A 57671-nucleotide genomic window follows, 5' to 3' on the forward strand; every position below is an offset into this window, starting at 1 on the left:
CGGCCAGTTGGAGGCCGCCGGTCTCCTCACCCGGGAGCGCCGAGGACAGCACGTAGTGGCCCGGCGCACGGAGACGGGTGCGGCACTGGTCAGCCTGCTGACGCGGTGAGGCCGCGGGTCGGAGCGCCCCGGTCCGCTCCCCCGCGCCACGGCCGCCTCGTGCGTCTCAGGAGGGGCACAGCCTGGTGACGGGGGTTTTGTCCGGGCGGGTCCGGCCTGCATGATGGCGGACCGGCGCTGCATGACGGCGTCCACACCCCTGCCGCCGATTCGGAGATCCCCGTGCCCAGCAAGAAGGCCCTCGTCCGCCGCCCCAGCCCGCGCCTCGCCGAAGGCCTGGTGACGCACATCGAGCGGGAGAAGGTCGATGCCGACCTCGCGCTGGAGCAGTGGGAGGCGTACGTCGAGGCGTTGCGCACGCACGGCTGGGAGACGATCGAGGTGGACCCGGCCGACGACTGCCCGGACTCGGTGTTCGTCGAGGACACGGTCGTCATGTACAAGAACGTCGCCCTGATCACGCGCCCCGGCGCCGAGGCCCGGCGCGCCGAGACGATCGGCGTGGAGGAGGCCGTCGCGGCGCTCGGCTGCTCGGTGAACTGGATCTGGGAGCCCGGCACGCTGGACGGCGGCGATGTGCTGAAGGTCGGCGACACGATCTACGTCGGCCGGGGCGGGCGTACCAACGCGGCCGGTGTCCAGCAGGTCCGCGCCGCGTTCGAGCCGCTCGGCGCGCGCGTCGTCGCCGTTCCGGTGAGCAAGGTGCTGCACCTGAAGTCCGCGGTCACGGCGCTGCCCGACGGTACGGTGATCGGCCACATCCCGAAGGTCGACCGGCCCTCGCTCTTCCCGCGCTTCCTGAGCGTGCCCGAGGAGGCCGGCGGCCATGTGGTGCTCCTCGGCGGCCACAAGCTGCTGATCGCGGCGAGCGCGCCGAAGACCGCCGAACTGCTCGCCGACCTCGGTCACGATCCGGTCGTGGTGGACATCAGCGAGTTCGAGAAGCTGGAGGGATGTGTGACATGCCTCTCGGTGCGCCTGCGGGAGCTGTACGCCTGACCGGGTGATCCCCTCACTCCAACGGCCCCGGGACCTGCGGTTCCGGGGCCGTTCGGCATGCCCCGAAACCTGACACGACGGTACCTGATCAGCAATCTTTACATGATTCTTAACCTACGGCTTCGTAACCTACGGATTCGTAGCCTACGATCCCGTAGGTTCGCCTTGCGCAAACCGGTCCCCTCCGCTCGTGTTACGTCCCCCCTGGAGTTCCCGTGACGATCACTTCTCCGCACCTCGGCAGCCCGTCCGCCGCCTGGACCGACGCCCGGCTGCTCTACGCCCTGGAGGAAGTGGTCGAGAAGGAACTCAACCGGCACCTGAAGATCGCCAAGGACTGGATGCCGCACGAGTACGTGCCGTGGAGCGACGGCCGCAACTTCCCCGGCCAGTTCGAGGACGGCGAGGCCTGGGAGAAGGAGCAGTCCAAGGTCACCGAGATCGGCCGGATCGCCCTCGTGGTGAACCTCCTCACCGAGGACAACCTGCCCAGCTACCACCACGAGATCGCCTCCCTCTTCGGCCGCGACGGTGCCTGGGGCACCTGGGTGCACCGCTGGACCGCCGAGGAGGGCCGGCACGGCATCGTGATGCGCGACTACCTGCTCACCTCGCGCGCGGTGGATCCGGACAAGCTGGAAGCCTTCCGCATGTCCCACATGAGCGAGGGCTTCGAGTCGGACAACCGCCACTCGATGCTGCACTCGGTCGCCTACGTGGCCTTCCAGGAGCTCGCGACCCGTATCTCGCACCGCAACACCGGCCACCAGAGCGGCGACCCGGTCTGCGACCGCATGCTGTCGCGGATCGCGACCGACGAGAACCTGCACATGGTCTTCTACCGGAACCTGCTGAAGGCCGCCTTCGAGCTGGCGCCCGACCTGACCATGCAGGCGGTGCGCGACGTGGTGGTGAACTTCCGCATGCCCGGCCACGGCATCCCCGGCTTCGAGCGTGCCGCCGCCCAGATGGCGATCGGCGAGGTCTACAACCTGCGGATCCACCACGACGACGTGCTCCAGCCCGTGCTGCGCTTCCTGAAGGTCATGGAGATCGACGGGCTCGGCCCCGAGGGGCGGCAGGCACAGGAGGAACTCGGGCTGTTCATGGGCGGGCTGGACGCCGAGGCGCTGAAGTTCGACGAGAAGCTGGCGGCGCGCAAGGCACGGATGGCCTCGCGGGCCGCGGGCTGACGGTTCCCTGCGGTTCCTTGGGCGGGGGCTGACCGTTCCCTGCGCTTTCCCCCCCGGCGAGGCTGACCGTCCCCGGGCGGGGGCTGACCGTCCCCGGGCGAGGGCCGAGCGTTCCCCGCCCTTCCCCGGGCGGGGCTGGCGGCTCCCGGTATTCCCTTGGGCGGGATCGCGGGCCTGCGGCATCATGCGGGCCATGCGTGACCACAGCAGATCGGAACAGGCGGTCGGATTCCTGCTCGGGCTGGTCGGCGAGGAAGCCGCCGCCCGGGTCCGGGCCCGGACCGGCCTGCCCGGCCCCGAGAGCCGTGCGGCGGCCGAGCGGCGGCTCACGCGCGCGTGGGCATGGGCACGGCGACTGCCCTCCTCGGTGGTGCTGTGGATCCTGGAAAACGACGATCCGAAGCTCAACGCCCTGGTGTGGCACCACGCCGACATCGACGCCGGTCTGCGGCGCGCGCTCGCGCGCGGAGTGCCGTTCGGCCCCGGCCGCACCGGGTCCCTCCTCACGGCCCGTTTCCGCCCGGGCGAGGAGCCCGAGGTGCCCGAGAGCTACGTCCGCCACGGCCTCGTCGGCGCCCTGCGCGCGGTCACCTCGATGAACGAGGGCCGCGCTGCCGCGTCGATGGTCGTCACCCGCGCCGACTGGCACACGGTCGCCGAGGCGGACGGCGAACGGCCGCTGCCGGGCTACGCGCGCTGGGCGCTGTCCGTCCGCCCGGACTGCCCGCCCTCCGTACGCGCCGGCTTCGGCTCGCACGCCAAGTTCACCCACCGGCTGCGCACGGCGGGCGTGCTCGAAAGCCCGGCCCGGTACGCGACGTCCTACGCCCCCGCCGTCGAGGTCCTGGAGGTGCTGGCGATGGGGCACCTCCTGTTCCCGGCCCGCCTGCCCGAGGCCGAGGACGCGCTGCGCCCCCTCGTCCACGACCACTTGGGCGACCGCGAGGAGGCCTGGACGGCACTGGCACAGCAGATGGAGACATTCCCCGGCACCGCACCCGAGTTGCTGATCACAGCGGGTGCCGCCGCCTGACCGGCCATGAAGCGGCGCGGCGGCCGGATGCGAACCGGCCTCCGGCCGAGCTCAGCCCGACGGCAGCTCACCCCGTGCAAGCAGGGCCTGAGCACGAGCCGGGCCACAGCGCAACGACCCGCACACCGATCCCCAGGAACGACGGCTCACCCCGTGCAAGCAGGGCCTGTGGCACGGGCCGGGCCGTAGCGCAGCGGCCGGTGCGGCGGGCTCCGGAGCCGGAATGCGGCGAAGTGCCGCTACTCGGGAGCCGTTCGGCCGGTGCGGGGCCGCTGGACCGGCAGGGCGCGGCCCGCGTACGACACACCGGCGTGCTCCTGCCCGTCGCTCACCACTCCGCTTCCCGGTAGTCCTTCAGGAACACTCCGGAGACGGGGTCTCCGGCCTCGCCGCGCACGATCGGGTCGTACACCCGCGCCGCCCCGTCCACGATGTCCAGCGGTGTGCGGAATCCGGCCCCGGCCATGCGGGCCTTCTTCGGGGCCGGGTTCTCGTCGGTGATCCAGCCGGTGTCGACGGCGCACATGTGGACGCCCTGGTCGGCGAGTTCGGCGGCGCTGGTGCGGGTGAGCATGTTGAGGGCGGCCTTGGCCATGTTGGTGTGCGGGTGGCCGGCCATCTTGTTGCGGACGGCGAACCGCCCTTCGACCGCGGTCACGTTGACCACGTACCGGCGCGAGTGCGGCGAGGCGAGCAGCAGCGGCAGCAGCCGGTCGCACAGCAGCGTCGGCGCGAGGGCGTTGACGAGCTGGGTTTCCAGGACCTCGGCCGGGTCGAGCCCGCCGATCCGCGCCGACCAGGAGTTGTCCGGGGACGGGTCGGGCAGCAGTCCGGCCTCGTCGGCCTCGCGCAGCGCGGCGGGCAGGGCAGCGGCCCCGCTCTCCAGCATCCGCATCGGCGTGAACCCTGGTGCCTCCCGGGCCCCGGAGGGCAGCGCGTCGTACTCGCCGGCGGCGAGCAGGGCATAGGACTCGGGCGGCCGCCGTACGGTCTGGGCGGCGTTGTTGACGAGGATGTCCAACGGGTCGCCCTCGGCCCGCAGTTCCTCGCACAGGCCGAGCACCTGGCGCGGGTCGCGCAGGTCGACGGCGAGGACGGTCAGCCGGTCGAGCCACTGGGCGCTGCCCGGCTCGGCCCGGAAGCGGCGCACGGTGTCGTGCGGGAAGCGGCTGGTGACGAGCAGTTCGGCGCCGTCGCGGAGCATCATCAGCGCCAGTTGGAAGCCGATCTTCACCCGGCCGCCGGTGAGCAGTGCCCGGCGCCCGCTCAGGTCGGTGCTCAGGGCTCGGCGGGCGGTGTTGTCGGCGGCGCAGCGCGGGCACAGCCGGTGGTAGAAGGCGTCGACCTGTCGATACGGGGACTTGCAGACATAGCAACTGCGGGGCTTGCGGAAGGCGCCGCCGCTGCCGGGGACGGCCAGCGGAGCGTCCTCGCGGCGGTCATGGGCGCCGGTCGCCGTCGCGGCCATGGTGGCGGCGTCGGCCGCCGAGGCCTCGGCGCCGCGCGCCTTGCGCCGCCGCAGCCGCCCGTCCCGGGCGAAGGAGGCGGCGACCTGTTCGGCCCGCAGCCGGACCGGGTCGTCGACGGGCAGGTCCCGCAGCCTGCCGACCGTGCGGTGGAAGGCGGCCAGCTCCTCCGCGTCGATGCCGTCGCCCATCCGTCCCCACCCGTTCGTACCGTGCCGTGGGCCGGGCCGGAATCGAACCGGCTTCTCCTCCATGCCGTAGAGGTGCACCTGCCATTGTGCTACCGGCCCCGCACGGCCCGGACGACCGGATTCGAACCGGCGTATCCGCCCTGAGAAGGCGGCGAGTCTGCCTCTGCTCCACATCCGGGACCGCCCCCGAATCCTAACCGCACCGCACCCGGCCGGTCGCACGGATTTACGACCGGCCCCGTCGGTGCAACGGTGCCCGAAGGGGGTGACACACCATGGCCCAGACCCATGAGTGGATGTTCTACGAGGTCATGTGGCGCGGCTGGGCAGGGCGGGACCGGGTCCCGTATCCCGTGCCCTGGTGGGCGCAGCAGGCCTTCCGGCGCTGGAGCGACGACTTCGACTCCGGCACCTACGAATCGAAGGAGGCGGCCCTCGCCTCCAACGCCCTGTACCGCTACTGGCACATGGTCGGGGTGAAGGACCACCGCCAGGAGTCCCTGATCGGGCAGGCGGGCGAGATCGAGCCGGTCTACGACAAGTACTGCCTCTGCTTCTTCCTGTACGACCCGGCGACGGGCGGCCTGCGGCTGCCCCAGCTCCCGGACGACGGGCAGGTGGAGCAGCGGATGGAGGCACCGCATCTGCCGGTCGTGCTGACGACGTTCCGCACGCCGGAGGAGGTCGAGTTCGTCCAGCGTACGTTCGCCGCCCCGATCGGCCCCAGGCAGCGGGACCTGGCGGTCACCCGGGTGACCGTGGGCAGCCCCACGGGCCGGCCGCGCGAGGGCCTGCTGTGCGCGGCGGTCCTGCCGGCCGGACCGAGCGGCTTCCAGCGGCACGACCGCAACGGGCGCCGGATCACCGACCGGCGGCTGACGTTCCTGCGCTATCTGCCGGACGAGCAGCGGGTGGAGACCAACTCGGGCTGGGGTCCGGTCTTCGACAGCGCCCCGGAGCAGTTCGGTGTCTACGGCAACCCGGACTTCTCCTTCGACCCGGACGCCTACCTCACCCGCAGCCCGTTCCACGACCTCGTCGTGGGCGGCAAGCTCAACAGGGCACCGGAGGCGCAGGACCAGGTGGCGGGCCTGTGCAGCGCGGTGTTCGGGTGGCCGTTCCGGGTGGCGGAGGACGAGGTCTTCGAGATCGGCGTACGCCTCCCGGTGGACCTCTTCAGCGGCAGCGACGACCTCACCGAACTGCGCGGCCCGTCGACGGCCGAACTGGAGTCGGCGAACCGGGACTTCTGGACGGCGAAGCTCCTCGAACAGGGCGTGCAGCCCGGACTGCCGCGCCCCGTCGGCCACTTGACGGACCTGTTCCGGCAGGCCCGCTCGCAGTTGCTGATCCTCTCCGACCACGGCGAGATCCATCCCGGTCCGACCGTGTACGACTCCTTCTGGATCCGTGACTCCTCCGTCGAGGCGACGGCGTGCTCACTGGTCGGCGACGCGGCCCTGGCGGAACGGCAGTTGGGCACCCACTACCCGCTGAGGTTCAACCACGGCACGGGCCGTATCGGGCCGTGCGCCGAGTACGGCTTCTACGGCGGCCCTCACGAGAAGGACGACCACGAGTGGGACAGCAACGGCCAGGCGCTGTGGGCGATCGGCCGCTACGACCGCACCGGCGGCCCGCACTCGGCGTTCGGCGCCAGGCTGTACGTCCCGTACGTGCGCGACGCCGCCCGCTGGCTGCGCGACAACCGGGACCGGTACGGCCTGCTGCACAGCGGCTGGAGCGCCGAGCACCTCGGCGAGCGCGACAAGCCGCACTACTGGGACGACCTGTGGGCGCTGGCCGGGCTGTACGAGGCGGCGCGGCTGGCCGAACGGATCGGGGCGCCCGAGGTCCCCGAACTCTGGGGAATCTTCGACGACGTGAAGCGGGCCACCGGTGACTCGGTCCGCTGGGTGCTGGCGGAGCAGCGCAGGCGCGGCGCCTGGGAGACGTACATTCCGACCGGGCCCGCGGACGTGGGGCGGCTGGACTCGACGATGATCGGCACGGCCGCCTACTTCCATCCGCTGCGTCTGCACATGGGCAGCAAGCTGGGCGACGACATCGACACCGCGGCCCGCTTCACACTCGACACGATGTACGCGCACTTCGTGACCGGCGGCTTCCGGCACGACGCGGCCTGGAGCGCCTACGGTCCGTATTTGACCCTGCAGTTGGCGCACGCGTATCTGCTCGCCGGGAACCCCGAGCGCATGGACGCGCTGCTCGGCTGGACCGTCGCCGCGGGCTTCCCGGCCGTCGCCGGGCGGAAGGCGGCGCTCGGCGCCTGGAACGAGCAGCACGCGTACCCGGTGGCCTCCGACTTCCGTGAGGCGCCGTACGGGCGCTGGTACATGGGCGACATCCCGCACGGCTGGGCGGCGGCCGAGTATCTGCTGCTGATCCGCGACATCCTCTTCTTCGAGGCCGACGAGGACCGCGACCCGCACCTGTACATCGCACCGGGCGTACGGCCGCACTGGGTGCCCGATGCCGAACCGGTGACCGTGGCGGCGGCACCGACCCTGTTCGGGGCGCCGTTCGGCTACCGGCTCGCGCACGACCGGGCGGGGCGGACGGTGGAGGTGGAGGTCACGCAGGCGCCGGAAGGGGTGCGATTCGTGTATCCGTGTGCCTTCGGCGAGGTGCGGTCGGCGTCCGCGGACGGTGGTGAACTCGCGGTCGCGGGCCGGGACGTACAGGTGCCGGCCGGGACGCGGCGGTTCAGCGTGACGTACGCCTGAGTCAGCGTGACGTACGCCTGAGCGCGAGACGCTCCTTCTCCGACAGGCCGCCCCAGACGCCGAACCGTTCGTCGTTGTCGAGCGCGTACTCCAGGCAGGCGGAGCGGATCGGGCACAGGCCGCAGATCCGCTTCGCCTCCCGTACGGAGCTGCCCGGCTCGGGGAAGAAGAAGTCCGCCCCCGTCTGCGCGCACAGCGCCTCCGCCTGCCAGTCCAGGTCGGGCCTGGTGAGTGTGTCGGTGTGCATGCCCTGAAGCGTGCTCGGCAGCGAAAAACGTTCGATCAACGCCGCATCAACGCCCGGCGGCGGGGCCTCGGGCGGCGACCGCACGATGATGACCCCGGCGTACGCCCGCATGCACGGCGGCGCGCGGCAGGCATGTGCGCGCGGTGTGTCGGGCCCCCGCGGCCGTCGTGGCCGTCAGCCCTCCCGCGGCGCGCTCCTGATCACGCGAAGCGTGCCCCGTAGAGGTCGGTCGGCTTGGCCGTCCGGCCGACGCCCGGCACGTCCGCCGCGGGCACCCGGGCGCTCCCGCCGTGCTCCTCCGAGCGGTTCCGTCTCCTGCTCTGCCGATCCTCGTACCGCCCACCGGCCGCCGCCGTCGGAGCACGCCCGGACGGCCGGGAACCGGAGGCCTGCACGCCCCTCGGCCGGTCATCTCGCCGGAACACCGGTGGATCACCACGGGACATCGCCGCCGATCACCACTGGATATCGCTGTGGATCACCACTGGACATCTGAGCAGATCACCGGTGGAATCCTCCTGTCCGGGAGGACGGCCCGCCACGATCTGCGGCGGCCATCGGGGGCGGGAGAGTGGGACACGTGGACCGGAGCGAGGATCGGATCCTGGCCGAAGAGCTTGCCGCCCTGGGCGCGCTGACCGGGGGCAGCGGTCGCCTGGTCGGCATGGTGGCCAAGCTGATGAGCAAGAACGTCCGTGAGATCGACCTGCTCGTTCCGCTGCCGTTCGAGGAGGCGGTGGAACGCGTTGCCCATGTGCTCGGGGAGGCGGGCCAGGCGGTCGACTGCGTGCCGGTCGGCCCCGCCACGGAGGAGCGGACGATCCGCGTCGTGGCGAGCGGTGGCGTCGGCGGCCTGAATCCCGTGGTGGTGACCGCGCGGGTGCTGAGGGCCGAGCAGAACAGCACGGAGGTCTGGCTGCGCGCCGCCGCCAAGGAGGGTCTGATCAGACAGCGGGCCGGAGACAAGACCGCCGTCCGCGTCGCCGAGATGCTGAGCAGGGCGACCGGAGCGGCCGAGGCGGGCGGGGTCCGGTAGGCCGGCCTCAGTGGCGGTGTTCCGTGGCTGCCTCGCCGGACTCGCGCCGGGTGTGCGGTCCGTGCGGTTCGTAGCCCGGAATCGTCCCGTCCGTCTTCTTCACCAGGAACAGCCCCACCATCCCCATGTCGGAGTGGCTCTGCACATGGCAGTGGTACATCCACGCGCCCGCTCCGACGCCCTCGCCCGCGATCACCTGGAAGCCGAAGGAGTCCGCAGGGCCGACGATCTTGTTGTCGATGACCTGGGAAGGGTCGTCGGGGCCGGTGAGCATGCCGGTGCGGTTGTCCGCCCAGCGGTGACCGTGCATGTGGAAGGTGTGGTAGAACTCGCCGTGCGTGATCACCACGAACTCGACGCGATCACCCACCGTGGCCTCGAAGTCGGGCCCGGAGTGCGCGGGTTTGTTGTTGATGAGCATGTCGTTGAAGACGATCGTGTGGGTCGCGTCCGGGAGGACGTCTCCCTTGCGCCGGACGATCACCGGACCGTACAGGCCCTTGCGGAGGCCGCCGGTGCCGTGTTCCGTGCCGACGACGTGGTCGTGGTAGTGCCAGTAGCCCGCGCTGCCCGCCCGCCAGGTGCCGTCCTTGCGGCGGCCGGGGACATGGGTGCGCCAGGTGTAGGTGCGGGTGCCGCCGGGCTCGACGTCGCTTCTGCTCAACTTCGTGCCGTCGCTGGAGATTTCGTAGTCGAGGCCGTGCACGTGCAGGCTGACCGGGACGTCCATGGTGTTCTCGAACTCGATGTGCAGCGTGTCGCCCTCGTTGAGTTCGATGAGCGGTCCGGGGATCGTCGCCTTCCCCTTCTCGAAGCCGTAGCCCATCTGCCCTCCGGCGAGCTTCTCGGCGTAGAGCTTGAGGTGTCTCACCTCGCCCCCGGCCGGGGCCGCCTTCGCCGGTGCGCCGGCGCTCGCGGCCTCCGGCACGACGGACAACGATGTCGCGACGGCCGCGCCGCCCAGCAGCACCCGACGGTTGAACCCGCGTCTGTCCATGCGGAACTCCCCACCCTGATACGGAACTTGCGGAGACGCACCTGTGACGAACCGGGGAGACGGTACCGAGCACGCCCCTGTTTTTCCACACTCAGGACAAAGTTCGTGCCATTGCGGTCATAGGTATTGGCGTGCAGCGCAAAGAGGTCTAGCTTCCTTGGCGCTGCTGCCGTGACCGAGGAGACGCCCATGCACTTACGAGGGTTGAGTACCAGAAGACGGGTCTGTGCGGCCGGTGTGACCGCCGGGGCCGTCCTGGCCGGGCTGATGTCGGGCCCCGCCGCCGGCGCCCTGCCGGAACCGTCCTCGACAACGATGTCTGTCAAGTCGCCGCCGGGCGGAGCGAATGTACGGGTGCTGATCTTCCACGGGTCCGCCGCGGCCGGCGAGGAGTCGCCGGTCGTCAACGCCGGAATCGAGGCGATCGAGCGGATCGGTCTGAGCGGTCCCGCCGACCAGCGCTTCAGGGTCGAGGCCACGGACGACGCCGCGGTGTTCACGAACGGGACGAGACTCGGCCGCTACAACGCGATCGTGTTCCTGACCGGCGGCGGTGACGTCCTCGACCCGGAGCAGGAGGCGGGCCTCGAGGCCTACATGGAGGCGGGCGGCGGCTTCGTCGGCCTGCACGACGCCGCCCGCGCGGAGCCGTACTCGGACTGGTTCACCGGCCTGATCGGCGCACGGCCCGCCGCCTCCGGGCCCACGACCGTGCAGCGCGCCACCGTCGAGGTCGGTGACCGGCGGCACCCGGCCACCAAGGACCTGCCGGTGCAGTGGAAGCGGGCCGACCGGTGGCTCAACTGGAGCAAGAACCCGTCGGGCGACGTGCACACCGTCGCCCGCGTCCGCGAGTCGACCTACCAGCCGGGGGCGAGCGCCAACGGCTGGGACCATCCGGTGAGTTGGTGCCGGGACTACGACGGCGGGCGCTCCTTCTACACCGGGATGGGCGGCACGGTGTCGGCGTACGACGAGACCGACTTCCGCACCCATCTGCGCGGTGCCCTGCTGTGGACGACCCGGCTGGTCCGGGCCGACTGCAAGGCCACGATCACCGGCAACTACCGGGCCGAGCGCCTCACCCGGCCCAACCAGCCGGGGCAGAACGACCAGATCGGCGAGCCGCACGGCCTGGTCACCGCCCCCGACGGGCGCGTGCTCTACATCGGCCGCGGCGGCGCCGACTCCACCCAGCCCGTGGTGACCGACTGGGGCGACCCGGACATCGGCAAGGGCAAGGGCGAGATCCACGTCTACGACCCGCGGACCGAACAGGTCACCCTGGCGGGCGCGTTGACGGTGTTCGGCAACAAGGGCGGCGGCGACGAGCTGGTCAAGGTCGAGGAGGGCCTGCTCGGCATCGAGCTCGACCCCCGCTTCCAGCAGAACGGCTGGGTGTACCTGCACTACACGCCGCACGCGGGGATCGACCGCGACACCCGCACGGCCGAGCGGCGCGTCTCCCGCTTCACCCTGGACCTCGCCACCAACCGGCTCGACCTGGCGAGCGAGAAGGTGCTGCTCAAGTGGCCGGTGCAGATCCACAGTTGCTGCCACGCGGGCGGCGGGATGGCCTGGGACTCCAAGGGCAACCTGTACATCGCGACCGGTGACAACAACTCCAGCCGGTTCAGCGACGGTTACTCGGGCAACAACCCCGAGCCGAACTACAAGGGCGTCTCCTTCGCCGACGCGCGCCGCACCGCCGGCAACACCAACAACCTCAACGGCAAGATCCTGCGCATCCACCCCGAGCCGGACGGCACGTACACCCTCCCCGAGGGCAACCTGTTCACCGGCCGGGAGACGGCCGAGGGCGGTGGCAAGACCCGCGGCGAGATCTATGTGATGGGGGTCAGGAATCCGGCCCGTATCTTCGTCGACCGGCAGACAGACATCCTCTACGCGGGCTGGGTCGGCCCGGACGCCGGTGCGCCCTCGCCGACCTGGGGGCCGGCCAAGTACGACACGTTCGCCGTGATCACCAAGGCGGGCAACCGGGGCTGGCCGTACTGCATGGGCAACAACCAGCCCTACCGGGACCGCAATCTGCCGGACCCGTCGAAGCCGCTGGGCTGGTACGACTGCGACCACCCGAAGAACGAGTCGCCGAACAACGACGGCCTGGTCAACCTGCCGCCGGTCACCGGCAACAACATCTGGTACTCGCCCCAGGGCGGCGCCCCGGACTTCCCGCGTGACGCGAACGGCATCCCCTCCTACCGGCAGGAGGAGTCGACCTACCTGCTGCCGTGGCTCAAGGGCGGCGGCCAGGCCGCGATGAACGGCCCGGTCTACCGCTACGACGAGACGAGCACCAGCACGGCCAAGTGGCCCGCGTACTGGGACGGCAAGTGGTTCGTCGGCGACTTCTACGACGGCACCCAGCCGCGCAACGCCGTCATCACCGACCCCAGGACGCACGGCGACGGCGGACTCCCGGTGCACTCGGAGTCGTTGAAGAAGATCGTGCCGGTCGGCAACGACGGCATCAAGAACCTCATGGACTGGAGGTTCGGCCCGGACGGGGCGCTCTACGTCCTCGACTACGGCCGGGGCTTCTTCACCTCGGACGCCAAGTCGGCGCTGTGGCGGGTCACTTACACGGGCGGCGGGCCGACCCCGGCCGCCGACCGGTTGGCGAGGGGAGAGCGGTGACACGGCAACGAAGAGTCTCGACCGGCCTGTTGGCTGCCGTGCTGCTGGTGCTCGGCGTGCTGTCGGTGCCGTCCACCGCGCGGCCCGAGGAGCCGCGGGCCGCCGCCGCGCAGGTGCTCACCTGGACGGCCGACGACGACATCACCAAGTACGCCTCGGCGCCCGCGACCGCGGTCGCCGGTCCGGCGACGATCGTCTTCGAGAACAGCGCGGCGACCGGCAACACCACGGGCATGCCGCACACGCTGACGTTCGCGACCAGTGACCCGGAGTTCAACAGCGACGTCCAGCTCAACATCCTGGCCAGCCCCAACGACGACCAGGGCGGCCGGTACACGGCCGAGGTCACGCTCACCCCGGGCCGCTACTTCTACTCCTGCACGATCCCCGGCCACGGCCAGATGCAGGGCATCCTGGTCGTCACCGAGGGCACCGGCGAGGACACCACCCCGCCCGAGGCCGCAGCCCATGTCAGCGGCACCCAGAACGCGCAGGGCCAGTACGTCGGTTCGGCGAGCGTGACGATCCACGCCACCGACGAGGGCGGCTCCGGGGTCGACGGCGTCGAGTACGCGATCGGCGACACGGGACCCTGGCAGCCGTACACCACGCCGGTCGTGGTCGACCAGGTCGGCGACCACGAGGTGCGCTACCGGGCGTTCGACAAGGCGGGCAACGTCTCCGCCGAGAAGAGCGCCGCGTTCACGGTCGTGGCGCCGCCCACGGACGACACGACTCCGCCGGAGACCTCGGCAACGGTGAGCGGCGAGCGGGATGCCGACGGCGCGTACCTCGACATGGCGACGGTCACGGTCTCCGCCTCCGACACCGGCTCCGGGGTGAACACGATCGAGTACGCCCTCGACGGCGGCGCCTGGCAGCCGTACACCGGGCCGGTGATGGTGCATCAGGTCGGCACGCACACCGTGCGGTACCGGGCCACCGACAAGGCGGGGAACGTGGCGCCGGAGAAGAGCGTGGAGTTCACGGTCGTCGCCGCGCCGCCGGAGGACACCACGCCGCCCGTGACGGGCGTGACCGTCGAGGGCACCCGCAACTCCGACGGGGCGTACGTGGCGAGCGCGAAGGTCACCGTCACCGCGACCGACGCGGGCGGGGTCGCGGGCATCGAGTACTCGCTCGACGGCGGGCCCTATCTCGCGTACACCGCGCCCGTGGTCGTGGACCGCGCGGGCGCGCACACCGTGGCGTACCGGGCGACCGACAGGGCGGGCAACACCTCCGAGGCCCGGACCGTGAGCTTCACGGTGGTGGCGGGCCAGGTGCCGGCGCCGCCCTGTCCCGAGTACGACGAACGGCTGACGGTGATCGTCGGCACCGTCGACTCGGGCGTACCGAACCGGGTGACCAACAACCGGTGCCGGATCAACGAGTTGATCGAGGACGAGAAGGAGTGGACGTCCCACGCGCTGTTCCTCAAGCACGTGACGTCCGTCCTGGACGCGCTGCTGAAGGCAGGCGTCGTCGACCGGCGCGAGCACCGCGCGATCCAGAAGGCCGCCCGGCAGTCGGACATCGGCAGGCCGGGCCAGACCGAGGGCTACCGCAAGATCCTCGACGGCACGGCCGAGTCCTTCGCCAAGTGGCAGCACGTGGGCGGCGGTTCGTTCGCGCTGAATCCCGACGGCTCGATCACGAGCGGAACCACGAGGGCGGGGCTCGGCATGCTGTGGTTCCCGCAGCGCAAGTACGGCGACTTCTCGCTGCGCCTGCAGTGGCGTGACGACGCGCCGGGCACCGGCAACGCCAACTCCGGTGTGTTCGTGCGCTTCCCGTGGGTCCACGACCACCCGGAGGAGCCACGGCCGGAGTGGGCCGCCATCAAGTACGGGCACGAGGTGCAGGTGTTCGACCGGCCCGACGGCGACATGTACAAGACGGGCTCGGTCTACGGCTTCGACCGGGTGGGCCTGGCCGGGGCGGGCGTGACCGAGAAGGGCACCTGGAACGACTACGAGATCCGGGTGGTGGACCAGCACTACTCGGTCTACCGCAACGGCGTGCTGATCAACGAGTTCGACAACACCGGCGGCCAGGAGTTCGTCCCGCCCCGCTCGGACGACCCGGGCACGGACGGGCGGCGGTTCGCCTCCGGCTACCTCGGGCTCCAGGTGCACGGCACGACCGACGTGATCTCCTACCGGGACATCCGGATCAGGGAGCTGTAGGCGGCTCCTTGCGGGCCCGGCTCGGCTGTACCCGCTTGGGCTCCCCCGGCATCTTGGGGTACTCGGGCGGGTACGGCAGGTCGCCGAGGGCGTGGTCGCGCTCGTCCTTGGCGGCCAGCTCCAGCAGGGCCTCCAGCGAGAAGCGGTGCTCGTCCATGTCCGCGTGCACGTCGCCGAGTTCGGCGAAGCGCGCGGGCATGGTCGCGAGGTCGAAGTCCTTCGGGTGCGCGACGCCGACCTCGTCCCAGCGCAGGGGCGCGGAGACGGGGGCGTGCGGGTGGGGCCGTACGGAGTAGGCGGAGGCGATGGTGCGGTCGCGGGCGGTCTGGTTGTAGTCGACGAAGATGCGCTCGCCGCGCTCCTCCTTCCACCACTTGACGGTCACCCGCTCCGGCATCCGGCGCTCCAGCTCCCGCCCGACCGCGATGGCCGCGCGGCGCACCTGCGTGAAGGTCCAGCGCGGTTCGATGGGCACGAAGACGTGCAGCCCGCGCCCGCCGGAGGTCTTGGGCCAGCCGCGCAGCCCGCCGAACTCCTCCAGCACCACCCGTAGTTCGTGGGCGGCGCGGACCGCGTCGTCGTAGTCGGTGCCGGGCTGCGGGTCGAGGTCGATGCGGAGTTCGTCGGGGCGGTCGACGTCGTCGCGGCGCACCGGCCAGGGGTGGAAGGTGAGCGTGCCGTACTGGGCGGCCCACAGCACGGCGGCCTCCTCGGTGGGGCACATCTCGTCGGCGCTGCGGCCGCTGGGGAAGGTGATGTGGGCGGTCGGGATCCAGTCCGGCATGTTCTTCGGGGCCCGTTTCTGGAAGAACCACTCGCCGGTGACCCCGTCCGGGTAGCGCTCCAGGGTGGTGGGCCGCTCGCGCAGGGCGCGCAGGATGCCGGGGCCGACCGCGATGTAGTACCGGGCGAGGTCGAGCTTGGTGAAACCGCGCTCCGGAAAGAAGATCTTGTCCGGGTTGGACAGCCGTACGCTCCGCCCGCCCGCCTCCAGCTCCACCGCTTCGCCCATGCGAGCCACGGTAGGCGCACTTCACATATCAGGCATCCCCTGACATATGCGAGCAGAATCGGGACCATGGATCTCCCGGTGATGCCGCCCGTGAAGCCGATGCTCGCCAAGTCGGTGGCGAGGATCCCGCCGGGCATGCAGTACGAGGCGAAGTGGGACGGGTTCCGGGCGATCGTGTTCCGCGACGGAGCCGAGGTCGAGCTGGGCAGCCGTACCGGCAAGCCGTTGACCAGGTACTTTCCCGAGCTGGTGGAGGCACTGAAGCAACGGGTGCCCGAGCGCTGCGTGCTGGACGGGGAGATCGTGATCGCGCGCGACGGGCGGCTGGACTTCGACGCGCTGACCGAGCGGATCCATCCGGCGGACTCCCGGGTGCGGACGCTCGCCGAGCGCACCCCGGCCTCCTTCGTCGCCTTCGACCTGCTGGCGCTGGCGGACGAGTCCCTGCTGGACGTGGTGCTGTCCGACCGCCGGGCGCTGCTCGCCAGGGCCCTGTCGGACGTCACGGCGCCGGTGCACCTCGCGCCGGCCACGACCGACCCGGCGGTGGCCGGGCGGTGGTTCGAGCAGTACGAGGGAGCGGGCCTGGACGGTGTGATCGCCAAGCCGCTCGCCTCGCCGTACCTCCAGGACCAGCGGGCCATGTACAAGATCAAGCACGAGCGCACGGCGGACGTCGTCGTCGCCGGGTACCGCTTCCACAAGAGCGGCCCCGTCGTCGGTTCGCTGCTGCTCGGCCTCTACGACGGTCAGGGCGTCCTCCAGCACGTGGGCGTGTCCGCCGCCTTCGCCATGAAGCGCCGCGCCGAGCTGGTCGAGGAGCTGGAGCCGCTGCGCATGGACGACGTGTCGGGGCATCCCTGGGCGGCGTGGGCCGAGGAGGCGGCGCACGAGACGGCCCGGCTGCCGGGGGCGCCGAGCCGCTGGTCGGGCAGGAAGGACCTGTCCTGGGTGCCGCTCAGACCGGAGCGGGTGTGCGAGGTGGCCTACGACCACATGGAGAACGGCGCACGGTTCCGGCACACGGCCCGGTTCCGCCGCTGGCGCCCGGACCGGACGCCGGAGACCTGTACGTACGCCCAGCTGGAGGAACCGGTGCGCTACGACCTCGACGCGATCCTCGGCGGCTGATCAGGGCCGCATCAGCACCTTCACCGCGCCGTCCTGCTTGCGCTGGAACATCTCGTACGCGTGCGGCGCGTCGGACAGCGGCACCCGGTGGGTGGCGAAGTCGTCCACGCCGAGGGTGTCCTCGTCCGTCAGGTACGGCATGATCTCGTCGGTCCAGCGGCGCACGTTGGCCTGGCCCATCCGGATCTGGATCTGCTTGTCGAACATCGTCAGCAGCGGCAGCGGGTCGGCCATGCCGCCGTAGATACCGACCAGCGACAGCGTGCCGCCGCGGCGGACCAGGTCGATGGCGGTGTACAGGGCGGCGAGCCGGTCCACGCCGAACCGTTCGGTGAGCCTGCTGCCGAGCGCCCGCGGGAGCAGGCCCGAGGCCTGCTGGGCGAGGCGGGCGGCCGCGCTGCCGTGGGCCTCGGTACCGACCGCGTCGATCACGGCGTCGGGCCCGCGGCCGTCGGTGCGGTCGCGGATCGCCGTGACCAGCTCCTTCTCGCTGTCGAAGTCCCGGAGGTCGAAGGTCTCCACGCCCCGGGCGCGCGCCCGGCGCAGCCGTTCGGTGACCAGGTCCACCCCGAACACCGTGCCGGCGCCGCGCACCCGGGCAATCCGGCACGCCATGTCGCCGATCGGTCCGAGACCGAGCACGGCGACGCTGCCGCCCTCGGGGAGGCCGGCGTAGGCGACCGCCTGCCAGGCGGTGGGCAGGACGTCGGAGAGGTAGAGGAAGCGGTCGTCGGGCGGCCCCTCGGGCACCTTGATCGGCCCGAACTGTGCCTGCGGAACCCGGAGGTACTCGGCCTGGCCGCCCGGTACGGCGCCGTACAGGCGAGTGTATCCGAACAGGGCGGCGCCCATGCCCTCACCCGTCACCTGGGTGGTCTCGCACTGGGTGGGCAGGCCGTTCAGGCACATCCAGCAGTCGCCGCAGGCGATCTGGAACGGCACCACCACCCGGTCGCCCGCCTTGAGGTCCGGCACCCCGGCGCCGACCTCCTCGACGATGCCCATCGGCTCGTGTCCGAGGATGTCGCCGGGCGTCATGAACGGCGTGAGCACCTCGTAGAGATGCAGGTCGGAGCCGCACAGGCCGGTGGAGGTGATGCGGACCACCGCGTCGGTCGGCTCCTGGATCCTCGGATCGGGCACGTTCTCCACGCGGACGTCCCGTTTGCCCTGCCACGTCACAGCCTTCACCGTCGGCTCCCTCCGTCGGGTCCCGGCCCCGGGTACCCGAGGGGTCCGGCGCGAACCGCGCGTGCGCCGATCGGTGTATTGCACGCGAGCAATCAGATTCAAGCGGGTATGGCCAGCAATGAACTTATAAGCGCACAATCATTGACAACAGAACGGGGTGGCTTCGGTGGACACGGGACACAGGGGGCGCAGGCGACGCGCCGCGACGACGGCGGCGCTGCTGGCCACGGCACTGACGGCCGCACTGGCGGCGGGCTGCACCACGTCGGACGGACGGCTCGACGACGGGCGCGCACCCGACCGGACCGCGGCGCAGAGTCCCGCCGAGAGCCGGGCGAGCGAGGACTCGGTCCTCGCCGTGAAGATCGACAACGTCCGCCGGGCCAGACCCCAGACCGGCATCAACTCCGCGGACGTCGTCTACGTCGAGCAGGTCGAGGGCGGGCTGAGCCGGCTGATGGCGGTGTACGCGACCAAGCTGCCCAAGGTCGTCGGGCCGGTGCGCAGCGCGCGCGAGTCCGACCTGGAGCTGCTGCGCCAGTTCGAGGAACCGACGCTGGCCTTCTCCGGCGCCCAGAGCAAGCTGATGCCGCTGATCAACAAGGCCCCGCTGGACGCCCGGACGCCGGAGAAGGCCGCGGGCGCCTACTACCGCGGCACCGGCAGGCCCGCACCGCACAACCTCTATCTGCGCCCCGCCCGCCTGGTGCCCGGAACACCGGGCGCCGCCACCCTCACGACCGGCTTCCGCTACGGCGCCGCTCCCTCCGGCGGCACACCGCAGACCTCGCACACGGTCAGGTACCCGGCGGCACGCTTCACCTTCACCTGGTCCGCGAGCAAGGCCCGTTGGCTGGTCTCGATGGACGGCACCCCGAGCAGGACGACCGACGGGAGGCGCATGGCGCCCGCGACGGTCGTCGTGCAGTACGTGAAGGTGCGCAAGTCCGCCTACCACGACTCCCTCGGCAACAACACGCCCTACACCGAGACGGTGGGCTCCGGGAAGGCGAAGGTGCTGCGCGGCGGACGGGTCCACGACGTCAACTGGGCGCGCCCGAAGGCCACGAGCGGCACGACGTTCACGACCTCGTCGGGCGCGCCGGTCAACTTCGCCAAGGGGCAGGTGTGGGTGGTGTTCGCCAAGGCGTCCTGAGAGGCGGCGCTCCGGGCGTCAGGGCTGGCTGACGAGGGGCTCGGCCGGGTTGCGGAGTCCCTCGGCCGCATCGGCGACCCGCCGGATGAGGTCGAAGAACACCGTCTGCTCCGCGGCGGAGAGCGGAGCGAGGAAGACCTGGTTCATCCGGGCGGTGCGCACGGTGAGCTTGCGGTGGACGCGCTGCCCGTCCTGCGTCGGCCGCAGCAGGGAGCGCCGGCCGTCCTGCGGGTCGCGGACCTTGTCCAGCAGTCCGCGGCGGCCGAGCCGGCTGATCACCTCGGCGACGGTGGAGCGGTCCAGGCCCACCCGCTCCCCCACCGTCCGCTGGTCGAGCCCCGGCTCGGCGACGAGGGTGTTGAGGACGGCGAACTGCGGCGAGGTGATCTCCTCCGAGACCATCGTGTTCCACAGCAGGTAGTGCGCCTGCTGGAGCCTGCGGGCGAGGTGCCCGGGATGGGTGGTCAGATCCACCGCAGCCATGTGCGCTCCCGAGGTCGTGTTCGTTGGTGCACTGAACGATACCCGCAGGCGCCCGCTCCTGTCTGCAACGCATCGCTGCAGCTCAGATACAACCTCTTGACGACCAGGTACGCGAGTGGCAGCGTGAGGACGACCTCGCTGAAATACTCAGTGCCCTGAGTAATTGGAGAGATGGGGCTTGCGGATGGACAAGGTGGTCGCCACGGCCGTGGAGGCGGTGGCCGATGTGCCGGACGGCGCGTCGCTGGCGGTGGGCGGATTCGGGCTCAGCGGTGTGCCGAACGTACTGATCCAGGCCCTGTACGAGCGTGGCGTGGGCGACCTGTCGGTGGTCTCCAACAACTGCGGCGCCATGGAGTCGGGTCTCGCGGTGCTGCTGTCGGCCGGGCGGATCGCGCGGGTGACCGGCTCCTACATCGGCGCCAACAAGGAGTTCGCCCGCCAGTACCTCGGGGGCGAGCTGGAGGTGGAGATGATTCCGCAGGGCACGCTGGCCGAGCGGCTGCGGGCCGGCGGCGCCGGGATCCCCGCCTTCTACACGCCGGCCGGGGTGGGCACCCAGGTCGCCGAGGGCGGACTGCCCTGGCGCTACGACGGCTCCGGCGGCGTCGCGCTGGCCTCGCCGGCGAAGGAGGTGCGGGAGTTCGACGGCACCGAGTACGTGCTGGAGCACGGCATCCGCACCGACTTCGCGCTGGTCCGGGCGGCCCGGGGCGACCGGCACGGGAACCTGGTGTTCGCCAAGTCCGCCCGGAACTTCAACCCGCTGGCCGCCATGGCCGGGCGGGTGACGATCGCCGAGGTGGAGGAACTCGTCGAGCCGGGCGGGATCGACCCGGACGCCGTACACCTGCCGGGGATCTTCGTGCAGCGGGTGGTGGCCCTCACCCCCGAGCAGGCCGCCGACAAGGGCATCGAGCGGCGCACGGTCTCCGCGCCCCGGGCACGAGGGACGGTGAGCGGCTGATGGCGTGGACGCGCGAGGAGATGGCCGCGCGGGCGGCGCGCGAGCTGAGCGACGGGCAGTACGTCAATCTCGGCATCGGACTGCCCACCCTGATCCCCAACCACCTGCCACCGGGCGTCGAGGTGGTCCTGGAGTCCGAGAACGGCATCCTCGGCACCGGCCCCTATCCGACCGAGGACGCCGTCGACCCGGACCTGATCAACGCGGGCAAGGAGACCGTCACCGTCCTGCCCGGCGCCTCCTTCTTCGACTCCGCGCTGTCCTTCTCGATGATCCGCGGCGGGCACATCGACGTCGCCGTGCTGGGCGCGATGCAGGTCTCGGCGGGCGGAGACCTGGCCAACTGGGCCGTCCCCGGCAAGATGATCACCGGGATCGGCGGGGCGATGGACCTGGTCCACGGCGCCCGCACGGTCATCGTCGTGATGACGCACACCGCCAAGGACGGCTCGCCGAAGATCCTCACCGAGTGCGCGCTGCCGCTCACGGGCAGGGCGTGTGTGAACCGGGTCATCACCGATCTCGGGGTGATCGACGTGACGCCGGACGGGCTGGTGTTGACCGAGGTCGCCCCCGGCGTGGCCGTGGAGGACGTCGTCGCCCGGACCGAGGCCAAGCTGACCCTCGCGGAGGACCTGCTGTGAACCCGGTCTACATCGTCGACGCGGTCCGTACCCCGATCGGCCGCTACAACGGCGGCCTGGCCGGCGTCCGGCCCGACGACCTGGCCGCCCACGCCCTGCGCGAACTGCTCGGCCGCACGCCCGGCCTGGACCCGGCCCGCATCGAGGACGTGTACTTCGGCAACGCCAACGGCGCCGGCGAGGAGAACCGCAACGTCGCCCGCATGGCCGCGCTGCTGGCCGGGCTGCCCACCGGCGTGCCGGGCGTGACCGTCAACCGGCTGTGCGCCTCCGGCCTGGAGGCGGTGATCCAGGCGGCCCGCGCCATCGCGGTCGGCGACGCCTCCATCGCCGTGGCGGGCGGTGTGGAGTCCATGACGCGGGCGCCGTACGTGCTGCCCAAGTCCGACCGGCCGTTCCCGGCCGCGCACACCGAGCTGTTCTCGACCACCCTGGGCTGGCGCATGGTCAACCCGAGGATGGACCCGCAGTGGACGGTCCCGCTGGGCGAGTCGGCCGAGCTGATCGCCGACAAGCACAGGATCAGTCGCGAGCAGCAGGACGCGTACGCGCTCGGCAGCCACCGCAAGGCCGCCGCGGCACAGGAACAGGGGCTGTTCGAAGCCGAGTTGGCGCCCGTGCCGATCCCGCGGCGCACGGGTGACCCGGTCGTGTTCGGCGCCGACGAATGCGTCCGCCCGGACGCCTCCCCGGAGGCGATGGCCAAGCTCGCGCCGGCCTTCCGCCGCGAGGGCGGCACGGTCACCGCGGGAAACGCCTCCCCGCTCAACGACGGCGCCGCGGCCCTGCTGCTGGTCGACGAGGAGGGCCTGAAGGCCACCGGCCGGGAGCCGCTCGCCCGGGTCTCCGCCACCGGGGTCTCCGCGATCGACCCGCACTACTTCGGACTCGCCCCGGTCGAGGCCGTCAACCGGGCTCTGGGCAAGGCGGGCAAGGGCTTTGACGACCTGTCAGTCCTCGAACTGAACGAGGCCTTCGCCGCCCAGGTACTCGGCTGTCTCGCCGAATGGCCGGAGTTCGACCCGGCGGTCCTCAACCCCCAGGGTGGCGCCATCGCCCTCGGCCATCCGCTCGGCGCCTCCGGCGCCCGGCTCGCCGGCACCGTCGCCCATCAACTCGCCCGCCGGGGCAGCGGAGTCGGCGTCGCCGCCCTCTGCATCGGCGTCGGCCAGGGCCTCGCCCTCGTCCTCGAACGCTAAGACTCCCCGGGGAACCCCATGACTCTCACCCAGCACGACATCGACCAGGAGATCGCGGCCGAGCGCGCCGCGTACGAGAAGCGGATCGCCGACGGCGCGCCGGTCGAGCACCAGCCGCGCCGCGACTACGCCCCCTACCGCTCCTCCGTCCTGCGCCACCCCAAGCAGCCGCCCATCGCCATCGACGTCGCCCAGGACCCGGAGCTGGTGGAGCTGCACTCCCCCGCCTTCGGCGAGCGGGACGTCACCGAACTGGACAACGACCTCACCCGGCAGCACACCGGCGAGCCGATCGGCGAGCGGATCACCGTCTCCGGGCGGCTGCTGGACCGCGACGGCCGCCCGGTCCGCGGTCAGCTCGTGGAGATCTGGCAGGCCAACTCGGCGGGCCGCTACGCCCATCAGCGCGAGCAGCACGACGCCCCGCTGGACCCGAACTTCACCGGCGTGGGCCGCACTCTGACCGACGACGAGGGCACCTACCGCTTCACCACCGTCCAGCCGGGCCCCTACCCCTGGCGGCAGCACCTCAACGCCTGGCGTCCGGCGCACATCCACTTCTCGGTCTTCGGCACGGCGTTCACGCAGCGGCTGGTGACCCAGATGTACTTCCCGGCCGACCCGCTGTTCCCGTACGACCCGATCATCCAGTCGGTGACGGACGACGCGGCCCGGCAGCGGCTGGTCGCCACGTACGACCACAGTCTGTCCGTGCCGGAGTTCTCGATGGGCTACCACTGGGACATCGTGCTCGACGGCCCGCACGCCACCTGGATCGAAGAGGGACGCTGACCTGCCATGACGAAGATCGACACCAGCCGTCCGGAGACCGTGCTGCCCACGCCGTCGCACACGGTCGGCCCCTTCTACGGCCACGCCCTGCCCTTCCCCGGCGGCGGTGACATCGCCCCCGTCGGCCACCCGGACACGATCGCGCTCCAGGGGTACGTCCTCGACGGCGAGGGCAAGCCGCTGCCGGACGCGTTCGTGGAGCTGTGGGGTGCGGACCCGGACGGCCGGGTGCCGCGGGTCGACGGCTCCATGCGCCGCGATCCCGCGAGCGGCGGCTTCCTGGGCCGCAACGGCGTGGAGTTCACCGGCTGGGGGCGCGTCCAGACCGACGCGAACGGCCACTGGACCGCGCGGACGCTGCGGCCCGGGGCGCGGGGGCGCAGCGCGCCGTACCTCAGTGTGTGCCTGTTCGCGCGGGGGCTGCTCGTGCACCTGTACACGCGGATCTACCTGCCGGGCGACGAGGCCGCGCTGGCCGCGGACCCGCTGCTCTCCCGGGTACCGGCCGACCGGCGCGACACGCTGATCGCTACGGACCAGGGCAACGGGACGTACGGTTTCGACATCCGCCTTCAGGGCGAGGGCGAGACGGTCTTCCTGGAGTTCCAGTGAATCCTCCCGACACGGACACCGGCCTGCTCTCCCCCGGGTGGGCCGGTTCCCCCGCCGCCGACGCGACCGGTGACGGCGCGTTCCTGCAGGCGCTGCTGGACGCCGAGGCCGCGCTGACCCGCGCCCAGTCCGCGCTGGGCCTGGCCCCGGCCGAGGCGGCGACGGCGGTGGCCCGGGCGGCCGAGGCGAGCCGGTTCGACGTACGGTCCCTGGCGGAGCGCGCCCGGGCGGGCGGGAACCCGGTGATTCCCCTGGTGGCCGAGCTGACCGGGGCGGTCGGCGCGGAGTACGGCCCGTACGTCCACCGGGGCGCGACCAGCCAGGACATCATGGACACCGCGGCGATGCTGGTCGCGCACCGCACGCTGGGCCTCGTCCTCGCCGACCTCGCCCGCGTCGCGGAGGCGCTGGCCCGGCTCGCCGCCGAGCACCGCACCACCGTCCTGCCCGGGCGCACGCTCACCCAGCACGCCGTGCCGACGACGTTCGGGCTCAAGGCGGCGGGCTGGCGTGCGCTGGTGCTCGACGCACGGGACCGCGTCACCGCCGTACGCGGCTCGCTGCCCGTGCAACTCGGGGGCGCTGCCGGGACGTTGGCCGCCTTCGCGGTGTACGGCGCCGAGGACGCGACCGCGCTGGTCGCGGCGTACGCCCGGGAGGCCGGGCTCGGTATCCCGGTGCTGCCCTGGCACACCCTGCGCACCCCGATCGCCGACCTCGCCGGATGTCTCGCCTTCACCGCCGGGGCGCTCGGCCGGATCGCGGCGGACGTGCTCACGCTCTCCCGCACCGAGATCGCCGAGCTCGCGGAGGACAGCGGGGGCGGTTCCTCGGCCATGCCGCACAAGGCCAACCCGGTGCGGTCCACGCTGATCGCGGCCGCCGCCCGGCGGGCCCCCCACCTCGCTGCCACGCTCTACGGCTCACTGGTCGCCGAGGACGAGCGGCCGGCCGGCGCCTGGCACGCCGAGTGGGAGCCGCTGCGCGAGCTGCTCCGGCTCACCGGCGGGGCCGCCCGGGACGCCGCCGAACTGACCGAGGGGCTACGGGTGAACGCCGCCGCCATGCGCGAACACCTCGACCTCACCCACGGGTTGATCGTCTCCGAGCGTCTCTCCGCCGAACTCGCCCCGGTCCTCGGCCGCGCCCGCGCCAAGACCCTCCTCACCGAACTGGCCCGACGCTCCCACACCGAGGACCGCACCCTCGCAGAACTACTGGCCGAGGAACCCGAGTTGAAGGACCTGGACCTCGCCGACCTCACCGACCCCGCCCGCTACACCGGCAGTGCCACCGCCCTCACCGACCGTGCCCTGGAGCGACGTTGACCGACACCCTCCTCAACCACCGCACCGAAGGGCCCGCGTCGGCGGACCCGCTGCTGCTCGGGCCGTCGCTCGGGACGTCGTACGCCCTGTGGGACCAGGTGGCGCCCGAGTTGTCGATCACGCATCGGGTGGTGCGCTGGGACCTGCCGGGGCACGGCGGCAGCGCGGCCGGGCTGATCGGGCCCGGCGCCACCGTCGCCGACCTCGCCGATCTGGTGCTCGGGCTCGCCGACTCGCTCGGGGTGGAGCGGTTCGCGTACGCGGGGGTGTCGCTGGGGGGTGCGGTCGGGCTGCATCTGGCCGTGCATCATCCGGAGCGGATCTCGTCGTTGGCCGTCCTCTGTTCCTCGGCGCACTTCAACGGTTCGAAGCCATGGGAGGAACGGGCCGCGCTGGTGAGGCGGGAGGGGCTGGCCGCGCTCGCGCGGGGTGCGAACGACCGTTGGTTCACGGCCGGGTTCACCGTGCCGGAGCTGGTGCGGGACCACCGCGACGCCGATCCGGACGCGTACGCGGCCTGCTGCGACGCGCTGGCCGCCTTCGACCTGCGCGACCGGCTCGCGGAGATCTCCGCGCCCACGCTGCTGGTGGCGGGCCGGGAGGATCCGGCGACGCCTCCGGCGCATCTGCGGGAGATCGCCGACGCGGTGCCGGGCGCCGCGCTGGTGGAGATCCCGGGCGCCTCCCACCTGGCGCCCGCCCAGTGCCCGGAAGCGGTGCTCACCGCGCTGCGCGCGCACTTCGACGGCGGCGCCACGCGCGGTATGCGGGTGCGCCGGGAGGTGCTCGGCGATCCGCACGTGGACCGGGCCCAGTCCCGGCAGACCCCCTTCACGGCACGGTTCCAGGACTTCATCTCCCGTTACGCCTGGGGCGAGATCTGGACCGATCCGACGCTCACCCGCCGCGAGCGCAGCATGGTCACCCTGACCGCGCTGGTCGCGCACGGGCACCACGACGAGCTGGCCATGCATGTGCGGGCGGCGCGGCGCAACGGGCTGACCGAGGACGAGATCGGCGCGGTACTCCTGCAGACGGCCGTGTACTGCGGGGTTCCGGCGGCGAACGCGGCGTTCGCGACCGCGCAGCGCGCGCTGGCCGAAGACGAAGGGTGACCCCGACGGTCGTGGCCCCAGGCCTCGCGCAGGTCTTCGCCGCATGTCCACGGTGAGGGCATGGCCACGATTCTGACCACCGGCGCCTCCTTGGGCCTGGGCCGTTGCGTCGCCTTCGAGCTGGTCCGCTCCGGGCATGTCGTGCCGGCCCACGGCCGCGACGGCCGCCGTACGGAACGGCTCGTCGAGGAGCTGCGCACCGAGGGCGACGCGGAGGGGTTCGTCGTCGGCCTGGCCTCGTCGGCGCAGGTGCGCGAGCTGGGCGCGCGGGTCGCGGCGGCCCGCCCCGACCTCGATGCGCTGGTCGACAACGCGGGCGTGGGCCCGGGTTCAGGGGGCGCCGGCCGTGAGCTGAGCGAGGACTGAACGTCGGACGGCCCCGGCTACTCCGGTCCCGCGCCGGTCGCCAGCGCCTCCTGTGCCCTGGCCACCAGCCCGTCGGCGCCGCACAGCCGCGCCAGCGTCAGACCGCGCTGGAGTTCCGCGGTGGAGCGGGCGGCGATGCCGTACTCGACGCGGGCGGCGGCGTGTTCGTACTGGCAGGGCGAGGCCTCCAGGTAAGTGACCGCCTGGGCGGCCAGCCGCACCGCGCGCTGGCCGGTCTCCAGGGCCGCCTCGCAGCGCAGGGCCTCGCCGATGGCCGTGTCGGAGCCGAAGCGCTCGGCGTGCCGGCGGACGTCGGCGGCGAGCTGGGCGGCCCGGGTGGGGTCCTCGCCGGCGAGGGCGCGGGCCAGGTCGAGGGCCCAGGGCACCAGCACGGGGTTGTGGTGCCCGCGCACGGTGGCGGCCTTCCCGGCCTCCTCCAGCTCGTTGACGCCGTCCTTGGTGCGCCCCACGGCAAGCAGCAGCCGGCCGCGTACCGAGCGCGGGTCGGGCAGCACGATGGTGGACGGGTACGGCGGCGCGAAGCCGTACCGGTCGGCGACCTCCCAGGCCTCCTCGACATGGCCGCGGGCCAGCAGTGTGTCGACGAGGTTGCAGGTCGCGGACCAGTGCAGGGGCAGCCGACGGCCGACGCGCTCGGCGAGCCGCAGCGATTCGCGCAGGCTCTTCTCGGCCTCGCGCAGCCGCCCGCGCCTGCGGTGCCCGACGCCGACGTAGGCGTGGGCCAGGGCAAGGTGGCCGCCGCTCCAGCCGGCCGACTCGTAGGTGCGCAGGGCCTCCGTGTACAGGGCCTCGGCGCGGTCCAGCCGGTCGGCGAAGGCGTATGCGTTGGCGAGCATCATCAGCAGCTCGATGCCCCACTCGGGGTCGGTCTACCCGAGGCCGGGTGCGAGGCGGCCGTTGACGAGGGCGCGGTCGCACAGCTCGACGACCTCCTCGGCGTTCTCCCCGTGGGTCATGGCGTCGAAGCCGCGCAGGATGATCAGGGCGCGCTCGGAGTTGTCCCGGCCGGTGCAGGTCGCGGCGAGCGCGGCGAGCCGCTCCGAGCGTCCCGGTGAGGTCGCCTCGCCCGCGTGGATGCCCTCCCACATGAACTGCACGGCCTGGAGCCGCAGTTTGGCCGGTCCGGACTCGTGCCGGGCAGCCTCGGCCTCGACGGTGCGGACGGCCTCCTCCAGTTGGTCGTTGTGGATCAGGGCCTGGGAGAGGCGGTAGACGGCGTCGACGCGCTCGGCGCCGTCGAGGCCGGGCATGGCGAGCGCGGTCCGCAGATGGCCGATGGTGGTGGCCGGGGAGGTGAGCAGGGCGGCGCAGCCCAGTTCGAACAGGACGTGCGGGTGGACCTCGGGGCGGGGCGGTTCGCGCAGGGCGCGTTCCAGACAGCGGCGGGCCGCGTCGGGGGCACCGACGGCGAGGTGTTCGCGGGCGGCCTCGCGCAGTTGCTCGACGAGTTCGGCGTCGTCGTCGGGGTGGACCTCCAGCAGATGGCGGGAGGCGGCCGCGGCGCCGCGCCCGGAGTCGGTGACCACGCGGGCGGCGATGCCGTGCATGGCGGTGCACAGGGCGGGCGGGATGGAGTTGTAGACGGCGGTGGCGATCAGCGGGTGGACGAACTGCAGGTCGCCGTCCTCCGCGGTGGCCGAGGCGGGGTCGGGTGCGGTCAGGATGCGGGCGACGCGCAGCCGTTCGGCGCAGCGCACGGCCTCGTCGCGGCTCATGGTGGCGAGCCGCGCGACCTGGTCGACGGTGATGCCGGTGCCGAGGATGGCGGCGGCCCAGGCGAACCGGGTGGCCTCGATGCCGAGCCCCTCCAGGCGGGCGACGAGGCCGCCGCCGCGGGCCGAGCGGTTCAGGGCGCGCAGTTCGGCGGCGGAGGACTCGACCGGATCCATCTCGCTGTCCTGCACCTTGGCGAGGAGTTCGACGGTCTCGTAGGGGTTGCCGGCGGTGACGGCCCAGACCTCGCGGCAGAACGCGGCGTCGGCGTGGTCGCCGAGGGTGGCGCGGGTGAGGCCGGCGGTGGCGTCCGGGGTGAGCGCGCTGAGGTTGGCGACGGGGCTGTGGGCGGCGGCGGCCACCGCGTCGAGGTGGCGGGCGCTCTCCCCGCCCACGTCGTCGGGGCGGCGGGCCACGACGACCAGCACGGAGAGGTCGTCCAGGCGCTCGGTGAAGGCGGCGAGCCAGCGCAGGGTCTCCTGGTCGGCCCAGTGGGCGTCGTCGATGAGCAGCACCAGGGGCCAGTCGCGCCGGGCCAGTCGGCGGACGGCGGCGACCAGACCGTCGCACACGCCCTGCGGGTCCGCCTGCCGCTCGCCGGGATCCACTATGCCGAGGGCGGGGCCGGCGATGTCGTACCAGTCGCCGAGGTACTCGCGGGCCTCCTCGGGCAGCAGGGAGACGAGGGCGGGCTGCAGCAACTGCCGTACCACGTTGAAGGGGACGGACCTGAGCGTCTCGCCGCCGCGGGCCGACCACACCGTGCAGCCGCGGCTCTCGGCGATGCGCCGGGTCTGGGCGAGCAGGGCGGTCTTGCCGAGGCCCGCCTCGCCGCGGAGCACCAGCACGCTGCCCGCGGAGGACCGGTCGGCGCACAGCGTGTCCACCGCCCGTACGACGGCGGCGACTTCTTCCTCGCGCTCCCACAGGGAGGCCGAGGCGGCCGCCGTGGGCGGTACCTCCGTCATCCCGCTACCTCCCTGAGTCGCCCGAACGACGTACAGACCTTGAGCGTAGCCTTCCGGGACCTCGCGCGGAGGCGGGTCCGGCGAGCTGTTGCCGTCAAGGGTGACGGCGGCTGCGGGAAGGTGACCGCGGCGGCGGCGCGGCGGCGGAGTGCCTCCCTCTCATACGGCTTTCACCGAGGCCTCATACGGTGGGGGCATGACGCAGGTGACTCCCCCCGGCTGGTATCCCGACCCGGGGCAGACAAGTGACGGTCCCGCCACCGAGCGCTGGTGGGACGGCAGTGCATGGACGGACCGGACCCGCCCGGCGGGGTCGGCCGACGTAGGGGGTCCGCCGGCGCCGTCGCCGACCGCCGGGACACCACCGGCGTACCAGGCCCATCCGGCCTACCCCACCTATCCGGCGTATCCCGGTCAGCCACCGGCCGGCGGGCGGCGCGGACTGCGCACGGGCATAGCCGTGGCGGTGGCGGCGGCGGTGCTCGCGAGCATCGGTGTGGGCGTGTACGCGCTGGCGGACAGCGGCACTTCGGACGGCGGCACCGCCAACTCGCAGCAGCGGCCGGACGGTCGGGGCGGGCCGTTCGGCGACTCGGGCGGCTCCGGCGGGCCGTCTCCCGAGCCGCGGGAGTCCGCGCCGGGGTCGCAGCCCCCGAGGGTGGAGAGCGGTTCGGTGACCGACTCGGTCAGCGGCATCAGCCTGCCGGTCCCGGACGGCTGGTACGGCCAGGCGATCAGCGTGGGCGCGTCGGTGACGTCGAAGGAGTCGTACAAGTGCCCCGGTGACACGGCCGAGACGTGCACGAAGGGCGGTGCCTACTCGGCGCCCGCCATCGCGCTCGGCGCGAACGGCGACACCCCCGAGGAGGTGGCGAAGGCGGACATCGCCAAGAACGCCGAGGACTCCTACGGCGAGGGCTACGGCGGGATCACCTCGCACGAGGTGCTGGCCTCCAGGGCGGTGACGGTGGCCGGGCAGAAGGGCTATCTGGTGCGCTGGAAGGCGGTGACGAAGACGGGGGCCGACGGCTATGTCGAGTCGCTCGCCTTCCCCTCCCCCGCGAACTCCGGGCAGATGGTCCTGGTGCGCTTCGGCGTCGACGTGGGCGAGAAGCAGTCGGTGATCGACGAGATCACGAAGGGCATCAAGGTGGCGGCCGGCAGCGGCAACGGTCAGGACGTCTGAACGACGGTCGGCCGGGTGGGGCACCCCTCCGCTCAAGAGGTGACCCACCCGGCCGGGGGGTGCGCGCCGCCCCCGTCCCCACGGTGCGGCGCGAGCAGACCGCCGTCCAGTCATCCCGTGGACGGCGGCCCGGTTCTCAGGTCAGGCCCAGCGCGGGCAGTACGGCGGCCTCCACGAAGCGGAGCAGGTAGTCCGCGTCGGGGCAGCCGCCCTCCATGATCGGCCGGACCCGCATGACGCCGAAGAGCTGCGCCGGGACGAACGCCAGCGCCGGGTGGTCGGCGGCGATCTCGCCCCGCTCGACCCCGCGCTGAAGGATCCTCTGCAGGGCACCGATCTCGGGTTCGATGAGGGTCTCGCGCAGCGCCTGCTGGAGTTCGGTGTCGTTCAGGACGGCGTGCCCGAGGGCCTGGTGCAGGTCGGAGATGTGCCCGGAGAGCTCGCCAGCGGCCCGTGCCGCGGCGCGCAGGTCCTCCGCGAGCGAGCCGGTGTCGATGTCGGCGAAGAGCGGCCGACGGCTGGCGCGCAGCGCCGCCGCGACGAACCGGGGCTTGGTCTTCCACTGGCGGTAGAGCGTGGACTTGCTGCATCGCGTGCTGGCGGCGATGCCCTCCATGGTGACGGCGTCGTAGCCGCAGGTGCGGATCTGCTCCAGGACGGCGTCGAAGAACTCCCGCTCACGCTCAGGCGTGATCTTGGAGCGGCGCGAGGCGGCGACCGTCTCCGGGGGGTGCACGGCCTGCGACGTCATCGGCGCTTCCCTTCGTTGGCTTTCGGTCACTTTCCCAGTGTGGCGCACGTCTATCGATACGCCACTGTACCGGAACGCCGACGTATCGGTACAGTGGCGTATCGGTACAGCGGCGTATCGGTACACACCCGTATCGATGAGTTTCGTGTCGTCGACGAGTCACCCACCCGTCGGGCAGCCGCCTGCACCACCGAACGCACCACCGCCAGCGAAAGGGCCGGGGGATGAATGGCCGCACAGAGCTTGGAGAGCCGGGGCCCGGCGCAGTAGCGCGACCCCGGCTCGTCCGTGAGCTCCTGCTCGTCGCAGGGCTCTTCCTCGTCTACAAGTTCGGCCGGCAACTGGCCACCGGCCACACCGGCGAGGCGTTCCGCAACGCGGACCGCGTCTGGGACTGGGAACGGACCCTGCGGCTGCCCGGCGAGGGCTCGGTGCAGTCCGCGCTGCTGCACGGCGACACCCTCGTGCACCTCGCGAACACCTACTACGCGACCGTGCACTTCCCCGCCACCGCGGCCTTCCTGGTCTGGCTCTACCTGCGCCGCCCCGCCCACTACGTGTGGGCCCGGCGCGTCCTGGCCGCGGTCACCGCTGCCTCCCTGGTGGTGCACCTGCTCTTCCCGCTGGCCCCGCCGCGGATGCTGGCCGCGACCGGCCTGGTGGACACCGCCCGGGTCTACGGCCCCTCCGTCTACGGCCCGCCCGAGAGCGACCAGCTGTCGAACCAGTTCGCCGCGATGCCCTCCCTGCACTTCGGCTGGGCGCTGATGCTGGCGATCGGACTGATCGTCGCCACCCGCTCCCGCTGGCGCCTGCTCTGGCTGCTGCACCCGGCGCTGACCCTGCTGGTGATCGTCGGCACCGCGAACCACTACTGGCTCGACGCGATCGTGGCAGCCGTCATGCTCGGCCTCGCCCTCGCGGTGATCCGCCCGAGGACGCCGTCCGGCGGGGCCCGCCGCCCGCCTCGCTTGCCGCACCGCACCGGGGCCGCCGCCGGACGCGGCACGGACCCGTCCGTACCCGCCACCGAGGAACCGTCCGAACTCGTGGGAGCCGGCCGATGAACGCGACCCTGATCGCCGTAGTCCTGTCCCTCTTCTCGGCCGTCGCCTACGCGACCGCCGCCGTCGCGCAGGAGCGGCTCGCCTCCCGCGCGCCCTCGACCGGGATCCTCGGGATGATGGCGTCCGGCGCCTGGTGGGCCTCGGTGGGACTCAATGCCGGCGGCGCGCTGCTGCACGTCGTGGCCCTGAAGTACGGGCCGCTCACGGTGGTGCAGCCGCTCGGCGCGCTCACCCTGGTCGCGGCGGTGCCGCTCGGGGCGCGGGTCGCCGGGCGGCGGGTCAGCGGCGTCGAGTGGCGGGGCACCGCGCTCACCCTGACCGGCCTGGCCGCGATCCTGGTCACGGCCTCCGGCCCCGCCCCCGACGACGTGCTCAGCACCCCCGAGGCGCTGGCGGTCGCCGGCACCACGGTCGCGCTGATCGGCCTGCTGGCCCGGCCCGGCGCCCGGCCGGGACTGCGGCACGCGACCGCGTCCGGCTTCGCCTCCGGGGTCGCCTCGGCGCTCACCCAGACCGTCACGGTGGCCGCGACGGACCGCTCCGGATCGCTGCTCGGCGTGCAGGTGATCGGGGTCGCGCTGCTGGTCGCCGCGCTCGCGGTGGGCGGGCTGCTGCTGTCCCAGACGGCCTACCGCAGCGGGCTCGACGCCCCGCTCGCCGTGGTCACCCTGACGAACCCGGTGGCCGCCGCCGTGATCGGTCTGGTGCTGCTGGGCGAGCGGCTCCGGGGCGGGGCGGCCGGCATCCTGCTCGCGCTCGTCGGCGCGGGGCTCGCCTCCTGGGGCGTGGTCCTGCTCACCCGGGTCACGCCGCACGAGGGCGAGGCCCGTGCCGTAGCCCCGCACCCGGTCGAGGGCCCCGCCATGGCCCCGCGCCAGGACGACGACCACCCCGTGGCCGCCGTCCTGGCGCTGGAGCCGGGCACGGCATCGGTGGAACCGGTCCTCGTGCCCCGCCGGCCGGAACCGAGGCACCTGACCGCCCTGTGAGCCGCTCCGTGACCCGCGCTACTCGACGACGAGTGCCGGGTCGCTCACCCCGGGACGCCCGTTCTCGACGTGCCCGGCGAACCTGCGCAGGAACGCCGGGTCGGTGTCGGCGGTGACCGTCAGGTCGTACCAGCGACGGCTCGCCGCGAGGCCGATCGTGCGCCGCACGGTGACACCGGGGCGCACGGTCAGCGTCGCGCCGGGGCCGCCGTACCCGTCGGCGATCTTCAGGCGGACGCTCGACGGTCCCTTGTTGGTGCAGGTCAGCGCGATGTCGTCGCCGCTGTGCCGCGCGGTGACCTCGGGTCCGTCGGTCTTGTTGGCGCCCTTGAACCAGCGCACGAATCCGTTCGGGCCGTGCACGGTCAGGTCGTACGAGCCGCCGGAGTACACCGAGTTCCAGGTGTCGGAGAGGGTCGTGCCGGCCTCGGTGGTGTAGAACCAGGGCCCGTCGGTACGGCTGCCGGAGCTGACGTGGAAGGCGGCCCCGGCGTGCGGGCCCGAGGCGAACGTCAGGGTGAACTTCCCGGCCGCCGCGTCCACCGAGCCGTCCACATGCGGCGCGTACTTCAGCGGGCGCGAGGGGCGCCGGCCGCGCTCCTGCCGGGGCATGTCGGGGTCGGCCGGCGGCGTCGGACGGTAGTCGGGGTGGCGCTCGCGGTCCTGCGGCTCGTACGCGTCCGTCCCCGGCAGGTGGGCCGGGCGGCTGTCCCTGCGGGAGAAGTCGAAGGCCGAGGTGAGGTCGCCGCAGACGGTCCGGCGCCACGGCGAGATGTTGGTCTCCCGCACCCCGAAGCGGCGCTCCATGAACCGCAGGATCGAGGTGTGGTCGAGGGTCTCGGAGCAGACGTAACCGCCCTTGCTCCACGGCGAGACGACCAGCATCGGAACGCGCGGACCGAGTCCGTAGGGGCCGGCCGGACGCTTGCTGTCGCCGGGGTGGACGTCGAGGGAGACGTCGACCGTCGACTTGCCCCGGGAGGCGTCCTTCGGCGGGAGCGGCGGGACCACGTGGTCGAAGAAGCCGTCGTTCTCGTCGTACGTGATGAACAGCGCCGTCTTCGACCAGACCTCCGGGTTGGACGTGAGGGCGTCCAGGACCTGGGCGATGTACCAGGCGCCGTAGTTGGAAGGCCAGTTGGAGTGCTCGGAGAACGCCTCGGGGGCGCAGATCCAGGAGATCTGCGGCAGCCGGCCGGCCCGGACGTCGGCCTTCAGCGCGTCGAAGTAGCCGTCGCCGTTCCTGACGTCGGTGCCGGTGCGGGCCTTGTCGTACAGCGGGTCGCCGGGCCGGGCGTTGCGGTAGGTGTTGAAGTACAGCAGGGAGTTGTCGCCGTAGTTGCCACGGTAGGCGTCGTCGATCCAGCCCCAGGAGCCGGCCGCGTCCAGGCCGTCGCCGGTGTCCTGGTAGATCTTCCAGGAGACGCCGGCCCGCTCCAGGCGCTCGGGGTAGGTCGTCCAGCCGTAGCCGAGTTCGTCGTTGCCGAGGACCGGTCCGCCGCCGGTGCCGTCGTTGCCGGTGTGGCCCGACCACATGTAGTAGCGGTTGGGGTCGGTGGAGCCGATGAACGAGCAGTGGTAGGCGTCGCAGACGGTGAAGGCGTCGGCGAGGGCGTAGTGGAAGGGGATGTCCTCTCGGGTCAGGTACGCCATCGTCGTGGTGCCCTTCGCGGGCAGCCACTTGTCGTACTTGCCCCCGTTGTAGGCCTGCTGACCGTCGGTCCAGCCGTGCGGCAGGCCCTCCAGGAACTGCATGCCGAGGTCGTCGGCGTCCGGGTGGAACGGCAGGATCTCCCGCGTGCCGTTCGACTGGTGCCAGACCGACTTGCCGCTGGGCAGGTTCACCGGTCGCGGGTCGCCGAAGCCGCGCACCCCGCGCAGGGTGCCGAAGTAGTGGTCGAAGGAACGGTTCTCCTGCATCAGGACGACGATGTGCTCGACGTCCTCGATCGACCCCGTCCGATGGTTCGCCGGGAGCGCGGCGGCCCGCTGGATACTCCCCGACAGCGCGCTGAACGCCGTCGTGGCACCCGCGACTTGAAGGAATCGACGCCGGTTGACTTCGGGCATGAGCGAGGGACCTCTTCCCTTGAGGGTGTTCGACCGGTCGGAACCGAGTGACCGAAAGTGCGCGGAACGAGTGTTCCAAGAGCATCAAACGTCAGGGAAGGGGGCGGTGGCGGCCGCGTGAAGCTCGGCGGTACGGGTGGTGCCCGGGCGTCAGGAGTGCAGTCGCTGGACGGCTCTTCTTCTTTCGGCCCGTACGCGAGGACCACCCAGCCGACGCCCACGAGTGCCGAGACCGCGATCGACCACTCCACCAGGCGCCGATGCCAGACGTTGGGCCGCAGGCGTGTCACGGGGATTGGCCCCGTCTCTGCCACGACCGTGCTCCGGTCCGCACCGTCCCGCTCCCCCGCCGCCCGGTTCCGCACCACCCCCAACGCCGCATACCCGTCCGACCCCTGCTGCCGCGGACGGGGCATGTTCCGCCGTTCCAGCGCCTCGGCCAGCGGCTCGAACAGGGTGCTGAGCGGGAGCAGTTCGGGGCCGCCGGGCACACCGTCGCGGAGGAGTTGGATGAGTTCGCCGGTGAAAGCGGTGTAGCGGTCCGTCGGCGGCGCGTAGGACTTCAGGTCGCCGGAGGAGGAGGTGAGGAGGTAGGTGCCGCGGATCTCCAGTGGCGCCTCCCCGCCGCCGGTGTCCCCCATCATCGCGTCCAGGACCCAGCCGCTCTGGCAGCAGTCGAGGACGAGGATCTTGTTCCGGCAGGGGGCCGTCTCGAAGATCTCCCGGATCGCCTGGAACGGAACCGTCGTCCAGCGCAGGTCGTTCTGGTCCGCTCCGCTCAGTGCCAGATGCAGCTCGGTGTAGTCGTGGTTGAGGATGCCGTGGCCGGAGAAGTAGACGAGCAGCGTGTCCGGTGCGTCGGCCGCCGCCTCCCGGATCGTGCGGCACACGCCCCGCGGGTCGGCGGAGTCCTGCACGACGGTGCATCTGCCGGGCAGGAACGCTCCGTTGTCCCCGGTGAGGAGTTCGGACAGCACCTCCAGGTTGTTGCGCACGGCCAGCAGCGGCTTGAGGTCCGGACTGTCGTAGGAGGAGGTGCCGATCAGGACCGCGCGCGACCCGCGAGGGTCCGGCAGCCGGGTCTTCATGCCTGCGGCGGGTCGAGGCGGTCCCGGAAGGCCTCCTCCAGCAGGGTGCGCGCGTCCTCGACCGAGTCGGCGGTGACCTTGGCGCTGCGGCCGTCGGCCAGCGTGATCTCGACGGAGGTGGGTGACCGACGGGCCCTCAGCAGCGCGGGGAGCGTGCCGATGAGCGCCGTGATGGCGCCTCCGCTGCCCAGTCCGACGAGGAGCAGTTCCAGGCCGGTGCCCATCTCGCCCTCGGCGGGGCTGCTCCGCACGAGGTCGACATGGCCGCGAAGCTCCGGACGGGCCGTCAACTGCCGTCGCAGGGCGGCGAGATCGGTCCCCGAAGCCGCCTGCCCGCTCTCCTCGACCAACCGCAGCCGGATCTGCATGACCGGCCTCCCCTCGTTGCGCGGTGTGGGGGTCAAGTGTGCAGCACGGGGACGGGAGTTGTACCCGTTTCGGCAGGTGGCGCGGACCGATGTCGGCTTCGGCGGGGCCGGATCCGGGGAGTCAGGAGCCTCGTTCGGCAGCGGCGCGTCGATGAGGGTGGCGGCCGGCCACTGTTCTACGGCTGCGATGTGGAGCGTGGCGGCGGAGGCGGCCAGGAGGGCCCGGGCCGAGCCGGCCGCGGGCCACGCCTATTCCTGCTTCTCGCCGGAGGCGAAGCGGGAGATGATCAGGGCGACGATGATGATCGCGCCGTTGAGGAACTGGTTCCACAGCGGCGGTACGCCCGCCAACGTCATGACGTTGACGACCAGTTGGAGGGTGAGCACGCCGGTCAGGGCGCCGAAGACGGAGCCTTTTCCGCCGTTGAGGCTGACGCCGCCGATGACGGTCGCCGCGAAGACCTGGAAGATCCAGCCGCTGCCCTGGGTCGCGGAGACGGAGCCGTAGTGGCCGCTGTAGAGGATGCCGGCGAACGCGGCCAGCAGGCTGCCGAGGACGAGGACGACCCAGACGATCCGGTCGACGCGGATACCGGCGGTGCGGGCGGCCTCCGCGTTGCCGCCGATCGCGTACAGCGCCCGTCCGTGCCGCAGCCACGCCAGCGCGCTGCCGCCGAGGGCGAAGAGCACCGCGCAGATCCAGATCGCGGCGGGAACGCCGAGCCAGGACGCCTTGCCCAGGTAGGTGAAGGAGGGGGGCAGGTCGACGATGGACTGCCCCTCGGACAGCGCGACCTGGAGGCCGCGCAGCATGGTCAGACCGCCGAGGGTGACAATGAACCCGTTGAGCCGCAGCTTGAGGATGAGGAAGCCGTTGGCGGCGCCGATCAGGACGCCGGTCAGCAGGCAGAGCGGCACCGCCGTCCACTCGGGCAGCAGGCCGAGGCCGGTGAACCGTCCCCCGCTGCTGGGCAGTACCAGCCATACGGCGATGACGGGGGCCACGCCGATGGTGGACTCCAGCGACAGGTCCATGCGGCCGACGATGAGGATCAGCGCGGTGGCGAGGACCAGCAGGCTCAGTTCGGTGGACTGCTGCGCCACGCCGATGAGGTTGTCCGCGGTCAGGAAGGCCGGGGAGACGATGAAGCCGATCAGGCCCAGCACCAGGATGACCGGGACCAGGGACAGGTCGCGGAAGCGGCCGAGGGCGAGGCCGCGTCGGGCGGTGTCGGCGGCGGGCGCCTGCACCGAGCCCGTCTCGGGCTCGGTGACGTCGGTGGTGGCGGTCATGGCTACCTTCCGGGCTCTTCGGTGTCGGATGCGGCGACGGTGTCGGCGACGCCCTCCACGGCGGCAACGCCCTCCACGGCGGCGACGCCCTCCATGGCGGCGACCACGTGCTCGTCCCGCCAGCCGCGGGCGAACTCGCCGACCACACGGCCGTGGAACATGACGACGACCCGGTCGCACACCTTGAGGTCGTCCAGTTCGTCGGAGACGATCACGGCGGCCTTCCCGGTGTCGGCGATCTGCCGGATCCGGCCGAGCAGGAACTCCTTGGACCTGACGTCCACGCCGTTGGTGGGACGGATGGCCACCAGGACGTGGGGGTCGGTCGCCAGGGCGCGGGCGACCACGACCTTCTGCTGGTTGCCACCGGACAGCGCGGAGACGGGAACGGCCGCGCTCGGGGTCTTGATGTCCAGGTCCTCGATCATCCGCCGGGCGAAGCCGGCGGTGCGGCCGGGCAGTACGGTGCCGAACGGTCCCAGCTGGTCGGTGACGGTCAGCGTCGCGTTCTCCGCCACACTGCGGTCGCCGACGAGCCCCTGGAGGTGGCGGTCCTCGGGGACCAGGCCGACTCCGGCGGCCAGCGCCGCGGGCACGCTCCCGGCCCGCACGGCACGGCCGTCGACCGAGACGCGGCCCTCCTCGGGGCGGTGCAGACCGGCGATCGCCTCGCCCACCCGCACGTTGCCGCTCGCCGTCGCGCCCGCGAGCCCGATCACCTCGCCCGCGCGGACCGTCAGCGACAGGCCGCGGCAGGCGCCGGGCAGCGTCAGGTTCTCGACGGTCAGCAGTTCCCGGGAGTCGGGCCGCGCGGACGCGGTGCCACGCCCGGTGGTCGTACCGGGGGCGGCGGACTCTCCGGTCATGGCCTCCACCAGGGCCTGGTGGCCGAGTTCGGCCACCGGCGCGGTGAGGATGTGCCGTGCGTCGCGGTAGACGGTGACCGTGGTGCAGAGGTCGTAGACCTCCTGCAGGTGGTGGGAGATGAAGAGGAACGCGACGCCCTGGCGCTGGAGGTCGCGGAGCCGGTCGAAGAGCCGGGTGATGCCGCGGGCGTCGAGCTTGGCGGTGGGCTCGTCGAGGATGATGAACCGGGCCCCGAAGGACAGGGCGCGGGCGATCTCGACGAACTGCCGCTGCTCGACGGTCAGATCCTTCGCGCGGGCGTCGGCGTCCACGTCCACGCCGTACTCGCCGAGGAGTTCCCCGGCCCGTCGGCGCAGCCCCTTCCAGCGGATGGGGCTGAGCGGCCGCGGGCTCTGCCGGTTGAGGAAGAGGTTCTCGGCGACGGTCAGTTCGCCGATGATGGTGGACCGCTGGTAGACGCAGGCGACCCGGGAGCGCCAGGCGTCGATGTCGCCGAAGGCGGGGGCCGGTTCGCCGGAGAAGCGCAGGGTGCCGGTGTCCGGCTGCCGCAGTCCGGTGAGGACGGAGACGAGCGTGGACTTGCCGGCGCCGTTGCGGCCGACCAGGGCGTGCGACTCGCCCGCGGAGACGGTGATGCGGGCGTCGCGCAGGGCGACGGTGGCGCCGAATCGCTTGCTGATCCCGGTCGCCTCGGCCACGGGGGCCGGGCTCCTGGTTCCGATCGCCGAGACGGTCGCGGTGTCCGCCATGCTGGTTGCCGTCCTTTGCGTACGGAGGGGGTGGGGGTGCGGCGGGGGGCGGCGGACGCGGTGCCGCCGTCCCCGCGCCCCGGTCGGCGGGCTCGTGGGTCACTGGCCGATGCTGTTGCCCCAGAGGGTCTTGTCGTCGACGTTGTCCTTGGTGACCAGCGGTGCGGGCAGCTGGTCCTCCAGGCCGTTCGGGATCTTGACGATGGTGGAGTCGTGGTCGGTCGGACCGGGCTCGAACGTCTTGCCCTCGGCCGCGGCCTGGGCGTAGAAGAGCGCGTACTTGGCGTAGAGGTCGGCGGGCTGCGAGACGGTCGCGTCGATGTGGCCCTTGCGGATGGCGTCGAACTCCTGCGGGATGCCGTCGTTGGAGACGATCGCGATGTGCCCCTTCTCGCCCGCGGGCTTGAGCAGGCCCTTCTGCTCCAGGAGCGCGAGGGTGGGCTGCAGGAAGGCGCCGCCCGCCTGCATGTAGATGCCGTTGAGGTCCGGGTGCTGGGCGAGCAGCGACTGGAGCTTGGCGGAGGCGACATCGCCCTTCCAGTCGGTGGGGAGCTCGAAGACCTTGATCTTCGGGTACTTCTCCTTCATGCACTGGGCGAACGCCTCGGAGCGGTCGCGTCCGTTGATGGAGTCCAGGGCTCCCTGGAGTTCGGCCACCTTGCCCTTGCCGCCGAGCCGCTCGCCGAGGAACTCGCAGGCCCGGGTGCCGTAGGCCCGGTTGTCCGCCCGTACCACCATGTACACCTCGCCCTTGTCGGGTCTGGTGTCGACGCTGACCACCGGGATCCTCGCGGCCGAGAGGGAGTCCAGGGTGGAGGCGATCGCGCCCGTGTCCTGCGGGGCCATGACGATGGCCTTGGCCTTGGTGTTCTGGAACACCTGCACGTTCGACACCAGCTTGGTGACGTCGTTCTGCGAGTTGCTCAGCGGAAGCGCGTTGACGCCCTGGGACTTGATGTCCTTCTTCAGGTACTGCGCGTAGGAGTTCCAGAAGTCGGTGTCGGAGCGGGGCAGGTCGATACCGATGGCCGGCTTGCCGCCCGAGGCGCCGGAGTCGGCGCTGTCGCGGTTGCACGCGGTGGCGAGCGCCAGCACCGCGAGGACGACGGTGGTGGCTGCGGCTGTGGAGCGGGTGCGAGCGAGCTTCATGGCCGGGTGATCTCCTTAGCCTGGGCGGGAGGGGCGTATCGCCTGCGGGACGAGACAGCCGCCGGGCACGTCGGGGCCGAGCACGGGAGTGCGCGGGCCGCGCCCGGTGGAGGGGGACGGGCGTCAGCCGTGTCCGAGGGAGCGGAGGCCGGGCAGCCCCACGCCCACTGAGCCAGTCCTCGGATGAATCTCGGACGCGGCGACGTTACGACGACGTTGCCAGCGTTGACAAGGGTGCGCCTCCACGTAATTCCGAAGTCCGGTGGGCGCGTCGTCGTCGACGGCTCATCTCGGGCCGAACTCCTTCCGGCCGGGCGGCCGTTCACCGCAACGGACGCCCTCCGACCGCCTGTCCTCGCGGACCGAGTGCGCGCGGCCCGGCACCCTGACCTCCTTGTTCTCCGACCTCGGCCACAAACGTCCGAGGTCTGCCTTGCCAGACTCTCCCTGTGCCCTTACATTCGCGGTGCCGTGAAACATCGGATGACTCGCGATGAGCACGGACGGATCCTGGCGGGCCCCGGCCCGCACGAACAGCGGGCGGACCGTCCGGGCCGGTCGGCACGGTCGGCACAGCGCCCGCGGTGACCCCACCCGCGACAAGGGAGCTCCTCAGTGAAACTGCTACGCGTCGGTGCCCCCGGTGAGGAACGGCCCGCCGTCCGCACCGAGGACGGCCGGCTGCTGGACCTTTCGTCGGTGACGCCCGACATCGACGGCGCCTTCCTCGCCTCGGACGGCATCGAGCGCGCCCGCGCCTCGCTCCGGGCGGGCGACCTGCCCGAACTGGCCCCGGAGGGGCTGCGTATCGGCGCCCCGCTCGCCCGCCCCGGCAAGATCGTCTGCATCGGTCTGAACTACCGGGACCACGCCGCCGAGACCGGGGCCGCGATCCCGCCCCGCCCGGTGGTGTTCATGAAGGACCCGGGCACCGTCGTAGGCCCCTACGACGAAGTCCTCGTCCCGCGCGGCTCGGTCAAGACCGACTGGGAGGTCGAGCTCGCGGTCGTCATCGGCCGCCGGGCCCGCTACCTCGAAGGACCGCGGGCGGCGCGGGAGGTGATCGCGGGATACGCGGTCAGCCACGACGTCTCCGAGCGGGAGTTCCAACTGGAGCGCTCCCCGCAGTGGGACCTGGGCAAGTCCTGCGAGACGTTCAACCCGCTCGGCCCCTGGCTGGTCACCGCCGACGAGGTCGGCGACCCGCAGGACCTCTCCCTGTCCCTCAGCGTCAACGGCGTCAAGCGGCAGGACGGCCACACCCGGGACATGATCTTCCCGGTCGACCACATCGTGGCGTACCTGAGCCAGTACATGGTTCTCCGGCCGGGCGACGTGATCAACACCGGTACGCCCGCGGGCGTGGCCCTGGGCCTGCCCGACACCCCCTACCTCCGGTCCGGCGACACCGTCGAGCTGTCCGTCGAGGGCCTCGGCGAGCAGCGCCAGACGTTCGGCCAAGCGTGAAAGGCACTCCTTTGACTGCACCGTCCGCCCGGATCACCGCGGTCGACACCTACGACATCCGCTTCCCCACCTCGCGGGAGCTGGACGGCTCCGACGCGATGAACCCGGACCCCGACTACTCGGCCGCGTACGTGGTGCTGCGCACGGACGCCGGCGACGGCCGCGAGGGGCACGGCTTCGTCTTCACCATCGGGCGCGGCAACGACGTGCAGGTCGCCGCCGTCGGGGCCCTGCGTCCCCATCTCCTCGGCCGGTCCGTCGAGGAACTGTGCGCGGATCCCGGCTCGTTGAACCGTGACCTGATCGGCGACAGCCAACTGCGCTGGCTCGGCCCCGAGAAGGGCGTGATGCACATGGCGATCGGCGCCGTGGTCAACGCCGTGTGGGACCTGGCCGCCAAGCGCGCCGGTCTGCCGCTGTGGCGGCTGCTCGCCCGGGCCGATCCGGAGTGGCTCGTCTCCCAGGTCGACTTCCGGTACATCGCCGACGCGCTCACCCCGGCCGAGGCCCTCACCCTGCTGCGCGCGGGCCGCACGGGGCTCGCCGAGCGCGAGGCGCTGCTGCTGGAGCGCGGCTACCCCGGTTACACCACCTCGCCGGGCTGGCTCGGCTACTCCGACGAGAAGCTCGCCCGGCTGGCCAGGCAGGCGGTCGCCGACGGCTTCACCCAGATCAAGCTGAAGGTCGGCGCCGACCTCGGGGACGACATGCGGCGGCTGCGCATCGCCCGGGAGGCCGTCGGTGACGGCATCCGCATCGCCGTCGACGCCAACCAGCGGTGGAACGTCGGCGAGGCGATCGACTGGGTCAACGCGCTCGCCGGCTTCGACCCGTACTGGATCGAGGAGCCCACCAGCCCCGACGACGTGCTCGGACATGCCTCCGTCCGCAAGGCGGTCGCCCCCGTGAAGGTGGCCACCGGCGAGCACGTGCAGAACCGCATCGTCTTCAAGCAACTGCTCCAGGCCGGCGCCGTCGACGTGCTGCAGATCGACGCCGCCCGGGTCGGCGGGGTCAACGAGAACCTGGCGATCCTGCTGCTGGCCGCCAAGTTCGGCGTGCCGGTGTGCCCGCACGCGGGCGGGGTGGGGCTGTGCGAACTGGTCCAGCACCTGTCGATGTTCGACTACCTCGCCCTGTCCGGCACGACGGAGAACCGGGTCATCGAGTACGTCGACCATCTGCACGAGCACTTCACGGATCCGGTGCGGATGCGTGCGGGGCACTACCGGGCGCCGCTCGCCCCCGGTTTCTCGGCGACCATGCGCCCGGGCTCCATCGACCACTACCGCTATCCGGACGGCGGCTTCTGGGTCGCCGACCGCGCCGAACGGGAGGACGTGGCATGACCGAGCTGACCGGGCTGAGGGCTCTCGTGACCGGCGGGGCGTCCGGCATCGGGCTCGCCACCGCCCGCGCCCTGACCGCACGGGGCGCCTCCGTCGCCGTACTCGACCTGGCACCGGACGGTGTGCCCGAACCGGTTCTCGGACTGCGGGCCGACGTCGGCGACGACGCCTCGGTGCGGGCCGCCGTGGAGACCGCGGCCACGCGCTTCGGCGGCCTCGACATCCTCGTCAACAACGCGGGGATCGGCGCGGCCGGAACGGTCGAGGACAACCCCGACGAGCAGTGGCACCGCGTCCTCGACGTCAACGTCCTCGGCATGGTCCGCACCACCCGCGCCGCCCTGCCCCACCTGCGCCGCGCCGCCGAGGCCCGTCCGGGTGCCGCGGCCGTCGTCAACACCTGCTCCATCGCGGCCACCGCCGGACTGCCGCAGCGTGCCCTGTACTCCGCCAGCAAGGGTGCCGTCCTGGCGCTGACCCTGGCCATGGCCGCGGACCACGTCCGGGAGGGCATCCGCGTCAACTGCGTCAACCCCGGCACCGCCGACACCCCGTGGGTGGGCCGGCTCCTCGACGCGGCGGAGGATCCCGAGGCCGAGCGGGCCGCGCTCAACGCCCGCCAGCCGATGGGGCGCCTGGTCACCGCCGAGGAGGTCGCCGCCGCCATCGTCTATCTGGCGAGCCCCGCCGCGGCGTCCGTCACCGGCACCGCGCTCGCCGTCGACGGCGGTATGCAGGGGCTCCGGCTGCGACCGGAACCCCGCTCATGAGGACCGCGCCGCTGGGCCGCGGCGGCGTCCGGGCCACCCGGCTGGCGCTCGGCTGCGCGGCCCTCGGCAACCTCTACCGGCCGGTGGACGACGAGACGGCCGCCGCCACGGTGGACGCCGCCTGGGACGCGGGCATCCGCACCTTCGACACCGCTCCCCACTACGGACTGGGCCTGTCCGAGCGGCGGTTGGGCGCGGCGCTGCGCGGCCGCCCCCGCGACACGTACACCGTCTCCACCAAGGTGGGACGCCTGCTCGTGCCCTACGACGGGGGCGGCGCCGGGGACGACCTGGCGCACGGTTTCGCCGTGCCCGCCACGCACCGCCGGGTCTGGGACTTCAGCGGTGACGGCGTACGGCGCTCCCTGGAGGCCAGCCTGGAGCGCCTCGGCCTGGACCGGGTCGACATCGTCCTGCTGCACGACCCCGACGACCACGCCGAGCAGGCCCTGCGCGAGGGGTACCCGGCGCTGGAGCGGCTGCGCGGCGAGGGCGTGGTCGGGGCGATCGGCGTGGGGATGAACCAGTGCGCGCTGCCCGCCCGTTTCCTGCGCGAGACCGACATCGACGTGGTGCTGCTGGCCGGCCGCTACACCCTGCTGGAGCAGGAGGGGCTCGCCGAGCTGCTGCCCGAGGCGGCCGCCCGTGGCAGGAGCGTCGTCATCGGCGGTGTGTTCAACTCCGGGCTGCTGACGGATCCGGGGCCCGGGGCCACGTACGACTACGCGCCCGCCCCGCAGGCGGTGCTCGACCGGGCGTTGCGGCTCAAGGCGGTGGCCGAGCGGCACGGGGTGGCGCTGCGGTCGGCGGCGCTGCACTTCCCGTTCGGGCATCCGGCGGTCGCGAGTGTCCTGACCGGGGCACGGTCCCCGGAGGAGGTGCGCGACAGCGTGGCACAACTGCGGCGGCCGGTCCCGGACGCCTTCTGGCACGAGTTGCGCGCCGAAGTCCTGCTGGACCCCCACGCCCCCGTCCCCTCCGTCCGCTGAAGGAGTCGTTGTGAGGATCGCCCTGCACACGAAGGTGCGTGCCGACCGCATCGAGGAGTACGAGGCGGCGCACCGCGAGGTGCCCGAGGAGCTGACCGCCGCCATCCGCGCCGCCGGGGTGAACCGGTGGACGATCTGGCGCAGCGGTACGGATCTCTTCCACGTCCTGGAGGTGGACGACTACGCGGCGATGATCGCCGAACTGGAGAAGCTGCCCGTCAACATCGCCTGGCAGGCGCGCATGGCCGAACTGCTGGACGTCGTCCACGACTACTCCGCCGAGGGCGCCGACTCCTCCCTGCCGGTGGTGTGGGAGCTGTGACCGGCCTGCCGTAGGCAGGGCCGCACGAAGCCGCCCCCGGGAACTCCCCGGGGGCGGTTCGCGTGCGTCGGGGTCAGCCGATCCTGGTCACCACCCACCGCTGCGGCGATCCGCCGTTGGCGGTCCACTGGATGACCGAGGCACCTTCGGCGGTGGTGTTGCCATTGTCCAGCGCCTTGCCGGAGCGCACGCTGACCAGCTTGTAGTAGCCGTGCTCCAGGCCGGTGACCGCCCACTGCTGCGGGGAACCGCCGTTCTGGGCCCACTGGATGACCTGGCCGCCCTCGGTGGTGGTGTTGCCGTTGTCGAGGGCCATGCCGCTGCGCACGCTGACCAGCCGGTAGACGCCGTTGGCGAGGACGGCCGGCATGCCGCTGACCTCCACACAGACCACCGAGACGTTCGCGTTGGGCGCGCCGGCCGGCACGGCGACGTCGATGGTGCCGCCGCTGACGGTGTAGGAGAGCGACGTGGAGGGGTTGTTAAGCAGGTAGACGCGGTTGACGGTGTTGTGGACGGCCGGTATCCGCAGGGTGCCGTGCGTGGGCCAGTCGAAGACGTGGGCGAAGAGCTTGCCGTTCTTCTTGGTGATCCTGCCCCAGGACGGTTCGGTGGCGAAGGGGCTGCCGCTGGTGCCGTGGATGCTGTCGGCGTGGACGGACATCCAGGAGGCGAAGCCGTTCAGGACGTTCACGGATCCGGGGCTCACGCTGCCGTCGCCCTTGGGGCCGATGTTGAGCAGGTAGTTGCCGTCGCGGGAGGCGACCGTGACCAGCTCCTGGATGAGGGTCTTCACGGACCGGTAGTTGTTCTCGGCCCAGTCGGCGTAACCCCAGGCGCCGTTCATGGTGGCGCAGGCCTCCCAGGGCCGCTCCAGCGGCGCGTCGGGGATCCCGAACTCCGCGACCGCGTAGTCGCCGAGGCCGACGTCCCGCTTGACGCGCTCGTTGACGACGAGGTTGGGCTTGCGGGCCATCAGCCAGTTGTACAGGTCCTGGCCGTCGGCCCGGGTCCACCAGGACTGCAGGGTGGGCGAGGCCGGGTTGCCGCCCCAGTCGCCGTCGAACCACAGCAGGGCCGGGTCGTAGCGGTCCAGCAGTTCCTGCAACTGCCCCTTCATGTCGTTGATGTAGGCGGCGCGGGCACTCTGCGAGGCCATGGGAGCGTCTGCTGCGGGTCACTTCGCTACGTCAGCCGGTAGGCGCGGGTCGCCGTACCGCCGAAGACCTCGGAACGCTCGGCCTCGGTGAGGCCCGCGGTCAGCTCCTCGGCGACGGCGACGACTTCCTCGTAGGAGGCGGCCAGCAGGCAGACCGGCCAGTCCGAGCCGAACATCACCCGCTGCGGGCCGAAGGCTTCCAGCACCACGTCGGCGTACGGGCGCAGGGCCGACGCGCTCCAGTGGCCCCGCTCGGCCTCGGTGACCATGCCGGACAGCTTGCAGAACACGTTGGGCTGCGCGGCGAGTTGGCGGATCAGCGATGCCCACGGCTGGAGTTCGCCCCAGGCGATCGGCGGCTTGGAGAGGTGGTCGAGGACGAACGTCGCCTCGGGCAGGGCCCGTACGGCGGCGATGGCGGCGGGCAGTTGGTGCGGGAGGGTGAGCAGGTCGTAGGCGAGGCCCGCGGCGGCGACCGCGTGCAGGCCCCGGCGGACGTCGGACCGGTTCAGCCAGTCGGGGTCACGTTCTCCCTGCACCAAGTGCCGTATGCCCAGCAGGAGTTCACCGCCGGGCGCGGCCCGCAGGGCGGCCAGCGTGTCGGCGACGCGATGGGAGGTGAGGTCGGCCCAGCCCACGACGCCCGCCACCAGGTCGGTCCCCGCGGCCAGGGCCAGGAACTCCGCCGTCTCGTCCGTCTCGGGCAGGACCTGGACCAGGATCGTACGGTCGATGCCCGCGGCCGCGGTCTCCCGCGCCAGGTCGTTCAGGGTGAAGTCCCGGCGTACGGCGGCCATGTCCGGCTCGTCGAGCCAGCGGTGCGCGCGGCGGCGCGGGCCGAGGTCGGCCGCCGCGGCGGAGGCGGATGTCGGCCGCCAGATGTGGTGGTGCGCGTCGATCCTGGTCATGCTCTGTGAGGCCAATCAGCTACGAGACGGCGGAGCGGGGCGATACATCCAATGAATGAGGAAGCGGCCTCGATGGTCGCCGCTGTGACGCCGAGCCACACATCCCATTTCCGCGCACGTTAACACATACATCCCACGTTTACGTGAGGGTCATTTCCGCCTCGCCACCCCCGGAGGGGAGGGCTCCGCTGAGGCGCAGGTGCTCCCTCAGCCACTGCTCGGTGTTGCTCACGTGCAGCAGGGCCGCGGCCTGGCTGAGGGCGGCGTCCCGGGTGGACAGGGCGTCGAAGATCGCCTCGTGCTCGGCGATGGTGCGGTCCGCGGCCCTGTCGTCGACCACACCGCGCCAGGTGCGGGCCCGCAGGGTGCGGCCGGAGATCCCTTCCAGGAGGGCGAGGAGCGTCTCGTTGCCCGTGGCCGAGACGACGGCCCGATGGAAGGCGGCATCGTGGGCGCTGAGCCGCTCGACGTCGTCGCGGGCCTCGCGCATGGCGTCCAAGTGCCGCTTCACTTCGGCCAGTTGCTCATCGCAAATCCGCGTGGCCGCAAGGGCCGTGGCCATCGGTTCGAGGAGCCGCCGGACCTCCATGAGGTCCCGCAGCGCCACCGAGTCGCCCTGCAGCAGCTCCACCGCGCCGCCGAGCCCCTCCAGGAGCAGACTCGGCTGCAGGCTGGTCACGTACGTCCCGTCACCGCGCCGGACCTCCAGAACCCGGGCCACGGCCAGCGCCTTGACCGCCTCACGGGCGAGGTTGCGTGACAGACCCAACTGCGCGGCCAGGTCCGGCTCCGGCGGGAGCTTCGAGCCCGGGGGCAGCGCGCCGGTCCGGATCAGCTCACGGATCCGCTCGATGGCCTTGTCCGTCAGAGACACCGCACACCCCTCCCCCCACCGTGCCCCGAGAGCACGTACGACGTGCCCAGCCCCTGCGCCGGCAGTAGCTCCGGGTCCACGCGCCGAGGGCGACGCCGATGATACCGAGGGGGCGACCACGCACGGGGCGTGGGTACCGCCGCGGTGCCTCCCATCGACCCAGGCCATCAGGCGCACACAATCGGTCATGACGACCCGTCAGACATGCCATGTCTGGGGCACGGCGAAACACACCAAACGCACCTCAAAACTGGCCAACTGGCCAGCGGTTCGGCTGTTTTCATCCCTGCACGCCGGGTTGACATCCCACGGCGATATGACGGACCTTCATGCGTAACGAGCGGCACTCCCCTGCACATCAGCCACAGGGATGTCTTCATGTCGAGTTCGATCAACAGACGCCACTTCCTGGCCGGTGCCACCTGCGTCGCCGCGGCGGCCGTAGCCGGAGGTGTGTTCGGCTCCGGGGTCGCCCAGGCGGCGCCCACCGCGTACACACCGGACTGGGACTCGGTCGACCAGCACCCGGCGGCCCCGGAGTGGTTCCAGGACGCGAAGTTCGGGATCTACTTCCACTGGGGCGTCTTCAGCGTCCCCGCCTACGGCAACGAGTGGTATCCGCGCAATATGTACCGGGCAGGCGACTCCGCCCGCCAGCACCACATCGAGACCTACGGTCAGCCGTCGGCGTGGCCGTACCACAACTTCATCAACGGGGCTCGGGACCTGGCGGGCAACTTCAAGCAGTTCGCGCCGAAACTGAAGTCGGCCGGCGGGAAGTTCGACCCCGACGAGTGGGCGCAGTTGTTCGTCGACGCGGGCGCCAGGTTCGCCGGCCCGGTCGCCGAGCACCATGACGGCTTCTCCATGTGGGACAGCCAGGTCAACGAGTGGAACTCGGTGCAGAAGGGCCCGGGACTGGACCTGCTCAAGCTCTTCTCCACGGCCATCCGCGCCAAGGGCCTCAAGCTGCTGGTGGCCATGCACCACGCGTACAACTTCACCGGCTTCTACGAGCACGCCCCCGCCCAGACGGACCCGAGCCTCAAGAAGCTCTACGGGCAGCTCGGTCCGGCCGCGGAGAACCAGCTCTGGTTCGACAAGCTCAAGGAGGTCGTCGACCGCGCCCAACCCGACATCCTCTGGCAGGACTTCAACCTGGACGAGGTCGACGAGCAACAGCGCCTGAACTTCCTGGCGTACTACTACAACCAGGCGATCGGCTGGGGCCGTGAGGTCGTCACCACGTACAAGGACGGCATGAACGGCAAGGGCGAGGTCTTCGACTACGAGCGCGGCGGCCCGGCCGACCTCACCACCCCGTACTGGCTGACCGACGACAGCATCTCCAGCTCCAGTTGGTGCTACACGCAGGGCATCGGCTACTACAGCATCCAGCAGATGCTGCACTCGTTCATCGACCGGGTCAGCAAGAACGGCAACGTGCTGCTGAACATCGCGCCGATGGCCGACGGCACCATCCCCCAGGCGCAGAAGGACATCCTCCTCGGCATCGGCGACCACCTGAAGCGCTTCGGCGAGTCGGTGTACGCGACGCGCGCCTGGACGGCGTACGGCGAGGGCCCGACGAAGATGGGCGGCGGCTCGTTCACCACCCCGCACGCCGGCACCCCGCAGGACATCCGCTTCACCCGCGACAAGGCGGGCACCGTCCTGTACGCCACCGTCCTCGGCTGGCCCGGGAGTTCACTGACGATCAAGACGCTCGGCTCGGACCGGATCAACCTCTCCTCGCTGACCTCGGTCAAGCTCCTCGGCACCACCGCGGGCACCTACATCGACCTGCCCACGCCGGTCCAGAACTCCTCCGGCCTCACGGTCACCCTGCCCTCCTCTGCGCCGTACAGCGCGGGCGCCTACGTCCTGAAGCTCGCCTTCTCCGGCCCGATCCCGGGGCTGCGGCCGCTGGCCGGCGCCATCGCCTTCGCGGACGTCAACTACACCGGTACCGCCGGTGTGTTCACCGTCGGCGACCACACGGCGGCCGACCTGACCGCGGCCGGACCGGGCCCGGGCACGATCTCCTCCCTGCGACCGGCCCCCGGTTACCAGGTGGTCGGCCACTCCGGGGACAACTTCACCGGCACCTCCTGGACCTTCACCGCCGAGAACCCCGATCTGCGGGTCACCGGCAACAACGACCGGATCGCTTCGCTGCGGGTCCAGTTCAACCCGGCGACGTACTTCCGGATCATCAACGCCACCAATGGACTCGCCCTGGACAGCGGCGGCGACGTGGCCTCCGGATCCAACCTCAAGCAGTGGACCTGGAACGGCAGCACCAACCTCCAATGGCGGGCGGAGGCGGTCGGTGGCGGCTACTACCGGCTGGTCAACCGGACCAACGGCATGGTCGCCGACGGCTGGGGCGCCACCGACATCGGCTCCGCCGCCCGGCAGGCCCCCTGGAACGGCGGCAGCAACCAGCAGTGGCGCATCACCCACCGGGGCGGCGACCACTACACCATCGCCAACCGCACCACCGGCCTGGTCCTCGACGGCGGCGGCAACGTCGGCTCGGGCTCCGTCACCAAGCAGTGGACGTACGGCAGCAGCGCCAACCTGCTGTGGACCTTCACGGCCGTCTGATCCCCGCAACGCACTCCCCCGATCAGCCCTCGTTCCCGCACACCCCGCTCACCCCTCGTTCGTCGAGTCCTGAACCGGCACCCGTGACGTGACCCCGAGGCGGAGAAATCACCGGCAACCTTTCCGCCTCCGGCGGTCACTGAAGGGTGCAGCATCGGCTCGAATCTCCGAACGGACGGCTAATGACGACAGCGAGGCAGGCCGCGAGACAGCGCAGGCGCAGGCGCCGACTCATCCTGGGCAGCACGGTGGCGGTGACCGCCATGGGCGTTCTCGCCTACCTGCTCGTGGGGTTGGTCCCCGACCGGAAGGAAGAGGCGGCGCCCGCGGCCGCAACGCCCGCCGCCAGCACTCAGGTGAGGTCCGCCGCCCCGACCGGCACGAGCAGCCCGACCGCGTCGGGGACGCCGACCCCGAGCGGCAGTCCGAGCCAGAGCCCGAGTCCGACGGCCACCGCCACCACCGCGTCGGCGAAACCGTCGGCCGCAGCCACCCCGCGTCCCCCGCAGGCGGCGACCACCACGGCCCCGTCGGCGGGGCGAATCAAGCCCGGCGTCACCTACACCGGGGTCGCCACCGCCTACGAGGCCGCGGACGGAAACGGCGCCTGCCTGTTCGGCCCGAGTCCCGACCTCATGATCGCGGCCATGAACACCACCGACTACGAGACGTCCCGGGCCTGCGGCGCCCACGTGCTCGTCCGCGCCTCGAACGGCAAGTCGATCACGGTACGGATCACCAACGAATGCCCCCTGCCCTGCGCACCCGGTCAACTCGACCTCAGCCAGCAGGCCTTCGCCAAGCTCGCCGACCTCAAGGTCGGCCGGATCTCGATCACCTGGCAACTGCTGAGCCCGGGCACCTCCGAGACCATGTCCGTCCGCTACAAGACCGGGTCCAGTCAGCACTGGTGCGCCATCCAGGCCATCGGCCACCGCAACCCGGTCGCACGCCTGGAAGTGCAGACCGGCGGCGGCTGGCGGCAGTTGCCGCGCACCGAATACAACTACTTCATCTCCGCCGACGGCAGCGGCTGCGGCGGCGCGATCCGAGTCACGGACATCTACGGAGAACGACTGACCGTCACCGGGATCGCCCTACGGCCGGACGTCGCGCAATCGACCGGGGTGCAGTTCGCCCGGCACTGAAGGCAGCCCCCGCACCGCACGAACATCGAAGCCACCGGACTGAGCGGCCCGGCGCCGATGGCTCCTCGGAGTGCGCGCCCTGGGCTGAAACGGGATCTCGCGGCGCCGGGTCACCCAGGCTCGGCGCTGCCGAGGAGGGGGTCCGGGAGTTCTCTCCAGCCGTCCGGGCCGAGTGCCAGCTCGGCGTCGGTGAGCAGCGCCTCGTCCAGTGCGCAGCGGATCCGCCATGCGTCCAGGCCGGTGCCGGTGACGTTGAGTTCGCTGCGGCGTTCGCCGTAGGGGTCGCGCCAGAACCAAGAGGCGAGCGTGCGCCGCAGGGGCGAGGCGGCCGCCCAGGCGGCTCCGTCCCGCGGCTCCAGCCAGCGGCCCGTCTCCCTCAGCTCCAGGTGCGCCCCTGCCGAGCGCCAGGTCACGACCTCGTCGGGGCTGCTGCCCAGCCACAGATGACCGCGGCCGCGTGCGACGCCGTCCAGCACGGTGTCGAGCGCGTCGGCCAGTCTCGCCGGGTGCAGAGGGCGGCGGGCCCGCCAGAGCACCGACTCCACGCCGTGATCGGCGGTGCGCGGTGGCGGTGGCGGTGGCGGCAGGACGGGTTCCAGCCGGGCCCGCCACGCGTCGGCCGCGCCGGACGGCAGGGCCTCGGCGATCGACGCCGCGCGCACGTCCCCGCCCGGCGCCACGACGACCCGCGCCTCCCGGTTCAGGTGGCCGACGAGCGCCGCGACGCCGGACGCGCTCCGGTCGCCTCCGGCCGACCCGTCCCGCACCGCCACCACGTCCGCCGCTTCCACCTGGCGGGCCGCGGCCTCCGCGGGCGTCAGGGCCTCGCCGAGGCCGCGCCCGTCCCACAGCCGGACGGGCCGGTGGACACAGCCGAGATCGGTCATGAAGGCGGCGGGATCGATGCCGACCGCGACGGGAGCCGGATCGTAGAAATCCGTCAGGGGCCCGCTCGCGACCCGTGCGCGCCACAGCTCCACCAAGAAGGGCAGGACATCGAGGGTCGCCGGAAGAGCGAGGACGACATGCGGCCGCCCCGGGCCCGCCGCTCGCCGCAGGGCCACGAGGTCCTGACGCAGAATCACCACCGGGTCCCCGGTGACACCCAGGGGGCCGGGCTCCCGGCCGTGCGGGCCGGTCCCGGAGAAGGAGCGCTGGACGACCGGGTAGCCCTCGTCGCCCCTGTCCTCCACCGACACGGCCAGCACCGTGGCCTGCGGGGAGACACGCAGCAGCGCGTCGACCACAGCGCCCCGAACGGCCGGGGTGTTGCCGGTGACCACGCTCAACAGGCCCTTGGACATGCGATCTTCCGTCAGTTGAGGTGGGCGACCTGCCGCGGCGCCGGAGCGGCGAGCAGGGATTCGGCAAGGCTGCCGTCGTCGGGCATTCCGGCCCGCAGCCATGCGGCGACCGCCTCCGCGTCGGCCCGGGTCGCGATCGGGCCGAGACGCACCACCGCCCCGACGGCACGGCGGTCCGCCGCGCAGGGCTGTACGGCGGCGTAGAGGCCGCGGCCCGAACGGCAGTGCAGGAACCGGTCCAGGCACCCGGTGGAGATCATGACGCCGTGGGAGCAGGCACGGACGGCCCGGCGCAGCACGTCCATGACGTGATCGTCGGCGGCGTCCCGGCACGTGGCACAGACGACCAGGGTGAAGGGGCGGTCGTGGGGGTCGCGTGCGGTGGGGTCCATGCGTGCGTTCCTCTCTCGCCCTCGGGGCGTGCCGCGGCACACCCTTGGCCACCGGCTGCCTCCGCGGTGCCGCACCCAAGCTAACAGCAATCGAAAACGATTTTCAATAAGCCGACGGGGAGGGGCCGCCGGGCGAAGAGGCGGCGGGTCGGCCAGGTCAGGTGAACCAGGCCCCCGTGGAAAGCTCCGGGTGCGCACCGCGGGCGGCGCGGGCGAGCGCGACCGCGCTGGAGACGAGGCCGACATGACTGATGGCCTGCGGAAAATTGCCGAGGAACGTGCCGTCCGACGGGTCGATCTGCTCCGGCAGGAGCCCCAGATGGTTGGTGCGCGAACACAGACTCTCGAACAGCTCGCCCGCCCGCTCGACATGCCCCTGCCCCATCAGGTTGTCCACCAGCCAGAAGCTGCACAGCAAGAAGGCGCCCTCCTGCTGTTGGTGCAGTCCGTCCGGTGAGCGCTCCGGCAGGTAGCGGTAGAGCAGGCCGTCCCCGGCCCCCAGCTGTTCGGTGATCGCCCGGCAGGTGGCCGCCATCTTGGGATGATCGGCGGGGACTACCCGGCGCAGGGGGAGAGCGAGCAGGGAGGCGTCCAGCGCGCTGCCGTCCCCCAGGTCCTCGGTGAGAGCGCCGACCCGGTCGTCCCAGGCATGGTGGAGGATCCGCTCGGTCAGGTGATCGGCTTGGCGTGCCCACCGCTCGGCGTCGCCGGGCAGCTTCAGCCGGTCTGCGAGCCTGGCAGCCCGGTCGAGGGCCACCTGGCACATGGCGGCGGAATAGGTGAAGGGCCTGCCGGAGGTGCGGACCTCCCAGATGCCGTGGTCGGGGGTGCGCCAGGCGTGCGCCGCCCGCTCGGCGAGGCCGGCCAGCCACTTCCACAGCTGGTCGTCGAAGGTTCCTCCGGTGGCGGCCCATTGGAAGGCACAGTCCAGGATCTCCCCGTAGACGTCGTGCTGCGTCTGCTCGGCCGCCGCGTTGCCCCAGCGGACGGGGGCGGAACCGCGGTAGCCCTCGAGGCCCTCGTCCACGGCTTCCGGAGGGGGAAGGTTGCCGTCGACGTCGTACAGCACCCGCGGCTGGTGGTTGTGCCGGGCCGCGGTCAGGGCCCAGTCCAGGAAGCCCCCGGCCTCCGACGGCAGTCCGATGCGGCGCAGGGCGAAGACGGTGAAGGCGGCGTCGCGGATCCAGGCGTAGCGGTAGTCCCAGTTCCGGCTTCCCCCGATGTGTTCGGGGAGCGACGACGTGGGGGCCGCGATGATCGCCCCGTTCTCCACGTAGTCCAGCAGTTTCAGGGTCAGGGCCGATCGGCGTACGAGATCGGGTCGTGGGACGTCGGCCACCACGAGCGAAGCCCAGCGCTCCCAGGCGCGCAGCGTGGCCTCCAGACCGGCCTCGGCAGTGGGATACGGACTGGGCGAGTCGTCCCAGCACAGCCGCACCACCAGCTCCTCCCCGGCCGGGAGCGTCACTTTGCAGTCCGGGGAGGTCCCGGAGCGTGAAGTGCTCAAGCGCAGGGCGACGCCCTGCCGCCCGCAGTCGAGCAGCCACTCCTCGCCGCGGCGCCGGACGTGGGCGCCGCCGCGCGGCTCCAGCTGGAGGTGGACGGTGACTTCGCCGTGGGTGACGCGTGCCCGGCGCACCAGCTCACCAGCGGCCGCCGGAGCGTCCTCCTCCAGCCGGGCGCCGACACGCAGCAGAAAGGCGTCCGTGATCTCCACGACGCCGGTGTCCGTGCGCAGCTCGGTGACCAGGACGGCCGTGTCGTCGACATAGCGCTGGCGGCTCTGGCGTACTCCCTGCGGCGAGAGCCGGAAGCCGCCTCCGTGTCGCCGGTCGAGCAGCGAGCAGAACAGGGGCTCCTGATCGAAACGCGGAACACACATGAAACTGATCTCCGCGTCCCGGCCGACCAGGGCGCAGCCACGGCCGTCACCGATCAGTCCATGGTCCTCGATCGGAAGGTAACTCTCTCGGCGGGTGAGTGGCTGCCAGAGCGTCATGGCGAGCAAGTACCCCGAATCCTTGAGGTTGATCAGTTCTCCGGTGCTCGCACCGGCCGGAACGACTGACGTGTCCGGTCGGGTGCCCCGCCGCTGTGGTGCCGGGGGCGCCGTCCCCCGCACCGTGATGCGGGCCGTGCCGGTCGTCTTGGTGGCTCGCAAGCCCTACGGGTCCTCGTTCGGTCCCTCGGTGGACCGCTGCCCGGCTCCCCCGTAGTGGGTGCGCAGTTCGTGGACGACGCCGAAGGCGGCTGCGGTGACCGGAACCGCGAGCAGCACTCCGACGAGCCCGGCCAGCGATGCCCCCGCGGTGAGCGCCACCAGGATCACCGCGGGATGGATCCGCACGGTCCGGCTCTGGACCATCGGCTGGAAGATGTTCCCCTCAAGGAATTGGACCACGAGCACCACACCGAGCGTCCACACGGCGATGACGAGTCCCCGGTCGGCGAGCGCGACCAGTACGGCCGCGGCTCCGGAGACGAAGGCGCCGACGTAGGGGACGTAGGCGCCGATGAAGACGATCGCGCCGAGTCCGAAGGCGCCCGGCACCCGCAGGATCAGCAGGCCGGCGGTGATGAAGACCGCGTCGATGAGCGCGACCACGGTGGTGCCCCGCATGAACCCCTCGACGCCCTCGAAAGCCCTGCGGGCCATCGCCACAACGGTGTCCGCGCTGCCGCGCGGGAGGAGCGAGCGCAGGGTGTCGGCGGCACGGTCCGCGTCCCGCAGGAAGAAGAAGACCAGCAGCAGCGCCAGCACCGCCATGCCGAGAGCCTGGGCGACGATGCCGACCCCGGTGACCACACCGGAGGCAGCCGTCCCGCCGAACCTGCCCAACAGGTCCAGAGCGTCATCGGCGAGATCCTCCAGCGAGGTGCCGGACGCACCGGACCGGTCGGCAAGCTCGCGCACCGCCCTGCGCAGCGAGGCGACGATCTGGTCCCAGGTGTCGACCAACGCCACCGTGACGAGGTACACGGCCCCCGAGACCGCCGCGAGGACGGCGACGCAGGTGAGCCCGGCGGCGACGGAGCGGTTCACCCCCGCTCTCAGAAGCCACCGGTGCACCGGGAGGAGCAACGCGGTACCGAGCAGCGCCAGCAGCACGGGGACGACCGCCGGCCGGAGCGCCACACAGACCTGGATGCCGACGTAGACGACCCCCGAGGCCAGCAGGATCACCACGCACCAGGCAGCGAACCGACGGACCGGCTCCGGCAGTAGTCGCACGTTTCTACCGTACGAACCGGCCGCACAGGCCCGGGCGACCGCCGGGCGCGTGA

At 72.0% G+C, this 57671-nt stretch carries 46 protein-coding genes, 2 tRNA genes and 3 pseudogenes (1 of these 51 only partly in view); 28 read left to right on the forward strand and 23 right to left on the reverse strand.

Features of this window, described 5'->3' with window-relative positions; translation table 11 throughout:
- The 4 genes from ICC28_RS21600 to ICC28_RS21615 form a co-directional block, all read left to right on the forward strand.
- Positions 1-109: the 3' end of an ArsR/SmtB family transcription factor gene (locus tag ICC28_RS21600; RefSeq protein WP_188290304.1), read on the forward strand. 884 nt of this gene lie to the left of the window's left edge; 109 of the gene's 993 nt are visible here — the last part of the coding sequence; its start codon lies beyond the left edge, outside the window; its stop codon occupies positions 107-109.
- 173 nt (positions 110-282) lie between these two features.
- Complete coding sequence (gene ddaH / locus ICC28_RS21605; RefSeq protein WP_188290305.1) at positions 283-1059, forward strand: dimethylargininase; 777 nt, start codon at positions 283-285, stop codon at positions 1057-1059.
- A gap of 215 nt (positions 1060-1274) precedes the next feature.
- Positions 1275-2252, forward strand: coding sequence for an acyl-ACP desaturase (locus ICC28_RS21610; RefSeq protein ID WP_188290306.1), 978 nt, complete (start codon positions 1275-1277; stop codon positions 2250-2252).
- A 193-nt stretch (positions 2253-2445) separates the two neighbouring features.
- The gene (locus ICC28_RS21615; RefSeq protein ID WP_188290307.1) at positions 2446-3285 is read left to right on the forward strand and encodes a hypothetical protein; all 840 of its coding nucleotides are present in this window, start codon (positions 2446-2448) and stop codon (positions 3283-3285) included.
- 328 nt (positions 3286-3613) lie between these two features.
- Here ICC28_RS21615 and ICC28_RS21620 read toward each other — a convergent pair whose 3' ends face one another.
- The 3 genes from ICC28_RS21620 to ICC28_RS21630 all read right to left on the reverse strand — a co-directional run bounded on the left by ICC28_RS21620 (position 3614) and on the right by ICC28_RS21630 (position 5120).
- Positions 3614-4942: an SDR family NAD(P)-dependent oxidoreductase gene (locus ICC28_RS21620; RefSeq protein ID WP_188290308.1), complete on the reverse strand. Its 1329-nt coding sequence runs from the start codon at positions 4940-4942 to the stop codon at positions 3614-3616.
- Between the two features lie 27 nt (positions 4943-4969).
- Positions 4970-5041 (reverse strand) — tRNA-Ala (locus tag ICC28_RS21625).
- A gap of 7 nt (positions 5042-5048) precedes the next feature.
- Positions 5049-5120, reverse strand: a tRNA-Glu gene (locus ICC28_RS21630).
- 97 nt (positions 5121-5217) lie between these two features.
- Between ICC28_RS21630 and ICC28_RS21635 the strand changes: the two genes are divergently transcribed.
- Positions 5218-7689 carry a hypothetical protein gene (locus ICC28_RS21635; protein WP_188290309.1) on the forward strand — a complete coding sequence of 824 codons (2472 nt, stop codon included), beginning with the start codon at positions 5218-5220 and terminating at the stop codon, positions 7687-7689.
- 1 nt (position 7690) lies between these two features.
- Here ICC28_RS21635 and ICC28_RS21640 read toward each other — a convergent pair whose 3' ends face one another.
- A complete protein-coding gene (locus tag ICC28_RS21640; RefSeq protein ID WP_188290310.1) occupies positions 7691-7936 on the reverse strand; it encodes a WhiB family transcriptional regulator in 246 nt (81 codons plus the stop codon).
- A 580-nt stretch (positions 7937-8516) separates the two neighbouring features.
- On the opposite strand from ICC28_RS21640, the gene ICC28_RS21645 reads away from it, so the two are divergent.
- Complete coding sequence (locus tag ICC28_RS21645) at positions 8517-8972, forward strand: hypothetical protein (protein ID WP_188290311.1); 456 nt, start codon at positions 8517-8519, stop codon at positions 8970-8972.
- Between the two features lie 7 nt (positions 8973-8979).
- On the opposite strand, the gene ICC28_RS21650 is transcribed toward ICC28_RS21645, so the two are convergent.
- The gene (locus tag ICC28_RS21650) at positions 8980-9969 is read right to left on the reverse strand and encodes a multicopper oxidase domain-containing protein (RefSeq protein WP_188290312.1); all 990 of its coding nucleotides are present in this window, start codon (positions 9967-9969) and stop codon (positions 8980-8982) included.
- A gap of 189 nt (positions 9970-10158) precedes the next feature.
- Between ICC28_RS21650 and ICC28_RS21655 the strand changes: the two genes are divergently transcribed.
- Positions 10159-12630: a ThuA domain-containing protein gene (locus tag ICC28_RS21655; RefSeq protein ID WP_188290313.1), complete on the forward strand. Its 2472-nt coding sequence runs from the start codon at positions 10159-10161 to the stop codon at positions 12628-12630.
- Positions 12627-14819, forward strand: coding sequence for an OmpL47-type beta-barrel domain-containing protein (locus ICC28_RS21660; RefSeq protein WP_188290314.1), 2193 nt, complete (start codon positions 12627-12629; stop codon positions 14817-14819). Before ICC28_RS21655 ends, ICC28_RS21660 begins: the two co-directional genes overlap by 4 nt.
- Here ICC28_RS21660 and ligD read toward each other — a convergent pair.
- Entirely contained in the window at positions 14806-15831 is a 1026-nt protein-coding gene (ligD, locus tag ICC28_RS21665; protein ID WP_188290315.1) for a non-homologous end-joining DNA ligase, read from the reverse strand. The two genes, ICC28_RS21660 and ligD, sit on opposite strands and share 14 nt — an antisense overlap.
- A gap of 66 nt (positions 15832-15897) precedes the next feature.
- Between ligD and ICC28_RS21670 the strand changes: the two genes are divergently transcribed.
- Positions 15898-16962, forward strand: coding sequence for an ATP-dependent DNA ligase (locus tag ICC28_RS21670; RefSeq protein ID WP_188290316.1), 1065 nt, complete (start codon positions 15898-15900; stop codon positions 16960-16962).
- Here the strand turns inward: ICC28_RS21670 and ICC28_RS21675 are convergent, their stop codons facing one another.
- Positions 16963-18153, reverse strand: a complete 1191-nt coding sequence (locus ICC28_RS21675) for a zinc-dependent alcohol dehydrogenase (RefSeq protein WP_188290317.1) — start codon at positions 18151-18153, stop codon at positions 16963-16965.
- Positions 18154-18319: 166 nt separating this feature from the next.
- On the opposite strand from ICC28_RS21675, the gene ICC28_RS21680 reads away from it, so the two are divergent.
- Entirely contained in the window at positions 18320-19309 is a 990-nt protein-coding gene (locus ICC28_RS21680; RefSeq protein ID WP_188290318.1) for a DUF3048 domain-containing protein, read from the forward strand.
- An 18-nt stretch (positions 19310-19327) separates the two neighbouring features.
- Here the strand turns inward: ICC28_RS21680 and ICC28_RS21685 are convergent, their stop codons facing one another.
- A complete protein-coding gene (locus ICC28_RS21685) occupies positions 19328-19792 on the reverse strand; it encodes a MarR family winged helix-turn-helix transcriptional regulator (RefSeq protein ID WP_188290319.1) in 465 nt (154 codons plus the stop codon).
- Between the two features lie 184 nt (positions 19793-19976).
- On the opposite strand from ICC28_RS21685, the gene ICC28_RS21690 reads away from it, so the two are divergent.
- The 8 genes and pseudogenes from ICC28_RS21690 to ICC28_RS21725 all read left to right on the forward strand — a co-directional run.
- On the forward strand, positions 19977-20759 hold the full coding sequence (locus ICC28_RS21690) for a CoA transferase subunit A (RefSeq protein WP_188290320.1): 783 nt from the start codon (positions 19977-19979) through the stop codon (positions 20757-20759).
- Positions 20759-21403, forward strand: a complete 645-nt coding sequence (locus ICC28_RS21695) for a CoA transferase subunit B (protein ID WP_188290321.1) — start codon at positions 20759-20761, stop codon at positions 21401-21403. The genes ICC28_RS21690 and ICC28_RS21695 overlap by 1 nt, the downstream gene beginning before the upstream one ends.
- Positions 21400-22602 carry a thiolase family protein gene (locus ICC28_RS21700; protein WP_188290322.1) on the forward strand — a complete coding sequence of 401 codons (1203 nt, stop codon included), beginning with the start codon at positions 21400-21402 and terminating at the stop codon, positions 22600-22602. Before ICC28_RS21695 ends, ICC28_RS21700 begins: the two co-directional genes overlap by 4 nt.
- Before the next feature lie 18 nt (positions 22603-22620).
- Complete coding sequence (pcaH, locus tag ICC28_RS21705; RefSeq protein ID WP_188290323.1) at positions 22621-23394, forward strand: protocatechuate 3,4-dioxygenase subunit beta; 774 nt, start codon at positions 22621-22623, stop codon at positions 23392-23394.
- A gap of 6 nt (positions 23395-23400) precedes the next feature.
- Positions 23401-24006: a protocatechuate 3,4-dioxygenase subunit alpha gene (gene pcaG, locus ICC28_RS21710; protein WP_188290324.1), complete on the forward strand. Its 606-nt coding sequence runs from the start codon at positions 23401-23403 to the stop codon at positions 24004-24006.
- Positions 24003-25334: a 3-carboxy-cis,cis-muconate cycloisomerase gene (gene pcaB, locus ICC28_RS21715; RefSeq protein WP_188290325.1), complete on the forward strand. Its 1332-nt coding sequence runs from the start codon at positions 24003-24005 to the stop codon at positions 25332-25334. The genes pcaG and pcaB overlap by 4 nt, the downstream gene beginning before the upstream one ends.
- Complete coding sequence (gene pcaD, locus ICC28_RS21720) at positions 25331-26449, forward strand: 3-oxoadipate enol-lactonase (RefSeq protein WP_188290326.1); 1119 nt, start codon at positions 25331-25333, stop codon at positions 26447-26449. Before pcaB ends, pcaD begins: the two co-directional genes overlap by 4 nt.
- Before the next feature lie 60 nt (positions 26450-26509).
- Positions 26510-26812, forward strand: a pseudogene (locus tag ICC28_RS21725) (SDR family NAD(P)-dependent oxidoreductase); the annotation flags it as partial.
- Positions 26813-26832: 20 nt separating this feature from the next.
- Here ICC28_RS21725 and ICC28_RS21730 read toward each other — a convergent pair.
- Positions 26833-29517 (reverse strand): annotated as a pseudogene (locus ICC28_RS21730) (ATP-binding protein).
- A 196-nt stretch (positions 29518-29713) separates the two neighbouring features.
- Between ICC28_RS21730 and ICC28_RS21735 the strand changes: the two are divergent.
- Complete coding sequence (locus tag ICC28_RS21735) at positions 29714-30703, forward strand: DUF2510 domain-containing protein (protein ID WP_188290328.1); 990 nt, start codon at positions 29714-29716, stop codon at positions 30701-30703.
- Between the two features lie 136 nt (positions 30704-30839).
- Here ICC28_RS21735 and ICC28_RS21740 read toward each other — a convergent pair whose 3' ends face one another.
- Positions 30840-31454: a TetR/AcrR family transcriptional regulator gene (locus ICC28_RS21740; protein ID WP_188290329.1), complete on the reverse strand. Its 615-nt coding sequence runs from the start codon at positions 31452-31454 to the stop codon at positions 30840-30842.
- A 224-nt stretch (positions 31455-31678) separates the two neighbouring features.
- Between ICC28_RS21740 and ICC28_RS21745 the strand changes: the two genes are divergently transcribed.
- The gene (locus ICC28_RS21745; protein ID WP_188290330.1) at positions 31679-32521 is read left to right on the forward strand and encodes a phosphatase PAP2 family protein; all 843 of its coding nucleotides are present in this window, start codon (positions 31679-31681) and stop codon (positions 32519-32521) included.
- Positions 32518-33510, forward strand: coding sequence for a hypothetical protein (locus tag ICC28_RS21750; RefSeq protein ID WP_188290331.1), 993 nt, complete (start codon positions 32518-32520; stop codon positions 33508-33510). The genes ICC28_RS21745 and ICC28_RS21750 overlap by 4 nt, the downstream gene beginning before the upstream one ends.
- Before the next feature lie 18 nt (positions 33511-33528).
- Here ICC28_RS21750 and ICC28_RS21755 read toward each other — a convergent pair whose 3' ends face one another.
- The 6 genes and pseudogenes from ICC28_RS21755 to ICC28_RS21775 all read right to left on the reverse strand — a co-directional run bounded on the left by ICC28_RS21755 (position 33529) and on the right by ICC28_RS21775 (position 41094).
- Positions 33529-35580 carry a phosphocholine-specific phospholipase C gene (locus tag ICC28_RS21755; protein WP_188290332.1) on the reverse strand — a complete coding sequence of 684 codons (2052 nt, stop codon included), beginning with the start codon at positions 35578-35580 and terminating at the stop codon, positions 33529-33531.
- A 434-nt stretch (positions 35581-36014) separates the two neighbouring features.
- Positions 36015-36668 (reverse strand): annotated as a pseudogene (locus tag ICC28_RS40670) (caspase domain-containing protein); the annotation flags it as partial.
- Positions 36665-37036: an effector-associated constant component EACC1 gene (locus ICC28_RS21760; protein WP_188290333.1), complete on the reverse strand. Its 372-nt coding sequence runs from the start codon at positions 37034-37036 to the stop codon at positions 36665-36667. The gene ICC28_RS21760 and the pseudogene ICC28_RS40670, both read right to left, overlap by 4 nt.
- A gap of 249 nt (positions 37037-37285) precedes the next feature.
- Positions 37286-38329, reverse strand: coding sequence for an ABC transporter permease (locus ICC28_RS21765; RefSeq protein ID WP_188290334.1), 1044 nt, complete (start codon positions 38327-38329; stop codon positions 37286-37288).
- A 2-nt stretch (positions 38330-38331) separates the two neighbouring features.
- Positions 38332-39945, reverse strand: coding sequence for a sugar ABC transporter ATP-binding protein (locus ICC28_RS21770; RefSeq protein ID WP_188290335.1), 1614 nt, complete (start codon positions 39943-39945; stop codon positions 38332-38334).
- Positions 39946-40044: 99 nt separating this feature from the next.
- Positions 40045-41094 carry a sugar ABC transporter substrate-binding protein gene (locus ICC28_RS21775; RefSeq protein WP_188290336.1) on the reverse strand — a complete coding sequence of 350 codons (1050 nt, stop codon included), beginning with the start codon at positions 41092-41094 and terminating at the stop codon, positions 40045-40047.
- Between the two features lie 615 nt (positions 41095-41709).
- Between ICC28_RS21775 and ICC28_RS21780 the strand changes: the two genes are divergently transcribed.
- The 5 genes from ICC28_RS21780 to ICC28_RS21800 are packed head-to-tail and all read left to right on the forward strand — an operon-like array spanning position 41710 to position 45991.
- Positions 41710-42561, forward strand: a complete 852-nt coding sequence (locus ICC28_RS21780; protein WP_188290337.1) for a fumarylacetoacetate hydrolase family protein — start codon at positions 41710-41712, stop codon at positions 42559-42561.
- Positions 42562-42572: 11 nt separating this feature from the next.
- Positions 42573-43910 (forward strand): L-fuconate dehydratase, encoded by a 1338-nt coding sequence (locus ICC28_RS21785; RefSeq protein WP_188290338.1) that lies wholly within the window; start codon positions 42573-42575, stop codon positions 43908-43910.
- Positions 43907-44680 (forward strand): SDR family NAD(P)-dependent oxidoreductase, encoded by a 774-nt coding sequence (locus ICC28_RS21790; protein WP_188290339.1) that lies wholly within the window; start codon positions 43907-43909, stop codon positions 44678-44680. Before ICC28_RS21785 ends, ICC28_RS21790 begins: the two co-directional genes overlap by 4 nt.
- Positions 44677-45669 (forward strand): aldo/keto reductase, encoded by a 993-nt coding sequence (locus tag ICC28_RS21795; protein ID WP_188290340.1) that lies wholly within the window; start codon positions 44677-44679, stop codon positions 45667-45669. Before ICC28_RS21790 ends, ICC28_RS21795 begins: the two co-directional genes overlap by 4 nt.
- Before the next feature lie 10 nt (positions 45670-45679).
- A complete protein-coding gene (locus tag ICC28_RS21800) occupies positions 45680-45991 on the forward strand; it encodes an L-rhamnose mutarotase (protein ID WP_188290341.1) in 312 nt (103 codons plus the stop codon).
- Positions 45992-46064: 73 nt separating this feature from the next.
- On the opposite strand, the gene ICC28_RS21805 is transcribed toward ICC28_RS21800, so the two are convergent.
- The 3 genes from ICC28_RS21805 to ICC28_RS21815 all read right to left on the reverse strand — a co-directional run bounded on the left by ICC28_RS21805 (position 46065) and on the right by ICC28_RS21815 (position 48932).
- Positions 46065-47150 carry an alpha-L-fucosidase gene (locus ICC28_RS21805; RefSeq protein WP_188290342.1) on the reverse strand — a complete coding sequence of 362 codons (1086 nt, stop codon included), beginning with the start codon at positions 47148-47150 and terminating at the stop codon, positions 46065-46067.
- 26 nt (positions 47151-47176) lie between these two features.
- A complete protein-coding gene (locus ICC28_RS21810) occupies positions 47177-48058 on the reverse strand; it encodes an amidohydrolase family protein (protein WP_188290343.1) in 882 nt (293 codons plus the stop codon).
- A 139-nt stretch (positions 48059-48197) separates the two neighbouring features.
- Positions 48198-48932 (reverse strand): FadR/GntR family transcriptional regulator, encoded by a 735-nt coding sequence (locus tag ICC28_RS21815; RefSeq protein ID WP_188290344.1) that lies wholly within the window; start codon positions 48930-48932, stop codon positions 48198-48200.
- A gap of 378 nt (positions 48933-49310) precedes the next feature.
- Here ICC28_RS21815 and ICC28_RS21820 point away from each other — a divergent pair, with 378 nt between their 5' ends.
- Entirely contained in the window at positions 49311-51542 is a 2232-nt protein-coding gene (locus ICC28_RS21820) for an alpha-L-fucosidase (protein ID WP_188290345.1), read from the forward strand.
- Between the two features lie 182 nt (positions 51543-51724).
- Entirely contained in the window at positions 51725-52690 is a 966-nt protein-coding gene (locus tag ICC28_RS21825; RefSeq protein WP_188290346.1) for an expansin EXLX1 family cellulose-binding protein, read from the forward strand.
- A 110-nt stretch (positions 52691-52800) separates the two neighbouring features.
- On the opposite strand, the gene ICC28_RS21830 is transcribed toward ICC28_RS21825, so the two are convergent.
- The 4 genes from ICC28_RS21830 to ICC28_RS21845 all read right to left on the reverse strand — a co-directional run bounded on the left by ICC28_RS21830 (position 52801) and on the right by ICC28_RS21845 (position 57618).
- Entirely contained in the window at positions 52801-53994 is a 1194-nt protein-coding gene (locus ICC28_RS21830; RefSeq protein ID WP_188290347.1) for a GTP-binding protein, read from the reverse strand.
- Positions 53995-54005: 11 nt separating this feature from the next.
- Positions 54006-54386 carry a hypothetical protein gene (locus ICC28_RS21835; RefSeq protein ID WP_188290348.1) on the reverse strand — a complete coding sequence of 127 codons (381 nt, stop codon included), beginning with the start codon at positions 54384-54386 and terminating at the stop codon, positions 54006-54008.
- Between the two features lie 157 nt (positions 54387-54543).
- The gene (locus ICC28_RS21840; protein ID WP_188290407.1) at positions 54544-56385 is read right to left on the reverse strand and encodes a glycoside hydrolase family 15 protein; all 1842 of its coding nucleotides are present in this window, start codon (positions 56383-56385) and stop codon (positions 54544-54546) included.
- Positions 56386-56550: 165 nt separating this feature from the next.
- Positions 56551-57618, reverse strand: a complete 1068-nt coding sequence (locus tag ICC28_RS21845; protein ID WP_188290349.1) for an AI-2E family transporter — start codon at positions 57616-57618, stop codon at positions 56551-56553.
- Positions 57619-57671: the final 53 nt, after the last annotated feature.

The organism is Streptomyces sp. TRM68416, assembly GCF_014596915.1.
Lineage (GTDB): Bacteria > Actinomycetota > Actinomycetes > Streptomycetales > Streptomycetaceae > Streptomyces.

Excerpts from the sequence above, each read along its gene's own strand:
- pcaG (WP_188290324.1), top strand. The coding sequence starts at position 23,401 with ATGACGAAGATCGACACCAGCCGTCCGGAGACCGTGCTGCCCACGCCG.
- ICC28_RS21810 (WP_188290343.1), bottom strand. The coding sequence starts at position 48,058 with ATGACCAGGATCGACGCGCACCACCACATCTGGCGGCCGACATCCGCC.
- ICC28_RS21825 (WP_188290346.1), top strand. The coding sequence starts at position 51,725 with ATGACGACAGCGAGGCAGGCCGCGAGACAGCGCAGGCGCAGGCGCCGA.
- ICC28_RS21760 (WP_188290333.1), bottom strand. The coding sequence starts at position 37,036 with ATGCAGATCCGGCTGCGGTTGGTCGAGGAGAGCGGGCAGGCGGCTTCG.
- ICC28_RS21635 (WP_188290309.1), top strand. The coding sequence starts at position 5,218 with ATGGCCCAGACCCATGAGTGGATGTTCTACGAGGTCATGTGGCGCGGC.
- ICC28_RS21640 (WP_188290310.1), bottom strand. The coding sequence starts at position 7,936 with ATGCACACCGACACACTCACCAGGCCCGACCTGGACTGGCAGGCGGAG.
- ICC28_RS21770 (WP_188290335.1), bottom strand. The coding sequence starts at position 39,945 with ATGGCGGACACCGCGACCGTCTCGGCGATCGGAACCAGGAGCCCGGCC.
- ICC28_RS21755 (WP_188290332.1), bottom strand. The coding sequence starts at position 35,580 with ATGCCCGAAGTCAACCGGCGTCGATTCCTTCAAGTCGCGGGTGCCACG.
- ICC28_RS21830 (WP_188290347.1), bottom strand. The coding sequence starts at position 53,994 with ATGTCCAAGGGCCTGTTGAGCGTGGTCACCGGCAACACCCCGGCCGTT.
- ICC28_RS21820 (WP_188290345.1), top strand. The coding sequence starts at position 49,311 with ATGTCGAGTTCGATCAACAGACGCCACTTCCTGGCCGGTGCCACCTGC.
- ICC28_RS21650 (WP_188290312.1), bottom strand. The coding sequence starts at position 9,969 with ATGGACAGACGCGGGTTCAACCGTCGGGTGCTGCTGGGCGGCGCGGCC.
- ICC28_RS21790 (WP_188290339.1), top strand. The coding sequence starts at position 43,907 with ATGACCGAGCTGACCGGGCTGAGGGCTCTCGTGACCGGCGGGGCGTCC.
- pcaH (WP_188290323.1), top strand. The coding sequence starts at position 22,621 with ATGACTCTCACCCAGCACGACATCGACCAGGAGATCGCGGCCGAGCGC.
- ICC28_RS21835 (WP_188290348.1), bottom strand. The coding sequence starts at position 54,386 with ATGGACCCCACCGCACGCGACCCCCACGACCGCCCCTTCACCCTGGTC.
- ICC28_RS21805 (WP_188290342.1), bottom strand. The coding sequence starts at position 47,150 with ATGGCCTCGCAGAGTGCCCGCGCCGCCTACATCAACGACATGAAGGGG.
- ICC28_RS21840 (WP_188290407.1), bottom strand. The coding sequence starts at position 56,385 with ATGACGCTCTGGCAGCCACTCACCCGCCGAGAGAGTTACCTTCCGATC.
- ligD (WP_188290315.1), bottom strand. The coding sequence starts at position 15,831 with ATGGGCGAAGCGGTGGAGCTGGAGGCGGGCGGGCGGAGCGTACGGCTG.
- ICC28_RS21735 (WP_188290328.1), top strand. The coding sequence starts at position 29,714 with ATGACGCAGGTGACTCCCCCCGGCTGGTATCCCGACCCGGGGCAGACA.
- ICC28_RS21620 (WP_188290308.1), bottom strand. The coding sequence starts at position 4,942 with ATGGGCGACGGCATCGACGCGGAGGAGCTGGCCGCCTTCCACCGCACG.
- ICC28_RS21740 (WP_188290329.1), bottom strand. The coding sequence starts at position 31,454 with ATGACGTCGCAGGCCGTGCACCCCCCGGAGACGGTCGCCGCCTCGCGC.
- ICC28_RS21615 (WP_188290307.1), top strand. The coding sequence starts at position 2,446 with ATGCGTGACCACAGCAGATCGGAACAGGCGGTCGGATTCCTGCTCGGG.
- ICC28_RS21745 (WP_188290330.1), top strand. The coding sequence starts at position 31,679 with ATGAATGGCCGCACAGAGCTTGGAGAGCCGGGGCCCGGCGCAGTAGCG.
- ICC28_RS21765 (WP_188290334.1), bottom strand. The coding sequence starts at position 38,329 with ATGACCGCCACCACCGACGTCACCGAGCCCGAGACGGGCTCGGTGCAG.
- ICC28_RS21655 (WP_188290313.1), top strand. The coding sequence starts at position 10,159 with ATGCACTTACGAGGGTTGAGTACCAGAAGACGGGTCTGTGCGGCCGGT.
- ICC28_RS21670 (WP_188290316.1), top strand. The coding sequence starts at position 15,898 with ATGGATCTCCCGGTGATGCCGCCCGTGAAGCCGATGCTCGCCAAGTCG.
- ICC28_RS21750 (WP_188290331.1), top strand. The coding sequence starts at position 32,518 with ATGAACGCGACCCTGATCGCCGTAGTCCTGTCCCTCTTCTCGGCCGTC.
- ICC28_RS21695 (WP_188290321.1), top strand. The coding sequence starts at position 20,759 with ATGGCGTGGACGCGCGAGGAGATGGCCGCGCGGGCGGCGCGCGAGCTG.
- ICC28_RS21690 (WP_188290320.1), top strand. The coding sequence starts at position 19,977 with ATGGACAAGGTGGTCGCCACGGCCGTGGAGGCGGTGGCCGATGTGCCG.
- ICC28_RS21775 (WP_188290336.1), bottom strand. The coding sequence starts at position 41,094 with ATGAAGCTCGCTCGCACCCGCTCCACAGCCGCAGCCACCACCGTCGTC.
- ICC28_RS21795 (WP_188290340.1), top strand. The coding sequence starts at position 44,677 with ATGAGGACCGCGCCGCTGGGCCGCGGCGGCGTCCGGGCCACCCGGCTG.
- ICC28_RS21685 (WP_188290319.1), bottom strand. The coding sequence starts at position 19,792 with ATGGCTGCGGTGGATCTGACCACCCATCCCGGGCACCTCGCCCGCAGG.